At 70.4% G+C, this 46,303-nt stretch carries 43 protein-coding genes, 8 tRNA genes and 1 other RNA gene; 24 read left to right on the top strand and 28 right to left on the bottom strand.

What is annotated here, in order from left to right; translation table 11 throughout:
- A partial coding sequence (locus M503_RS16510) for a transposase (RefSeq protein ID WP_037061417.1) occupies positions 1–182 on the bottom strand: 182 nt, incomplete at its 3' end.
- A gap of 581 nt (positions 183–763) precedes the next feature.
- On the opposite strand from M503_RS16510, the gene M503_RS17515 reads away from it, so the two are divergent.
- From M503_RS17515 to M503_RS17205, 4 genes are all read left to right on the top strand, one after another.
- Complete coding sequence (locus tag M503_RS17515; protein ID WP_155952070.1) at positions 764–1,360, top strand: hypothetical protein; 597 nt, start codon at positions 764–766, stop codon at positions 1,358–1,360.
- 313 nt (positions 1,361–1,673) lie between these two features.
- On the top strand, positions 1,674–2,342 hold the full coding sequence (locus M503_RS0113105) for a cysteine hydrolase family protein (protein WP_051414613.1): 669 nt from the start codon (positions 1,674–1,676) through the stop codon (positions 2,340–2,342).
- Positions 2,339–3,319: a DMT family transporter gene (locus tag M503_RS0113100; protein ID WP_081721048.1), complete on the top strand. Its 981-nt coding sequence runs from the start codon at positions 2,339–2,341 to the stop codon at positions 3,317–3,319. Before M503_RS0113105 ends, M503_RS0113100 begins: the two co-directional genes overlap by 4 nt.
- Positions 3,320–3,676: 357 nt before the next feature.
- Entirely contained in the window at positions 3,677–4,138 is a 462-nt protein-coding gene (locus tag M503_RS17205; protein ID WP_028919646.1) for a DUF1348 family protein, read from the top strand.
- An 85-nt stretch (positions 4,139–4,223) separates the two neighbouring features.
- Here the strand turns inward: M503_RS17205 and M503_RS0113090 are convergent, their stop codons facing one another.
- The 4 genes from M503_RS0113090 to M503_RS18005 all read right to left on the bottom strand — a co-directional run bounded on the left by M503_RS0113090 (position 4,224) and on the right by M503_RS18005 (position 6,299).
- The gene (locus tag M503_RS0113090) at positions 4,224–4,919 is read right to left on the bottom strand and encodes a L,D-transpeptidase family protein (RefSeq protein ID WP_028919647.1); all 696 of its coding nucleotides are present in this window, start codon (positions 4,917–4,919) and stop codon (positions 4,224–4,226) included.
- Between the two features lie 120 nt (positions 4,920–5,039).
- The gene (locus tag M503_RS0113085; protein WP_024870206.1) at positions 5,040–5,306 is read right to left on the bottom strand and encodes a membrane protein; all 267 of its coding nucleotides are present in this window, start codon (positions 5,304–5,306) and stop codon (positions 5,040–5,042) included.
- Positions 5,307–5,610: 304 nt separating this feature from the next.
- Positions 5,611–5,958 (bottom strand): ATP-binding protein, encoded by a 348-nt coding sequence (locus M503_RS17200; protein ID WP_197017230.1) that lies wholly within the window; start codon positions 5,956–5,958, stop codon positions 5,611–5,613.
- Positions 5,934–6,299, bottom strand: coding sequence for a histidine kinase (locus M503_RS18005; RefSeq protein WP_155952069.1), 366 nt, complete (start codon positions 6,297–6,299; stop codon positions 5,934–5,936). The genes M503_RS17200 and M503_RS18005 overlap by 25 nt, the downstream gene beginning before the upstream one ends.
- Between M503_RS18005 and M503_RS17510 the strand changes: the two genes are divergently transcribed.
- Positions 6,279–7,238 (top strand): hypothetical protein, encoded by a 960-nt coding sequence (locus tag M503_RS17510; RefSeq protein WP_155952068.1) that lies wholly within the window; start codon positions 6,279–6,281, stop codon positions 7,236–7,238. The two genes, M503_RS18005 and M503_RS17510, sit on opposite strands and share 21 nt — an antisense overlap.
- Before the next feature lie 248 nt (positions 7,239–7,486).
- An RNA gene (gene ffs, locus M503_RS17195) (signal recognition particle sRNA small type) lies at positions 7,487–7,583 on the top strand.
- Between the two features lie 379 nt (positions 7,584–7,962).
- Here ffs and M503_RS16505 read toward each other — a convergent pair.
- Genes M503_RS16505 through M503_RS0113040 form a run of 7 tightly spaced genes read right to left on the bottom strand, consistent with a single transcriptional unit; the run spans position 7,963 to position 12,742 of the window.
- Positions 7,963–9,000, bottom strand: coding sequence for a gluconolaconase (locus tag M503_RS16505; RefSeq protein WP_051414612.1), 1,038 nt, complete (start codon positions 8,998–9,000; stop codon positions 7,963–7,965).
- The gene (locus tag M503_RS0113065; RefSeq protein WP_028919649.1) at positions 8,997–9,467 is read right to left on the bottom strand and encodes a molybdenum cofactor biosynthesis protein MoaE; all 471 of its coding nucleotides are present in this window, start codon (positions 9,465–9,467) and stop codon (positions 8,997–8,999) included. Before M503_RS0113065 ends, M503_RS16505 begins: the two co-directional genes overlap by 4 nt.
- Position 9,468: 1 nt before the next feature.
- The gene (locus tag M503_RS0113060; protein WP_037061413.1) at positions 9,469–9,711 is read right to left on the bottom strand and encodes a MoaD/ThiS family protein; all 243 of its coding nucleotides are present in this window, start codon (positions 9,709–9,711) and stop codon (positions 9,469–9,471) included.
- Positions 9,711–10,211: a cyclic pyranopterin monophosphate synthase MoaC gene (gene moaC, locus M503_RS0113055; protein WP_028919651.1), complete on the bottom strand. Its 501-nt coding sequence runs from the start codon at positions 10,209–10,211 to the stop codon at positions 9,711–9,713. The genes M503_RS0113060 and moaC overlap by 1 nt, the downstream gene beginning before the upstream one ends.
- A gap of 1 nt (position 10,212) precedes the next feature.
- Complete coding sequence (gene moaA / locus M503_RS0113050; protein ID WP_028919652.1) at positions 10,213–11,235, bottom strand: GTP 3',8-cyclase MoaA; 1,023 nt, start codon at positions 11,233–11,235, stop codon at positions 10,213–10,215.
- Complete coding sequence (locus M503_RS0113045; protein WP_028919653.1) at positions 11,232–11,993, bottom strand: MBL fold metallo-hydrolase; 762 nt, start codon at positions 11,991–11,993, stop codon at positions 11,232–11,234. Before M503_RS0113045 ends, moaA begins: the two co-directional genes overlap by 4 nt.
- Positions 11,993–12,742 carry a 3-deoxy-D-manno-octulosonic acid kinase gene (locus M503_RS0113040; RefSeq protein ID WP_028919654.1) on the bottom strand — a complete coding sequence of 250 codons (750 nt, stop codon included), beginning with the start codon at positions 12,740–12,742 and terminating at the stop codon, positions 11,993–11,995. Before M503_RS0113040 ends, M503_RS0113045 begins: the two co-directional genes overlap by 1 nt.
- A 29-nt stretch (positions 12,743–12,771) precedes the next feature.
- Here M503_RS0113040 and M503_RS0113035 point away from each other — a divergent pair, with 29 nt between their 5' ends.
- Both M503_RS0113035 and M503_RS0113030 read left to right on the top strand, forming a co-directional pair.
- The gene (locus tag M503_RS0113035) at positions 12,772–13,812 is read left to right on the top strand and encodes a glycosyltransferase family 9 protein (RefSeq protein ID WP_028919655.1); all 1,041 of its coding nucleotides are present in this window, start codon (positions 12,772–12,774) and stop codon (positions 13,810–13,812) included.
- Positions 13,813–13,845: 33 nt separating this feature from the next.
- Positions 13,846–16,929, top strand: coding sequence for a spermidine synthase (locus tag M503_RS0113030; RefSeq protein ID WP_051414610.1), 3,084 nt, complete (start codon positions 13,846–13,848; stop codon positions 16,927–16,929).
- Here the strand turns inward: M503_RS0113030 and M503_RS0113025 are convergent.
- The gene (locus M503_RS0113025) at positions 16,905–17,312 is read right to left on the bottom strand and encodes a DUF6165 family protein (RefSeq protein ID WP_024870024.1); all 408 of its coding nucleotides are present in this window, start codon (positions 17,310–17,312) and stop codon (positions 16,905–16,907) included. The two genes, M503_RS0113030 and M503_RS0113025, sit on opposite strands and share 25 nt — an antisense overlap.
- A gap of 133 nt (positions 17,313–17,445) precedes the next feature.
- On the opposite strand from M503_RS0113025, the gene M503_RS0113020 reads away from it, so the two are divergent.
- Both M503_RS0113020 and M503_RS0113015 read left to right on the top strand, forming a co-directional pair.
- Positions 17,446–17,536: transfer RNA gene (locus tag M503_RS0113020), tRNA-Ser, on the top strand.
- Positions 17,537–17,658: 122 nt separating this feature from the next.
- Positions 17,659–18,363 (top strand): PP2C family protein-serine/threonine phosphatase, encoded by a 705-nt coding sequence (locus tag M503_RS0113015; protein ID WP_024870025.1) that lies wholly within the window; start codon positions 17,659–17,661, stop codon positions 18,361–18,363.
- Positions 18,364–18,414: 51 nt separating this feature from the next.
- Here M503_RS0113015 and dnaQ read toward each other — a convergent pair whose 3' ends face one another.
- From dnaQ to M503_RS17505, 3 genes are read right to left on the bottom strand one after another with little or no spacing between them, the layout of a single operon-like run.
- Positions 18,415–19,152: a DNA polymerase III subunit epsilon gene (dnaQ, locus tag M503_RS0113010; protein WP_028919657.1), complete on the bottom strand. Its 738-nt coding sequence runs from the start codon at positions 19,150–19,152 to the stop codon at positions 18,415–18,417.
- Between the two features lie 5 nt (positions 19,153–19,157).
- On the bottom strand, positions 19,158–19,610 hold the full coding sequence (gene rnhA / locus M503_RS0113005) for a ribonuclease HI (protein WP_028919658.1): 453 nt from the start codon (positions 19,608–19,610) through the stop codon (positions 19,158–19,160).
- A gap of 19 nt (positions 19,611–19,629) precedes the next feature.
- Entirely contained in the window at positions 19,630–20,280 is a 651-nt protein-coding gene (locus M503_RS17505) for a hypothetical protein (protein WP_028919659.1), read from the bottom strand.
- 12 nt (positions 20,281–20,292) lie between these two features.
- On the opposite strand from M503_RS17505, the gene gloB reads away from it, so the two are divergent.
- Complete coding sequence (gene gloB, locus M503_RS0112995) at positions 20,293–21,054, top strand: hydroxyacylglutathione hydrolase (RefSeq protein ID WP_028919660.1); 762 nt, start codon at positions 20,293–20,295, stop codon at positions 21,052–21,054.
- Positions 21,051–22,235: a lytic transglycosylase domain-containing protein gene (locus M503_RS0112990; protein ID WP_051414608.1), complete on the top strand. Its 1,185-nt coding sequence runs from the start codon at positions 21,051–21,053 to the stop codon at positions 22,233–22,235. The genes gloB and M503_RS0112990 overlap by 4 nt, the downstream gene beginning before the upstream one ends.
- Positions 22,236–22,351: 116 nt before the next feature.
- Here the strand turns inward: M503_RS0112990 and M503_RS0112985 are convergent, their stop codons facing one another.
- From M503_RS0112985 to tig, 8 genes are all read right to left on the bottom strand, one after another.
- Positions 22,352–24,328 (bottom strand): peptidyl-prolyl cis-trans isomerase, encoded by a 1,977-nt coding sequence (locus M503_RS0112985; RefSeq protein ID WP_028928299.1) that lies wholly within the window; start codon positions 24,326–24,328, stop codon positions 22,352–22,354.
- 143 nt (positions 24,329–24,471) lie between these two features.
- Positions 24,472–24,548, bottom strand: a tRNA-Asp gene (locus M503_RS0112980).
- Between the two features lie 78 nt (positions 24,549–24,626).
- A tRNA-Val gene (locus tag M503_RS0112975) sits at positions 24,627–24,701 on the bottom strand.
- A 32-nt stretch (positions 24,702–24,733) separates the two neighbouring features.
- Complete coding sequence (locus M503_RS0112970; RefSeq protein ID WP_269319389.1) at positions 24,734–25,144, bottom strand: HU family DNA-binding protein; 411 nt, start codon at positions 25,142–25,144, stop codon at positions 24,734–24,736.
- Between the two features lie 77 nt (positions 25,145–25,221).
- Positions 25,222–27,693 carry an endopeptidase La gene (gene lon, locus M503_RS0112965; RefSeq protein WP_028919663.1) on the bottom strand — a complete coding sequence of 824 codons (2,472 nt, stop codon included), beginning with the start codon at positions 27,691–27,693 and terminating at the stop codon, positions 25,222–25,224.
- Between the two features lie 173 nt (positions 27,694–27,866).
- On the bottom strand, positions 27,867–29,156 hold the full coding sequence (clpX, locus tag M503_RS0112960) for an ATP-dependent Clp protease ATP-binding subunit ClpX (RefSeq protein ID WP_024870034.1): 1,290 nt from the start codon (positions 29,154–29,156) through the stop codon (positions 27,867–27,869).
- A gap of 149 nt (positions 29,157–29,305) precedes the next feature.
- Positions 29,306–29,929, bottom strand: a complete 624-nt coding sequence (clpP, locus tag M503_RS0112955) for an ATP-dependent Clp endopeptidase proteolytic subunit ClpP (RefSeq protein ID WP_024870035.1) — start codon at positions 29,927–29,929, stop codon at positions 29,306–29,308.
- A gap of 93 nt (positions 29,930–30,022) precedes the next feature.
- The gene (gene tig / locus M503_RS0112950; protein WP_028919665.1) at positions 30,023–31,318 is read right to left on the bottom strand and encodes a trigger factor; all 1,296 of its coding nucleotides are present in this window, start codon (positions 31,316–31,318) and stop codon (positions 30,023–30,025) included.
- A 261-nt stretch (positions 31,319–31,579) separates the two neighbouring features.
- Here tig and M503_RS0112945 point away from each other — a divergent pair.
- The 6 genes from M503_RS0112945 to M503_RS0112920 all read left to right on the top strand — a co-directional run bounded on the left by M503_RS0112945 (position 31,580) and on the right by M503_RS0112920 (position 33,135).
- A tRNA-Pro gene (locus M503_RS0112945) sits at positions 31,580–31,656 on the top strand.
- A 38-nt stretch (positions 31,657–31,694) separates the two neighbouring features.
- A tRNA-Arg gene (locus tag M503_RS0112940) sits at positions 31,695–31,771 on the top strand.
- 31 nt (positions 31,772–31,802) lie between these two features.
- Positions 31,803–31,879: transfer RNA gene (locus tag M503_RS0112935), tRNA-His, on the top strand.
- A 91-nt stretch (positions 31,880–31,970) separates the two neighbouring features.
- Positions 31,971–32,046 (top strand) — tRNA-Lys (locus M503_RS0112930).
- 92 nt (positions 32,047–32,138) lie between these two features.
- Positions 32,139–32,223: transfer RNA gene (locus M503_RS0112925), tRNA-Leu, on the top strand.
- A gap of 153 nt (positions 32,224–32,376) precedes the next feature.
- Positions 32,377–33,135 (top strand): Bax inhibitor-1/YccA family protein, encoded by a 759-nt coding sequence (locus tag M503_RS0112920; RefSeq protein ID WP_028919666.1) that lies wholly within the window; start codon positions 32,377–32,379, stop codon positions 33,133–33,135.
- A gap of 85 nt (positions 33,136–33,220) precedes the next feature.
- Here the strand turns inward: M503_RS0112920 and M503_RS0112915 are convergent, their stop codons facing one another.
- The 4 genes from M503_RS0112915 to grxC all read right to left on the bottom strand — a co-directional run bounded on the left by M503_RS0112915 (position 33,221) and on the right by grxC (position 36,577).
- Positions 33,221–34,540 carry a Na+/H+ antiporter NhaC family protein gene (locus tag M503_RS0112915; protein ID WP_037061406.1) on the bottom strand — a complete coding sequence of 440 codons (1,320 nt, stop codon included), beginning with the start codon at positions 34,538–34,540 and terminating at the stop codon, positions 33,221–33,223.
- A gap of 161 nt (positions 34,541–34,701) precedes the next feature.
- Complete coding sequence (locus M503_RS0112910; RefSeq protein WP_028919668.1) at positions 34,702–35,706, bottom strand: isocitrate dehydrogenase; 1,005 nt, start codon at positions 35,704–35,706, stop codon at positions 34,702–34,704.
- Positions 35,707–35,867: 161 nt separating this feature from the next.
- Entirely contained in the window at positions 35,868–36,203 is a 336-nt protein-coding gene (locus M503_RS0112905; RefSeq protein ID WP_081721049.1) for a carboxymuconolactone decarboxylase family protein, read from the bottom strand.
- 62 nt (positions 36,204–36,265) lie between these two features.
- Positions 36,266–36,577 carry a glutaredoxin 3 gene (gene grxC / locus M503_RS0112900; protein WP_051414606.1) on the bottom strand — a complete coding sequence of 104 codons (312 nt, stop codon included), beginning with the start codon at positions 36,575–36,577 and terminating at the stop codon, positions 36,266–36,268.
- Between the two features lie 122 nt (positions 36,578–36,699).
- On the opposite strand from grxC, the gene M503_RS0112895 reads away from it, so the two are divergent.
- The 6 genes from M503_RS0112895 (at position 36,700) to M503_RS0112870 (ending at position 46,112) form a co-directional block, all read left to right on the top strand.
- Positions 36,700–38,337, top strand: a complete 1,638-nt coding sequence (locus tag M503_RS0112895; RefSeq protein WP_028919670.1) for a tetratricopeptide repeat protein — start codon at positions 36,700–36,702, stop codon at positions 38,335–38,337.
- A 79-nt stretch (positions 38,338–38,416) separates the two neighbouring features.
- Entirely contained in the window at positions 38,417–39,106 is a 690-nt protein-coding gene (gene phoB, locus M503_RS0112890) for a phosphate regulon transcriptional regulator PhoB (RefSeq protein ID WP_024870043.1), read from the top strand.
- Between the two features lie 19 nt (positions 39,107–39,125).
- Positions 39,126–40,523, top strand: coding sequence for a phosphate regulon sensor histidine kinase PhoR (phoR, locus tag M503_RS0112885; RefSeq protein ID WP_051414605.1), 1,398 nt, complete (start codon positions 39,126–39,128; stop codon positions 40,521–40,523).
- A gap of 24 nt (positions 40,524–40,547) precedes the next feature.
- Positions 40,548–42,656 carry a polyphosphate kinase 1 gene (ppk1, locus tag M503_RS0112880; protein WP_028919671.1) on the top strand — a complete coding sequence of 703 codons (2,109 nt, stop codon included), beginning with the start codon at positions 40,548–40,550 and terminating at the stop codon, positions 42,654–42,656.
- A gap of 53 nt (positions 42,657–42,709) precedes the next feature.
- Complete coding sequence (ppx, locus tag M503_RS0112875) at positions 42,710–44,233, top strand: exopolyphosphatase (RefSeq protein WP_028919672.1); 1,524 nt, start codon at positions 42,710–42,712, stop codon at positions 44,231–44,233.
- A 76-nt stretch (positions 44,234–44,309) separates the two neighbouring features.
- The gene (locus M503_RS0112870) at positions 44,310–46,112 is read left to right on the top strand and encodes a VWA domain-containing protein (RefSeq protein WP_051414604.1); all 1,803 of its coding nucleotides are present in this window, start codon (positions 44,310–44,312) and stop codon (positions 46,110–46,112) included.
- The last annotated feature ends 191 nt before the right edge of the window (positions 46,113–46,303 follow it).

Genomic DNA, 46,303 nt, shown 5'->3' with positions numbered 1-46,303 from the left:
AGCCCGCTGTCGCGCTCGGCCCGCCGAACCCATGTCCGCAGCGTCTCCGCCTTGCAGCCGATCTTCCCGGCCACCGACGTAATCGCCGCCCACTGGGAGCTGTGCTCGCCCTGGTGGTCCAGGACCATCCGCACCGCCCGCTCACGCACCTCGGGTGCGTACCTCGTCAATTTGTTGCTCATGGCTCCATCCTCTCAAGGTTTGGAGCCTCCGGGAAAGACGGGGCGATTCACCTTTCGTGTCGAAGGCCGAACGGTCAAGGCGCTGGCGGACCTATGCCAAGAGCGTGGTGGGGCGTTCCTCTTGGAGACTACGCAGGCCGACTATCGGAGCCTCAACCGGGCGCTCCAAGCCCATGGCCTGTCCTGCTATTCCCTGCGCCATGCAGTGGGCAGCGACTTGAAGGGGGCGATTGCCAGCGGACAACTGACTCCGGAGAAGGCAGCACAGGCCATGGGCCACCGTTCAACGGAGCCTGACCTACTACGGAACCCGCAGGGCTGGCCGGAAGAGCTGTATCGTCAGCGCGAAGGCCACGACGGCACCCAAGGCGCGAGCCGTGACGCGTCCGCAGCGCACCAAGCCCAGAGCAAAGGCAAAAGCCGAGTTGGAGGGGGCAAAGCCGCAAGCCGCGCCGCGCGCGGCCCGCCCCTCCGCTTGGGGTCTGACCCCGCTGCGGCAAGGGCTCCGGCCACAAATGGGGAGCTTGTCGGGAGGCAAGAATTAGGCTTCAATCCGTCGAATCAACGCCAAGGGGAAGGCAATGAACACCACCGCCATCAGAAATGCAGCCGTCGGGCTGCTTGTCACTGCGCTTACTGCTTGCGCGTCATCGTCCGTGCTGGTTGGCAATTCCAGGCCTCCTATTGACCCAGAACAGGTGAGGATCTATCTCGAACCGCCGGCCGGATATGAAACCGTTGCATTGCTTGAAGCCTCTGACCTCGGGGCTAACGGATTTTCAGCCCAAAGCCGGATGAACAAGGTCATGGGACGATTGAAGGACGAAGCGGCCGAACTGGGCGCCAATGGCATCCTCCTTCAAGGGATCGATACCCAATACACGGGTTCGGTAAACAGTGGCTACGCCAACGCCACTGCATACGGAAACTCCGCTTACGCAACTGGCGTGGGTTACTCCGCCGCGCAGTTCAGCAAGGTGGGCCGCGCGATCGCCATCTATGTCCCGAACCCCGCGCCTACGGGTGCCTCTGTCCAGCCTGTTGCAGAGCCGCAGGTTAGTCAGCCGGTCGTGGCTCCGCAGCCGCAGGCAGTGACCCCTGCCGCCACTCCGGCTGCGGCCCCCAATCCTCCTGCTGGCAACTCAAATTGGCGAAAGTGGGGGCAGAAGAGCGATTGAGTTGGCAGCCTAGCCCCTGCCGCCCCCTGCCCTATACTGGGGACACTACCAAGGACACACCTCGGTTTGTGTTTTTCGAGTGGATATAGGGGGTTAGGGCAAGGTCTGCCGTGTCCCCCTCTCTCCGCCAGTTGCGCAAAAGAAAAGGGGCCCCGTGAGGGGCCCCTTTTGCGCAACTGGCGGAGAGAGGGGATCTGATGAGAACCCCAACGGGTTCGACCACCCGCGCAGCGGGTGGCGCGAGGCGCAAAGCGCCTCGCAATCCCCCTCCCCTCAGCAGCGCAGCGGGTGGGCACGACGGCGAAGCCGTCGCATGGCCGCAGTTCCCAACCTCACAGGCGCCCCCGTGCTTCCCACCCGCCGCGCACTGCTCGTCATCGACGTGCAGAACGAGTACTTCGACGGCAACCTGCCGATCGAGTACCCGGACCGCCAGGCCAGCCTGGCCAACATCCTCGCCACCATCCATGCCGCCCACGAGGCCGGCGTGCCAGTGGTGCTGGTGCAGAACATCGCCACGCCCGGCACGCCGCTGTTCGCCGAAGGTTCGCACGGCGCCGGGCTGCATCCGGCGATTGCGGCCCAGCCCCGCGCCCTGCTGCTGCGCAAGGGCCTGCCCAGTGCCTTCGCCGAAACCGGCCTGCAAGCGTGGCTGACCCGGCACGCGGTCAATACCCTCTCGGTCGTCGGCTACATGACCCACAACTGCGTCGACGCCACCGTGCGCCACGCCGCCCACGCCGGCTACGAAGTGGAGGTGCTGGAAGACGCGACCGGCTCGGTGTCCTACGCGAACCGCGCAGGCCACGCCACGGCCGAGACCATCCACCGCACCTTCATGACGGTGATGCAGTCGCGCTTCGCCAACGTGGTCAGCACCGCGCAGTGGATCGATGCACTGCGCGGCACACCGCTGCCGCCGCGGGAGTCGATCCATTCGTCGAGCCAGGCGGCGCGGGCCCTGGACGGAGCAACGGCATGAGCGCGCCGCGGATCCCCGTGCCCGGCGATCGGTCCCTGCCGGGCACGTACATGCGCATGTTCGCGGCCACGTCGATCTGGGCGATCACCTTCCACGTGGGCTATTACGCGTCCCACCACGCCGATCCGCTCGGCGTGGCCTTCCTGTGCTTCCTGGTGGCCGGCATCACCCTGGCGCTGATCGCACGCCTGCGCGGGCAGTCGCTGCGGGTGACGCGCAAACAGCTGCCCCTGATCTTCTCGCTGGCGATTCCCGGCGTGGTCGCCTACACGCTGTTCTTCCTGGCCAGCGTGCAGACGATCTCCGGCAGCCGCGCCGCGCTGATCACCGCCGGCAGCCCGGTGCTGGTGGAACTGGCGGCGATCGTGCTGCTTGGCGCCACCGCCAGCGCGATGCGCTGGACCGGGATCGTGCTGGCGCTGCTCGGCACCGCGGTCGTCCTGACCGGTGGCAACCTGTTGTCCGCGGCCACCAGCGTGGGCCGCGGCGAGCTGTACGCGCTCGGCTGCATGGTCGGCTGGTCGATACATGTGTTCATGAGCCGGCGGATCGTGCCGGTGGGCCTCAACAGCCTGGTCGCGACCACCTGGTCGGTGCTGGTCGGCGCGGCGCTGCTGGCGGTGCCGCTGGCGCTGTCCGACAACCCGGCGCGCCTGCTGCATTACCCGGCCGGTGTATGGGCCTCGGTGCTGCATATGGCCTGGCTGGCGACGGCGCTGTCCTTCATCTGGTTCGCCGATGGCGTACGCATGATCGGTCCGACCCGCGCCTCGGTGTTCACCAACGTCGTCCCGGTGATGGCGGTGCTGTTCGGCGTCCTCGCCCTCGGCGAGCACCTGCACTGGTCGATGTTCGCCGGTGGCGCGCTGGTGGTCGCGGGCGTGTGGCTCACCAACCGTGCGGGAGCGTCGGCTCCCGCGCCCGCTCCAGCGCCGACGCCCTCCGCCGCGTGCAGCGGGCGTTCCTGCCACGCCTGAGGAATCCGCAGACACCCCGACGACGACCTGCGGCCGTGCCCGTGCAGGGCGCCTGGAAGTTCACCCGCCGCGACGGCTCCCCCCTCTGACCGGAGACACCCCATGACCGCGATCAACCGTTCCTGCCCACGCTCCGGCCGCCCGGTGGCCGAGGATTCCCTGACCACGTACCGCGGGAAGGTGGTCGGCTTCTGCAACCCCGGCTGCCGCGACGACTTCGCCGCGAACGTCGGAGACCGCCCGAAGGACCGGGCGTACTTCGATGCGCTGATCGCCGAGGACGCCGCGGCGGCGCCGGCTTCCTCCCGCGCGACATCGCCGGCCGGAACCGGCGAGGCGCTACCCGCCGATGCGCAGGTGCGTCCGCCGCTGCCGCCGTTCGACCTGGAAGGCGCGCTGCGCAAGGTGCGTGCCGCCGAGGACGCGTGGAATACCCGCGATCCGGCGCGCGTGGCGCTGGCCTATTCGGAGGACAGCCGCTGGCGCAACCGCTCCGAGTTCATCGCCGGTCGGACGCAGATCGAGGCGTTCCTGCGCCGCAAGTGGGCGCGCGAGCACGAGTACCGTTTGATCAAGGAGTACTGGGCGCATGCGGACAACCGCATCGCCGTGCGCTTCGCCTACGAGTGGCACGACGACGACGGCCAGTGGTTCCGCTCGTACGGGAACGAGAACTGGGAGTTCGACAGCCGTGGGCTGATGCGCGTGCGCCACGCCAGCATCAACGACGTGGCCGTCGACGAGGTCGAACGGGTGATGCGCTGGCAGGCTGGACCGCGGCCGCAGGACCATCCGGGGCTTTCGGAACTGGTGCTGTAGCGGACCGCGACCTGGCGGCACCTGCCCTGCAAACCGCGGCCGGAGTCGTGAATACGGCTTCAGCGACGTATGGACGAAGCGCCCGTCAGCGACGGGCGCTCTTCTTGCCGCTCTTGCCCCCGGCGGTGGCGCGGCTCTGCACGAACTCGGGGAAGGTATCGGCCAGCGAGTCCTTCTCCGGCAGGATGTAGAACACCCCGCCGCGCGCGAACACCGGTTCGATGACCTTCTCGTAGAACTCCGGCGCCACGTTGATGCAGCCGTGGGTAATGCGGTTGTCGTCCGGTTCGGGCGAAGCCAGGCGCTGCGGGCGGCGCTCGGAGCGCACGCCGGTGGCGGTGGGATGGATCGAGACGGCGGACTCGTAGTCCACCCAGAGCACGCGCCCGGCGTCGATCGACGGGCCGAAGCCGCCGATGAAGCGGCCGGCGGGCGTGGTGCGGTCGCGTCCGGGGATCTCGCGCAGCGCGAGGCCGGCGACACCCGGTGCGGTGTGGTCGCCGATCGCCGAGCCGAACAGCCCGGGCGCGGCGCCACGCGGACGGCCATCGCCGTCGAACACGAGGATCTGCGCCGCCGCCTTGTCCATGATCGCGAAGGGATAGCCTTCGGTATCGCGCGTAGCGACGATCCAGCCGGCCAGCTCGATCACCACGTCGGACACTTCCTGGTCCGGCGGAAGCAGGTCGACGGCGCTTTCGGACTGCGCGACGGGTTCCTGGTCGGCAGCGACGGCGGGGTTTGCGAACGCCAGCGCGCACAGCAGCGCGCCGAGGATCACGGGATGTTTGCTGGTACGGATGGTGCGAATCCTCGCAAGGAGCAATCAGGCAATGAGACCGGTGGCACGAGGCCACCGGGTCCCAGGTTCAAACCGTTCCTCACAACTCGTGCAGGACGATCAACCGCGCGGCTGGCGGGTCGGCGGAGCCGATTCCAGCTGCTGGACGCGGCTTTCCAGCTGGTTCAAGCGCTGGTTGGCCTGCTGCGCGGACTGGTTGGCCGCGTCAGCGCTCTGCGCCGCACCCTGCACGCGCGTGTCGAGCTGGTCGAGACGCGAGTTGATGCGGGCGAAGTCCTCGTCGTAGCTGGCACAGCTGGCAAGACCCAGGCCGGCGACAAGCGCCACGCCCAACGTACGCGCCATCACCACATGATGCTTGCTCATAAACCAATCCTCCTTCGTCTGGGGGCCTCGGAATATAGCGACCTTTCGGTCAATGTCATGAAGACGCCTTCAGCTGACATTGGTGTACATGGACGGAACGTGAAGACGCTCCGGAACCGGCCTGGAAAGGGTGTTGAATCCGCAATGAACCCTCCACCTTAATAGCGGAATTCCCTCACAATTCCGCGAATCCACGTTGCCGGGAAAATGGCGTGGCCGGACGTTGTCGTGGATGACGTCCTGGGACCGGGCTGATGGTCGAAGCCGGCGAAGGCGAACATCAGCCTGCCCGGATGGCTGCGTGTCACGAATGAGCTTCCCCGCCACCGGATGCGCGCCTCCTGCGCCGCATCCGCGAGCTCGCGCCGCGGGGAACCGTCAGTTCGACCTCGGTCCCGTTACCGGGTTCGCTCCAGACGTGCAGCTCCGCACCGATTTCCGCAGCGCGCTCACGCATGCCAGCCAGGCCCCAGTGGCCCACCCGTGCCCCCTGGCGACGGATGTCCTCTCCGATGCCGCAACCGTCATCGCGGAAGCGGAACACCATGCTGCCGCCTGCACTGGAGATCCCCACTTCGATGCGCGAGGCGTCGGCATGGCGGAATGCATTGGAGAGCGCTTCGCGGCCTATCCAGTAGATCTCGTCGCGCACGACCGCATCCAACGGGGCAGACCACCTTCGACGACCAGGTCGAATGTTGCCGGATGGGCCTGCGCGAGTTCGCGACCTATGCGGGTGAACGCCTCCGGAAGCCCCTCCTGGACGGATGTCTCCGCCAGGCGCAGGGAGCGCACCCGCTCCCGTCCTTCGGCGATGGCCTCCTCGCCCCGGTCCATCGCCCGCTCGAGCGCCTCCCGGGTCGGGTCGTCGCCGGGCAGCCGGCTCGCAACCGCCTGGAAGCGCAGCAACAGGCCCTGGAAACTCTGCAGAAGGGTATCGTGCAACTCCCGCGCGATGCGCTCGCGCTCGCGATGGCGCTCCTCGAAGCGCATGTGCAGGCGCTGGGATACGTGGCGCAGACGCAGGAGGTAGGCCACCCACACGAGAGCGCCCAGGGCCAATCCACACAGGGCGATGAACCACCACGTCTCGGTGAAGCGCGGCGCAACCGAGAAAGACAGTGCCGAGTTCGGGGCGCTCCACACGCCGCTCTCGTTGGCCTGACTCAGGATAGCTCAGGTCTACTGCTGCATGGCAGGCTCGGCGACAAGTTCGTCAACCACTACAGTTTCTATGCGGCCTTCTCGACCGACGAGGAGTTCCGGATCGTTACTGCAGGAAAGGCCCTGGGCACACTGCCGATTTCCCAGATGCTGTGCGTAGGTCAGCGCATTCTCTTCGGCGGGCGCACCTGGCTTGTCGAAGACATTGATACCCCACACAAGACGATCCATGTCAGCCCGGGCAAGGGGGGCGCACCTCCGTCATTCAATGGCGGTAGCGGACGCGTCCATACACGCGTGCGCCAACGCATGCGGGAGTTGTATCTCGGTACCGGCCAGCTGCCCTTCCTCGACCCCACTGCGCAGAGGTTCCTGGATGAAGGCAGGAACACTTTCCGACGCTTCGTTTTGGATAAGGCTGCCATTCTGGATCAGGGTGAATACGCCGTGCTCACGACATGGCTAGGCGACTCGACCAACGAGGCGATAGCCTGCTTGTTGGCAAGTAGACGTATCCGGGCATACAGCGCTCGACTAGGCGTGGAGATCCGTAAGAAGGATATGTCGCTGGACGACCTTCACGATGTACTGGCTGACGTTGCTTCCGAGCCGGTCCCGCCAGTGGATGAGCTGCTGGCTCATGCCGATAACCTGGCCAAAGAAAAGTGGGATTGGCTCCTATCTCCACACTTGCTTCATATCACCTACGCAAGCTCGAACCTCAACCTGGCCGAGGCCCTGTCCTGGCTGAATCGAACATTTCGCTGACAAGACTGGTCTCCGGCGGGTAGCTACTGCTGCTCTTGGGTGGCGGACTACCCCTACCGCCCCCCGTTTGGCGTCGGCTGAATGAACCAAGACGGATAGCGCGTGTACACCCGGATGGGCTAGAATCCGCTCCGTTCCGGTGCGGCTTCCGCCCGCCGCACCACCTGCGACCCGCCTCCCGTGCCCGGCACGCCGCGGATCGCCAGATCTCCGGGCCGCGCGCTGCGCGGCCCGCGTCTATGGTGGCCCCGTCGGCCCCTCGCGACGCTAGGTCGAAAACCCCGCCAGGGCCGGAAGGCAGCAACGGTATCGATCGACGCGGGCGCCGAGGCAAGCCGGCGGGGCCGCCACCTTTTCAGTCCCTCGAAAAGCGCCAGCCTCCTGGCACGGCGGGGCCGTGGCGACGGCCCCTGCCATCTCGTCGACGGGTAAGTGCCTGGGGGCGCGGCAGCAACGGTATCGATCGACGCGGGCGCTGGGGCAAGCCCGCGGGGGCCGCCACCTTTTCAGACCCTCGAAAAGCGCCAACCTCCTGGCATGGCGGGGCCGTGGCGACGGCCCGCACCATCTCGTGAACGGGCAAGCACCGGGGGGCGGTATCGATCGACGCGGGCGCTGGGGCAAGCCGGCGGGGCCGCCACCTTTTCAGACTCCCGGGAAAGAGCGCCGCCCTTGGGCTTTGGCGACGCCCCGTCTCGAAACGGAGCGTCGGGCGCGCACGCCGTCAGGGCTCCCGCGGCGCCGGCCCGGCCACGATCCCCAGCGCGTCCGGCTCGTCGCCGGTCTGCCAGCGGTCGATGACGGCCCAGGTGGCGGTGTCGACCACGGCGATCTCGTTGCCGCCGCTGATCGCCACGTACGCACGCAGGCCGGACGGGTCGACGATGGCCCCGATCGGCAGCGCGGCGCGGCCGAGCATGGTCTCGCGGTACTCCGCCCGCGGGTCGGCCAGCTGCACGTTGGCCACCGGCCTGCGTGCGACCGCGTCGAACACCGACAGGGTGCCGGCGCGGGCATTGGTGACCAGCGCGTGGCGTCCGCTGGGGGTGAAGGCCACGCGGATCGGGAAGCCGGCGCTGTCGAGGGTGTCGAGCACGTCCAGGGTCCGCGGGTCGTGCACGGTCACCGTGCCCGCGGCGCGGTTGGTCACCCACACGGTGTGGTCGCGGGCCACGGCCACGCCTTCGGCGCCCGCCCCGGCCGGCTTTTCCAGCACCGCGCCGTCGAGCAGGTCCACGCGGACCAGGGTGCCGGCGGAAATCTTGGTGACGTACGCGATGCGCCCGTCGGCGGACAGCGCGACCATGTGCCCGGTGCCCGGGCCGATGTCATAGGCGCGCACCACCGCCCCGCCGCGCAGGTCCACGCGCAGCAGCGAATTGCTCGCCTCGGTGGTCACCAGCAGGTGGTGGCCATCCGGTTCGAAGCGGATCCCATGCGGGCGGCCGTGCTTGCCGAGGTCGACCTGGCGGATGCGCCTGCCGTCGCGGGTGTCGTAGACGCTGAGGGTGTGGCCGGGCGCCTGGTGGCCGTACTCGCTGACCACCGCCTGGCGGCCGTCGGGGCTGACCGCGATCTCGTGCGGGCCGGGACCGGTCTCGGCCTCGCCGATCTTCTTGCCGTCGTCGAGCGACAGGCGCCAGAGGGTGTTCGCGGACTTGTTGCCGACCAGCAGTTCGCCGGCGGCCGCCGGCAGCGCCAGCGAGGCGAGCAGCAGCGCCGGCAGCAATGCGCGGCGCCAGCGGGTCTGGTTCGAGGTCATGGGGTGTCCTCCCTGGGTGCGCTTCCTTCCGTAGTGGCGGCGACCGGGTGCAGCCACTGCCGGTCGCCATCAGCGTAGCGCTCGTGCTTCCAGATCGGCACGCGCGCCTTGACCTCGTCGATCACCCAGCGGCACGCGGCGAAGGCGGCATCGCGATGCCCGGCACCCACCCCGACCCAGACCGCCAGTTCGCCGATCGCCAGCTCACCGGTGCGGTGCACGCAATGCACGCCGGTGATGGCGAACCGCTGCGCCGCCTCCTCGACGATGCGCTGGCCCTCGGCTTCGGCCAGCGCGGCGTAGGCCTCGTACATCAGCCCGTGCACCGGGCGGCCGTCGTTGTGGTTGCGCACCCAGCCTTCGAAGCTGGCGTAGGCGCCGGCCGCGTCGTCGAGCAGGCGTTCGCGCAACGGCGCGACCGCGAAGGGTGCGGCGGCCAGTTCGAACTTCGCTTGCACCGCTGCCATCTCAGCCTCCGGACACCGGCGGGATGAAGGCGACCTCGCTGCCCTCGCGCGGCGCATCGCTCCAGCGCGCGAAGGCGCCGTCGACCGCCACGCGCAGGTGCTCGCGCGGCCAGCGCAGGCCGTGGCGCGCGGCCACTTCCTCATACAGCCCGGCCAGGTCCGGCGCGGCGCTGTCCACGGCCTCGCCGTCGATGCCGGTGGCCTCGCGCAGGCTGGCGAAATAGAGCAGCCGCAGCCGTGCCATCACCCTGCCCTCCCGAAATCGCGCTTGCCGCCGCGCTTGCCCAGCAGCTTCGCCGGGCCGAGCACGATCGCGTGCGACAGCGCCTTGCTCATGTCGTACACGGTCAGCGCCGCCACGGTGGCGCCGGTCAACGCCTCCATCTCCACGCCGGTGCGGGCGTTGGTGCGCGCGGTGCACTCGATGCGCAGTTCGCGCTCGCCGTGCCAGTCGATGGAGATCTTCAAGCCGTCCAGCGGCAGCGCGTGGCAGAACGGGATCAGTTCATGGGTACGCTTGGCCGCCATCGTCCCGGCGATCACCGCGGTCTCGACGATGCCGCCCTTGGATGCGCGCAGGCCGCTGGCGCGCAGCTGCGCGGCGACCTCGGCGGGAAAGCGCACCTTGCACTCGGCGGTAGCGGTGCGCGCGGTGGCGGCCTTGTGCGACACGTCGACCATGGCCGGCCGGCCGGCGTCGTCCAGGTGGGTCAGCTTGGCGGCGGGGGACTTGCGGGTGGCCAACTCAACCTCCGATCAGGTACATCTCGATGTGCTTGCGCGGCGCGGACGGGTTGCCGCGGATCTCGCTGTAGCGATCCGCGCGCCGCGACCACAAGCCTGCCAGGTGACCGAACAGCGCGGCCTCGCCCTGCGCCAGCGCCGGCTTCAGGTCGTGGTCCTGGTCGGTGAACAGGCAGGTATACAGCTGGCCGTCGGCGGAGACGCGGGCGCGGTGGCAGTCGCCACAGAACGGCGCGCTGACCGAGCTGACGAAGCCGACCTCGCCAGCGCCATCCGCGAACGCGTAGCGCTCGGCCACCTCGCCGCGATAGTGCGACTGCAGCGGGCGCAGCGGCCAGCGCGCGGCGATGCGGTCGCGCAGTTCGGCCGAGGTCACCACCTGCTCCTGGCGCCAGCCATTGCAGGTGCCCACGTCCATGTACTCGATGAAGCGCACCACGTGGCCGGTGCGGCGGAAGCGTTCGAGCAGCGGCAGCACCTGGTCCTCGTTGGCCCCGCGCTGGACCACGCAGTTGAGCTTCAGCGGGCCGAAGCCGGCCGCCTCGGCGGCGGCAATGCCCTCCAGCACCGGCCCGACCTCGCCGCGCCCGCCGGACATCGCGCGGAACACGTCCGGGTCCAGCGCGTCGAGGCTGACCGTGATCCGGTGCAGCCCGGCCTCGCGCAGCGCGCGCGCCTGCGCGGCCAGCAGCGAACCGTTGGTGGTCAGGGCCAGGTCGTCGATGCCGGGGATCCGCGCCAGGCGCGCGACCAGCTCCGGCAGGCGCTTGCGCAGCAGCGGTTCGCCGCCGGTCAGGCGCAGCTTGTGCACGCCGGCGGCGGCGAAGGCGCGCACCAGGGTCTCGATCTGGTCGAAGGACAGGCGCCCGGCTGCGTCGAGGCCGTGGTCGTCTGGGATGCGGTCGGCCGGCATGCAGTAGCCGCAGCGGAAATTGCAGGCGTCGATGACCGACAGGCGCAGGTCACGCAGGGGCCGGCCGAGGCGGTCCAGGAGCGGAGCCTGCGCCGGCCGTGCCAGGTTCATGGCGGCGAGGCCTGCATCGCGGTGGGTTCGGCCAGCCCGAGCAGCTCGCCCCTACGGGCGACGCGGTGGCCGCGCGCGGCCATCGCCGAAGCATCGGCGGCGCTGGCGTAGTGGTACAGCACCATGCGCTGGCGCAGCGCCTCCGGATACTCGCGCTCCAGGTCGTCCAGGCCGGTATGCGATGGATTGCCGTGCAGGCCGCAGTCGTGGGCGATCAGCTCGCCGGCATCGGCGTAGCGGGCCAGCATCTCCGGGATCGGACGGGTGTCGCCGGTCCACACCACGCTGCCGCGCAGGCGCAGGCCGAACGCGGTGTCCGGCCAGTGGTGGCGCACCGGGAACACCTCCAGGCGGATGCCGTCGTGCCAGAACGCCTCGCCCACCGGCACAAGCTGGAACGCGTCCCAGAAATTGGCGCCGCCTTCGGCCAGCACGTTCGGATAGTCGGCCACGCGCCGCTGCAGCAGCGGCACCACCGGCGCCGGCACGTACAGGCGCACGCGGCCGCGGCGCTGCGGATCGAAGTAGCTGGACACGAACAGCCGTTCCAGGCCGGCGACATGGTCCAGGTGCACGTGGGTGATGAACACCGCGTCCGGCAGCTGGCCGTACGCGGCCTCGAAGGCGGTCAGGCCTTCGGCGCCGCAGTCGATGGTCAGCCACGGCCGGCCGTCGCGCTCGAGGCTGGCCATCGCCGAGCCCAGCTCCACCGCCGACGCGTTGCCCACCCCGTGCAGCCGGAGCGACCAGGCGGCCATCAGCAGCCCCGCTTCCAGGACAGATCGTAGGCGCGGCGCAGGCGCGCGAAGTCGGCCTCGACCTCGGCGCTGGCGCGTTCGCCGCGCAGCTTCAGCAGCGAGCGCAGCAGCCGGCGCAGGTTGGCCTCGCGCCAGTGGGTGGCGGGGATGCGCATGCGGCCGCGGTCGAAGTCGATCAGCCAGCCGCGGCCGTTGCCGTCGAACAGCAGGTTGTGCGCGTTGAGGTCGGCGTGGTCCAGGCCTTCGCGGTGGAAGCGGGCGATCAGGCGCCCGGCCTCCTCCCACGGCGCGCCGCTGCCGGCGACCAGCGCGCGATCGGCCAGCGAGCGCACGTCGACCAGGCGCTCGAGCAGGATCGAGGCGCGGTAGGTGAACCCGTCGCGCACGTAGCTGGCGGCCAGCGGCGTCGGCAGCGGCAGGCCGCGGCCGAGCAGCTCGCGCATCAGCCGGAACTCGGCGAAGCTGCGGGTATGCGCGGCGCCGCGCCACAGGTAGCGGTCGCGGCTGAAGCGCGCGGCCATGCCGCCGCGCAGGTAGTGGCGCAGCACGCAGGCCCCGAACGGCGCGTCCACGAACCACGCACCGCCACGCCCGCCCGAGCCGACCGGGCGCGCGCGGTCGCCCCACGCCGCCGGCGAGAACAGTTCCGGGCCGGCTTGCCGCAGCCGCTGGCGGTCGAAGAGAATGGCCCCGTATCCGCTCTCCGCGCGGTACGGCGTCAAGGCTTCGCTGGCATCGAAGGCGACCATCCGCACGAGTCTAACAACACCCGCAAGCGATGCGCCCATCACTCTGCCTGCTGCGCCTGTCCGCCCTCGGCGACGTGACCCACGTCGTACCCCTCGTGCGCACCCTGCAACGCGCCTGGCCCGACGGTCCGCCGCTGCACTGGGTGATCGACCCGGCCGGCTTCCGCCTGCTCGAAGGGCTCGAAGGGGTGGTCTTCCACGTCTACAACAAGCGGACCGGCCTGGCCGGCATGCGCGAGCTGCGCCGGGCGCTGCCGGCGGAGGGCTTCGATGCCCTGCTGCACATGCAGCTGGCCGCACGCGCCAACCTGCTGTCGGCGTTCATCCCGGCGCGGCGGCGGATCGGCTACGACCGCACCCGCTCCAAGGAACTGCACGGGCTGTTCGTCAACGAACGCATCCCAGACCGCCCGGGCCTGCACGTGCTGGACGTGCTCGGCAGCTTCTGCGAGCCGCTGGGCCTGCGCCAGGACACGGTCACCTGGAACCTGCCGGTGCCCGAGGCGGCCCACGCATGGGCCCGCGAGCAGTGGCCGGACGACGGCACCCCGGTGCTGATGGTCTCGCCCTGCTCCAGCCACGCCCTGCGCAACTGGCGCGCCGAGCGCTACGCCGCCCTGGCCGACCATGCCGCCGCGCGCGGCTGGCGGATCGTGCTGTGCGGCGGCCGCAGCGAACTGGAGCGGCAGACCGCCGACGCCATCCTCGCCGGCATGCGCGCCCCGGTGCTGGACCTGGTCGGCAAGGACACGCTCAAGCAGCTGCCGGCCCTGCTCGCCCGCGCCGACCTGCTGGTCACCCCGGATTCCGGGCCGATGCACATCGCCAACGCGATGGGCACGAAGGTGCTGGGCCTGCACGCGGCCACCGACCCGGACCGCAGCGGCCCCTACTCGGACCGCCGCTACTGCGTGGACCGCTACGATGACGCCGCGCGCCGCTTCCTCGGCAAGCCCGCCGCTTCGCTGAAGTGGGGCACCAAGATCGAGCACGACGGCGTGATGGACCTGGTCACGGTGGAAGATGCGATCGAAGCCTTCGAGCGTTACCGCAACGACCACGGCGGCTGACCGGGACGGCGTTCCGTCCTGTTCCGGGAGGCCATGAGCGCGGCCGCCCCGCTGCCGTCGACGCCACACCGTCCGGCGCCTTCGGGCGCGGCGATCCTGTTCCTGTTCGTCCTGTCCGGCTTCTCCGGCCTGGTCTACCAGTCGCTGTGGACGCAGTACCTCGGCCTGGTGCTGGGCCATGCCGCCTATGCGCAGAGCCTGGTGCTGGCGATCTTCATGGGCGGCATGGCCGCCGGCGCGTGGCTGGCGGCGCGGCTGGGCACGCGCTGGACCCGGCTGCTGTTCGCCTACGCCATCGCCGAAGCGGCGATCGGCGTGCTCGGCCTGGCCTTCCATGCGCTGTTCCTCGGCTACGCCGGAATCTCCGGAGCAGTGCTGCCGGTACTGGGCGACGGCGTGGCCGGGCATGCCTTCCCCTGGCTCGGCGCGAGCCTGCTGATCCTGCCGGCGTGCCTGCTGCTGGGCGCGACCTTCCCGCTGCTGAGCGCCGGCTGGCTGCGCACCGCGCAGGCGCAGGACGCGCGCGTGCTCGGTGGCCTCTACGCGGCCAACAGCCTGGGCGCGGCGCTGGGCGCGCCGCTGGCGACCTTCCTGCTGCTGCCGCGGCTGGGCATGCCCGGGGCGATGACCGTGGCCGGCGTGGCCAACCTGGTGGTCGCGGCGGGTGCGTGCTGGCTGTCCTGGCGACATGAGGGGGACAGCGCCGGGTGGACATCCTGCGAACCGCCCTCGCCTCCGCCTGCCGCATCTGGAACACGCAGCGCGCCGGCACGCCCCGGCCTGGTGCGCGTGGTACTCGCCGTCGGCCTGTTCTCCGGCGCCTGTTCCTTCGTCTACGAGATCGGCTGGATCCGCCTGCTCAACCAGGCGCTGGGCACCACCGTGCACAGCTTCGAGCTGATGCTGGCCGCGTTCCTGCTCGGCCTGGCCTTCGGCGGCGCGTGGGTGCACCGGCGTGCGCCGCGGCTGCGCGATCCGCTGCAGGGCGCGGCGTTCGCGCAGGTGGCGATGGGCGTGGCGGCGATGCTGTCGCTGCTGGCCTTCGCCCAGTCCTTCGACTGGACCGCGGCGCTGGTGCAGTCGCTGGCGCGCACCGACGGCGGCTACCGGCTGTTCCTGCTCGGCAGCGGCGGCATCGCCATCGCGGTGATGCTGCCGGCGGCGTTCTTCGCCGGCACCACCCTGCCACTGTTCACCCTGGTGCTGCTGCGCAGCGGCGCCGGCGAAGCCTCGATCGGGCGGCTGTACGCGGCGAACACCGCCGGCGCGATCGCCGGCGTGCTGCTGGCGGTGCACGTGCTGGTGCCGCTGCTGGGCGTGCGCGGCGCGGTGCTGCTGGCCGCGGCCGGCGACGTGGCGCTGGGCTTCTGGCTGTACGCGCAGCTGCGCGGCGAGCTGTCGCCGGCGCGCATGGCGCTGCTGTCGCTGGGCAGCGTGGCGGCGCTGGCGGTGGCCCTGCAGTGGGGCCAGCCCGATCCGCGCGCGCAGCTGTCGGGCGTGTTCCGCACCGGTTTCGCCCAGCTGGATGCGTCGCTGGAAGTGCCGTTCCTGCGCGACGGCAAGACCGCGACCATCGGCGTGGCGCGTTCGCCGTCCACCGGCACGCTGTCGCTGATCACCAACGGCAAGTCCGACGGCGCGATGGCCGCCAGCCTCGATGCGCCGCCGGGCGGGGACGAACTGACCATGGTCAGCCTCGGCGCCCTGCCCCTGGCCCTGCATCCGCAGCCGCGCCAGGTCGGGGTGATCGGCTGGGGCCTGGGCATGTCGACCCACACCCTGCTCGGCAGCGACCAGGTCGAACGGGTGGAAACGGTGGAGATCGAACCGCTGGTGCACCGCGCCGGCGCGCAGCTGTTCGCCGCGCGTATCGGCCGCGCCCTGCACGATCCGCGCTCGCAGGTGCACTTCGACGACGCGCGCCGCTTCTACACCAGCGGGCGCCGGCGCTACGACGTGATCGTGTCCGAGCCGTCCAACCCCTGGGTCAGCGGCGTGGCCGGGCTGTTCACCAGCGAGTTCTACCGCTTCCTGCACGGGCACCTGGCCGACGACGGCCTGCTGGTGCAGTGGCTGCAGACCTACGAGATCGACGACGCGCTGCTGGCGCGGATCGTCGCCGCGCTGCGCGAAAACTTTACCGACGCGGCCGTGTACCTGGTGCAGGACAACGACCTGGTCGTGGTCGCCTGCCGTTCCACCTGCCCGCAAGCGGAAGCCGTGCGCCTGCGTGCCACCGAAGCGCTGGCCACCGAGACCGCGCGGGTCGGCCTGGCCGGCGACGCGGCGCTGCAGCTGCGCCGCCTCGGTGGCGCCGCCCTGCTCGATACCTACGTGCGCGCCCTGCAGGCCGAACCGCACAGCGATTTCCACCCGGTGGTGTCGCTACAGGCACCGCGCACCCGCTTCCGCCGCGACCGCGCCGACACCCTGCAGCGCCTGGCCGACAACGGCCTGCCGGTGCTCGACCTGATGGAAGGCCGGCAGCCGCCGCCGGCGTCGGAGGACATCCCGATCCTGCGCGGCCACAGCCTGCTGCAGGCCCGCGAGCGCGCCATCGCCCTGGCCGGCGCATTGCGCGAAGGCCAGCACATCAGCGAGCTGCGCCGGCGCGCCATCGACATGCCACCGGCGGAAACGGAACTGCAGGCCCTGCTCGCCCTGTCACGCGGCGCAGTCGACGACCCGGTGACCTGGGCGCATGCCGCCTCGTCCGTGGCCATGGCCACGCTCGGCCACCTGCCGCCGCAAGACCTCGGAGGCGTGTGGCTGCAGCCGGCCTGGATCGATGCGTCGATCCAGCCACTGGCGGTGCGGGCGATGCTGGAGCTGTATGCCGCGGCGGCTGCGCGCAACGCGCCGGAAATGCTGCGCGCCGGCGAAGCCCTGCTGCAGTTGCCGCAGGCGCTGCCGGCGGAGGTGGAGGAACAGGCCCTGCTCATCGCCCAGCTCGGCGCGCTGGGCAGCGGACGGGCGCCGGAGGTGGAACGCCTGCACCAGGCCTATGGCGTGGCCATCCCGCACAGCGAGGGGCTGCGCATGGTCCGGCACATGGTCAGGATCCGCGCGCTGGAAGTGCGCGCGGGCGCGGCTCAGGGCGTGGAGCCGGTGCGGTAGTCCTGGTAGGACTTCTCCTCGACGTAGGCCGAGCCCAGCGCCAGGTTGATCTCCTTCTTCACCCGTGCGCGCTCGTCGTTCTCGAAGTACACGCTGCGCGCCAGGCGCACGAACTCCTCGTCGAACTCCTGCGCCTTCTCCTTGACCCGGATGTCGTCCTCGATGTCCCACAGGCGCTCGTTGACCGCCTTCAGCTGCGCGCGCAGCTGGGCGATGTCCTTGCCGGCGGCCGGGTGCTGCATCCAGGTGTGCTCCAGCGCGGACAGCTCCTTGCGCACGTTGGCCAGCTTGGCGGGATCGGTCATGCGCTCGGACTTGATCTGCAGGATCGCGATCTTGTCGAGCAGCTCGCCGAAGGACACGGGGACCAGGATCTCGGACATCGGGGTGGCACCGGAGGGGAGAACAGGCCGCTAGTCTAGCCAACCGCCGCCGCCGCGGACCGGATGTTGTGCGGAGCGCGCCGGTTCCGTATCATGGCGGGCCCCGCGGACGGACCACGCCGCGCGGGCTTCCGGAAAGGTGGCAGAGTGGTCGAATGCGCCGGATTCGAAATCCGGTGTACCGGTCTCCGGTACCGTGGGTTCGAATCCCACCCTTTCCGCCAGATACAGAAAAAGACGGGCTCCGGCCCGTCTTTTTCTTTGTCCGCGCCCGGCGCCGCCGGCATGGCCCACCGCCCCGGTCCAATCCGTTTTATCCTGCTGACAGCGAATCCACGCGGGCGCCATGATCGAATTCGGACACCTCACCCATGTCGGCCTGCGCCGGCAGCTGAACGAGGACACGTACTACGGCGACGGTGAGCTGGGCCTGTGGCTGGTGGCCGATGGCATGGGCGGCCATGCCTGCGGCGAGGTGGCCAGCGCGCTGGCCCGCGAGACCATCGTCCGCGAGGTCCGCAGCGGCACCCCGCTGGTCCAGGCGATCCGCATCGCCGACGAGGAGATCATCCGCGTCTCCCGCCGCCGCAACGACGCCCTGCCGATGGGCACCACCGTGGTCGCCGCGCGCGTCCAGGGCGCCCGCTTCGAGGTGGCCTGGGTCGGCGACAGCCGCGCCTACCTGTGGCAGGACGGGCGCCTGGCCCAGCTGAGCCAGGACCACAGCTACGTCCAGGACCTGGTCGACCAGGGCACGCTGACCCCCGAACAGGCCCGGTCGCACCCGCACCGCAACGTGGTGACCCAGGCACTGGGCGTGACCGATCCGAACCACCTGAACGTGTCGCTGATGGCCGGCGAACTGCGCCCGGGCATGCAGCTGCTGCTGTGCAGCGACGGCCTCACCGAGGAAGTGGACGACGGCCGCATCGCCGAGACCCTCGCCGGCCAGGACTGCAGCGCGCAGGAATGCGTGGACACGCTGGTGGCCGCCGCGCTCGACGGCGGTGGTTCGGACAACGTCACCGCGGTGCTGGTGCGCTGCCAGTAACGGCAGCGCGATCATCGGGTCGCGGGCCGGCATGGCCGGCCCTCCCCTGCATCAGGCGTTGACCGCCTCGGCCAGCGGCTCGGGCGATTCCACTTCGTCCCACAGCGCGCGGCCGGCCTTCTTGCGCAGCCGCTCCAGGCGCCGCTGGTGCGCCTCCAGCTCTTCGGCCGAGGCGCCGATGCGCGGGCGCTCGCCGCCGACCGGGCCGAAGCTGGCCACCGCCACCGGACGGGCGGTCTCGTCGGCGAGCTCGCCGAAGCCGATCTCTTCCTGGCCGGAGGTCAGGGCGACGTAGACGTCGGCCAGGATCTGGGCGTCGAGCAGCGCGCCGTGCAGCTGGCGGTGCGAGTTGTCCACGCCCAGGCGCTTGCACAGCGCGTCCAGCGAGTTGCGCTGGCCGGGGAAGCGTTCGCGTGCCAGCAGCAGGGTGTCTACCACGCTGCAGCGGTCGACGATGCGGCCGAGGTGCTCGCCGCAGCGCGACAGCTCGTAGTCGAGGAAGCCCAGGTCGAAGGCCGCGTTGTGGATGATCAGCTCGGCGCCGTCGATGTACTCGAGGAACTCGTCGACGATCTCCTCGAAGCGCGGCTTGTCGGCCAGGAACTCGAGGGTCAGGCCGGTCACTTCCTGGGCGCCGGCCTCGAAGTCGCAGTCGGGGCGGAGGTAGCGGTGGAAGTTGCGGCCGCTGGGGCGTCGCTCCAGCAGTTCCACGCAACCGATCTCGACGACGCGGTTGCCCTTCTTCCATTCCAGGCCGGTGGTTTCGGTATCGAGGATGATCTGGCGCATCGGGCTCAGTGTACCGCGCCGGTGTCGCGCACCCGCTGAGCCGCGATGCGCGCGAGCATGTCGACCCGCTCGTTGTCCGGATCGCCGTTGTGGCCCTTGACCCAGCGCCACTCGACCTTGTGGCGGCCGGCGGCGGCGTGCAGGCGTTCCCACAGGTCGCGGTTCTTGACCGGGTCGCCGCCGGCGGTCTTCCAGCCGCGGCGTACCCAGCCTGGCATCCATTCGGTGATGCCCTGGCGCACGTATTGCGAATCGGTGTGCAGCACCACCTCGCACGGCTCGCGCAGGGTCTCCAGGGCCATGATCGCGGCCATCAGTTCCATGCGGTTGTTGGTGGTGTCCGGTTCGCCGCCGGCCAGCTCGCGCTCGTGCGCGTTGTAGCGCAGCAGTGCCCCCCATCCGCCGGGGCCCGGGTTGCCGAGGCAGGCGCCGTCGGTGTGGATCTGGATCTTCTTCATTCGTTTCCTTGCAGGGAGTTCAGGCCGCCGGCGCGGCGCCCCGCCGCCATGCCAGCGGGGCCGGCGCCACCGGCGCCAGGCCACGTTTCTCGGCCACGATCACGCAGGCCGCGCGCAACGGCAGGCGCGAGGCGCGGGTGCCGCCGGTGCCGGCCAGCCGCCAGCGCGGGCCGATGAACTGCAGCGGGTCGGCCTGCAGTCCCAGCGCGCGCAGCCGCTGCAGCCACGGCCCGTGGGCCGGGGCGGGCAGGTCGCGGGGGCGGCGCAGGCGGAACGGGCTCCACGGATTGACCAGGAACAGCCACAGGCGGCCGCCATCGACCAGCACCCGGGTGCATTCCTCCAGTAGCGCCCAGGCGTCGTCGCTGGCCGGGTGCTGGAGGACGACGTCGCCGAGGCAGTCGTTGGCCAGCGGCAGCGGCAGGCCGCAGCGCAGCGCTCCGGCGTAGCCGCCCTCGCATTCGTGCAGCAGCATGCCGCGGCGCGACGGCAGCAGGGCCTGGTCGGCGCCCGTGCAGGGCCCCGGCACCAGCCACAGCCAGGGACGGGCCGGGCGCACGGCCATCGCTTCGGCCAGCCAGCGGCGCTCCTCGGCCAGCAACCACTGCGCCTCGGCACCGCTGAACCGGAGCTTGGCGCCGGGTTGACGGCTGGAGGCGGCGGCAGGCATGGTCGGGATTCTATGCGACTGAGCGCGCTGCCCGCATTCGAGGACAACTACATCTGGGTCCTGCGCGAGGGGCGCCGGGCGCTCGTCGTCGACCCCGGCGAGGCCGCGCCGGTGCTGGCCGCGGCCGCCGAAGGCCTCGAGCCGGCGGCGATCCTGCTCACCCACCACCACAACGACCACATCGGCGGCGTGCACGCGCTGCTCGAGCGCTGGCCGGGCCTGCCGGTGTTCGCGCCGGACGATGCGCGCATCGACGTGGAATGCGAGCGCGTCGGCGAAGGCAGCCGCCTGCGCCTGCTCGACCACGGGGTGGAAGTAATGGCCGTCCCCGGCCATACCCGCAGCCACATCGCCTACGTGGTCGACGGCCACCTGTTCTGCGGGGACACCCTGTTCAGCCTGGGCTGTGGCCGCCTGTTCGAGGGTACGCCGGTGCAGATGCTCGAATCGCTGGCGAAGCTCGCCGTCCTGCCCGCCGACACGCGGGTCTGCTGCGGGCACGAATACACCCGTTCCAACGGCGCCTTCGCAGCGGCCGTGGAGCCCGGCAATGCCGCCCTCGGCGCGCGCCGCGCCGAGGTCGAACGGCTGCTGGCCGCCGGCCAGCCCACCCTGCCCTCCACCTTGGGCAGCGAACGGGAGTGCAACCCGTTCCTGCGTTGCGAGGTCCCGGCGGTCCGCGCCGCCGCGGCCGCGCGCCTGGGCCGCGAGCCGGCCGATGCGGTGGAGACCTTCGCCGCGCTGCGCGCCTGGAAGGACGTATTCCGCGCATGACGCCGCGCCGGCTGACCCTGGCCGCGATGGTCGGCGCCTGCCTGCTGTCCGCCTGCGCGGTGCAGCCGGCGACGAAGCCGGCGCCGCACGCGTCGCCCGCGCCCGCCCCCGAAGCGACCCTGCCGCCACCGGCAACGCCCGCCCACCCCGAGATCCCGCCGCCCCCAGCGCGGCCACTGGCCGGCGACACGGTTACCGGCCTGGACATCTACAAGGCCTTCCGCGACGGCCTGGCCGAACCGCAGTGCGACAACGCCCAGGAGCGCTGGCGCCGGCACTTCGCCCACGCGCCGGAGCGCCTGGGCAATCCCGACCGCGACACCCTGGCCCTGTTCGGTTACGTGGTCGGCGCGCTGCGCGAAGCCGACCTGCCGACTGAATTCGCCCTGATCCCGTTCGTCGAGAGCGGCTACGCCCCGGGCGCGCGTAGCAAGGCCGGTCCGGCGGGCCTGTGGCAGTTCGTGCCGGCCACCGCGCGCGACCACGGCGTGCGCATCGCCGGCGGCTACGACGGCCGCCTGGCGCCGGCCGAATCGACCCGCGCCGCGGTGAGTTACCTCGACCACCTGTACCGCCGCTTCGACGGCAACTGGCGGCTGGCGCTGATGGCCTACAACGCCGGCGAGTTCCGGGTGAAGAAGGCCCTGCAGCGCAGCAGCAACGACGGCGCCGGCGGCGCCACGCCACAAAGCCTGCCCGGGCTGGCACCGCTGACCTACGCCTACGTGGAGAAGCTGCACGCCCTGGCCTGCCTGCTGGAGGAAGCCGGCGAACAGCCGCAGTGGCGCGCGCAGCTGGAGCGGCCGGTATTGATGCTGCGCGAACAGGCGGTGGCCGGCACCCGCAACCTGCAGGCCTGGGCCAACACCCAGGGCCACGACCTGGCCACGCTGCGCCGGCTCAACCCCGCCCTCGGCGGTGCATGGCCCAGCGGCCACGCGCCGCTGGCGCTGGTACCCGGCCCCGGGCAGCCGGGGCATATCGAAGCCGATCCACTGGCCGCACTGGACAGGAGTGCCGCGACCAACGCGGATGCGGCCGCCACCTACACCGTGCGCCGCGGCGATTCGGCCTGGACGATCGCGAAGCGCCATGGCGTGGCCATCGCCCGCCTGCTCGAACTCAACGGACTGCGCGCCGACAGCGTGCTCAAGCCGGGCATGGTGCTGCGGCTGCGTTGATCGCAAGCGCTTCCCCGCCAGGCGCCGGCCCATAAGAAAGGGCGCGGCAGCCAGGCTCCCGCGCCCTGTTCCCCTGGAGATGTCGTCGCGGCGCCATGCGCCGCGACGTGTCGTGCTTACAGCTGCGCTTCCTCGACCTCGATGTCGAAGCGCTTGCGCTGCTCGCGCACGTAGGCTTCGGCGGCGGCATTGCCGTCGATCTGTTCGAGCTGGCGGCGCAGCTGGACGCGCTGCTCCTCCGGAATCTGCGACGGATCGCCCGGCTTGACCGCGGTGACCACGAACACCGCCTGGCGGCCGTCCGGCATCAGGAAGCGGCCGGCGGCCGGCTTGCCCTCGCCCGCCGGAGCGGCGGCGAAGATGCGGCGGTTGGCTTCCTGGGTCGGGGCCGGCACGCCACGCGGCATGTTGGTGAACGGCATCACCTCGGTGCCGGCGGAAGCGGCGACCTCGGCCATCGCCTCGCCCGCGTGCAGGCGCTCGACGATCGCGTCGGCGGCGGCCTCGGCGGCCTTGCGCTGGCGGTCGGCGCGTACCGCGGCGATCACCTGCTCGCGGACCTCGGCCAGCGGACGCGCCGCTTCCGGCTGGTGGTCGATGACACGGATTACCACGCTGCGCTCCGGGCCCAGCGGGATCGGATCGCTGGCGGTACCGTCCTCGATCAGCGCCTCGGAGAACGCGACGCGCTTCACCTCGGGCGACGCGGCGATGCCGGTGACGTCCTGGCGGGTGAACGGGCCGAGCTTCTGCACCGGCAGCCCCACCGCCTCGGCGGCCGGGGCCAGCGTCGACGGGTTCTGGTAGACGAGGTCGGTCAGGCGGCCGGCCAGTTCGCTGAAGGCGCGCTCGCGGTCGGCCTGGGCCTGCTCGCGTTCCAGTTCGGCGCGCACCTGCTCGAAGCTGGCCTGCGCGCCCTGCTTGAGTTCGCGCAGCTGCAGCACGTGGTAGCCGAAATCGGTCTGCACCGGGCCACGCACTTCGCCCGGCTGCATCGCGAACAGCGCTTCCTCGAAAGGCGCGACCATCACGCCGCGCTCGACCCAGCCCAGGTCGCCGCCGCTGTCGCGCGAACCCGGGTCCTCGGAATTCGCCTTGGCCAGCGCCGCGAAATCGGCGCCCGGCGCGCTCGCCTGTTCGACCAGCTTCTGCGCCTTTTCCTGCGCGGCCTTGCGCGCTGCGGCGTCGGCATCCGGCGCCACGCGCACCAGAATGTGCGAGGCCAGGCGCTGCTCGGGTTCGACGAAGCGGGCCTTCTCGTCCTCGAAGCGCTTGCGCAGCGTCGCCTCGTCGGCCGGCGCCGGTTCCGGCAGCGTGCTGGCGTCGAGCTCGACGTATTCGATGGTCACCGCCTCGGGGCTGGTGAAGTCGCCCGGGTGCGCCTCGTACCAGGCCTGGATCGCGGCGTCGTCGACCTCGGCGGTGTCCTCGGCCGGCGGCGGCAGGATCGCCACCTCGATGTCGCGGGTTTCACCGGACAGGCGCAGCAGGCGCTCGAACTCGCCGTCGGTCACGAACGCCGAGGTGCCCACGCCGACCGGGATCAGCGACTGCTGCAGCGAGCTGCGCACCAGTTCCTCGAACTGCTTCGGCGTCTGCGCCGGCACCTGCGAGGCCAGCGCCAGCTGGTAGCGGCTGGGATCGAACCTGCCGTCGACCTGGAACGCCGGGATCGAGGCGATGTATTCGCGGATCGCCGCGTCGCTGACCACCACGCCGGCGCGGTCGGCGGCCAGCTGCAGGACCTTCTCGTCGATCAGCTGGTCGAGCACGCGGCGCTTGTTCTCGATGGTCTCGAACTCGCGCGGATCGAAGGTCTCGCCCTGCTCCTGGCGCGCCTGCATGCGCTCCTGCTCGAAGCGGCGACGGAATTCGTCGACGCCGACTTCGCGGTGCTCCCACAGCATGGAAGCCGGCCACCACTTCGGCGCGCCTTCCCACCAGGTCGGCGGCGCCTTCACCTGCGCGACGTTGTTGGCACCCATGCCGCCGAGGTAGCGCTGGTCGATGACGAACAGGAACGGAATCATCAACAGCACGATGATGACGGTGGCGACCCACCCCGAAGTCCGGTCGCGGAGTTTCTGCAGCATTGGTCCTGCCTGGTCTGTCTACGTCGGGTTAAGCGGCGCAGTTTAACCGAGCCGAAGGCGCCGTGCTCCGGCTGGCCTCGCGCGGCCTGCGCCGGGCCGGAAAAGAAGAAGGCCCCTGGTTTCCCAGGGGCCTTCCGTATAAGTGGCGGAGTGGACGGGACTCGAACCCGCGACCTCCGGCGTGACAGGCCAGCATTCTAACCGACTGAACTACCACTCCGCGTGAGACAGCTATTGTAAGACGATTTTTCGATTTGTGGAAGATCGTCCTGCAACTTTTTTTCACATCTGCCGAAGCTGGTGGGTGCTGAGGGTTTCGAACCCCCGACCCTCGCCTTGTAAGGGCGACGCTCTACCGCTGAGCTAAGCACCCGGGTCAGGCAACCCGCCTCGGCAGCGGGCCGATCAGTTTACAGCGTCCTTCAGGGCCTTGCCAGCCTTGAACGCCGGATTCTTCGAAGCCTTGATCTTGATGGTCTCGCCCGTCTTCGGGTTGCGGCCGGTGCGGGCGGCGCGCTTGCGGACCTGGAAGGTACCGAAGCCGACGAGCGTGACCGCCTCGCCCTTCTTCAGCGCCTTGGTGATCGAGTCGATCACCGCATCGACCGCGCGCGCGGCCTCGGCCTTGGTGACTTCGGCATCGCTGGCGACAGCGTCGATCAGATCGGTTTTGTTCATTCTTCTTTGCTCCCTGTGCGGCGTCGCCGCGAGATGGGTGTGTTGTGGGCCCGCGCCCCCCTCGCGTGCCCGATGGTCCGGTGCCGCACGGCCGTGGCCGCTGGCGGGTGCGCCCGTTATACAGGGCCCCGACCCCATGTCGCAACCCGGAAATGCAGCAATGGCGCGGGTTTTGACACCCGCGCCATTGCTGGGCCACGCACCGGACAGGATCGTCAGTGCTTGACGTCGGCCTGGTCCTGGGCCGGGCGCTGGCGGCGCCCGCCGGTCTTGCCGCCGCGCGTGCCGGCCTTGCCGGCAGCCGGGCGCAGCGGACGCTCCAGGGCCAGGTCCAGCACCTCGTCGATCCACTTCACCGGGACGATCTCCAGCCCGTCGGTGACGTTGGCCGGGATGTCGGCCAGGTCCTTGCGGTTCTCGTCCGGGATGATCACCGTGCGGATGCCGCCGCGCAGCGCGGCCAGCAGCTTCTCCTTGAGGCCGCCGATCGCGGTGACCTTGCCGCGCAGGGTGATCTCGCCGGTCATGGCGATGTCCGCGCGCACCGGCACCTTGGTCAGCGTGGACACCAGCGAGGTGACCATGGCGATGCCGGCGCTGGGGCCGTCCTTCGGCGTGGCGCCGTCGGGCACGTGCAGGTGCACGTCCTGCTTCTGCAGGAAGTCGGTCTCGATGCCCAGGTTCTCGGCGCGCGCGCGCACCACCGACAGCGCCGCCGACGCCGATTCCTTCATGACGTCGCCGAGCTGGCCGGTCAGGATCATCTGGCCCTTGCCAGGCACCAGGGTGGACTCGATCTGCAGCAGGTCGCCGCCGACCTCGGTCCAGGCCAGGCCGGTGACCAGGCCGATCTCGTTCTGCTCCTCGGCGCGGCCGTAGTCGAAGCGGCGCACGCCCAGGTACCTGTCGAGGTTCTTCGAGGTGACCTGCGCCTGCGCAACCTTGGCCTTGCGCGCCGAAGCCTTCTTCGAAGCCTTCTTAGCCGGCTGCTGCGGGCCCTTCAGCGCGATCTCCTTGACCACCTTGCGACAGATCTTGGCGATCTCGCGCTCGAGGTTGCGCACGCCGGACTCGCGCGTGTAGTAGCGCACGATGTCGCGGATCGCGTCCTCGGCGATGGCCAGCTCCTCGGGCTTCAGGCCGTTGGCCTTCAGCTGCTTGGGCACCAGGTAGCGCTGGGCGATGCTCAGCTTCTCGTCCTCGGTGTAGCCCGGGATGCGGATGACCTCCATGCGGTCCAGCAGCGGGCCGGGGATGTTCAGCGAGTTGGAGGTGGCCACGAACATTACCTCGGACAGGTCGAGGTCGACTTCCAGGTAATGGTCGTTGAAGCTGTGGTTCTGCTCCGGGTCCAGCACCTCGAGCAGCGCCGACGACGGGTCGCCGCGGAAGTCCATCGACATCTTGTCGATCTCGTCCAGGACGAACAGCGGGTTCTTCGTACCGACCTTGTTGAGGTTCTGCACGATGCGGCCCGGCATCGAACCGACGTAGGTGCGGCGGTGGCCGCGGATCTCGGCCTCGTCGCGCACGCCGCCCAGTGACATGCGCACGAACTTGCGGTTGGTGGCCTTGGCGATCGACTGGCCCAGCGAGGTCTTGCCCACGCCCGGCGGGCCGACCAGGCACAGGATCGGGCCCTTCATCTGCTTCACCCGCGACTGCACCGCCAGGTACTCGAGGATGCGTTCCTTGACCTTGTCCAGGCCGTAGTGGTCGGCGTCGAGGGTGTCCTGCGCGGCCTTGAGGTCCTTGCGCACCTTGCTGCGCTTCTTCCACGGCACACCCAGCAGCCAGTCGAGGTAGTTGCGCACCACCGCGGCCTCGGCCGACATCGGCGACATCTGCTTGAGCTTGTTGAGCTCGGCGCGGGCCTTGGCCTCCACCGCCTTGGGCATGCCCGCCTCGGCGACGCGGCGCACCAGCTCCTCCATCTCCCCCGGCGAGTCGTCCAGGTCGCCCAGTTCCTTCTGGATCGCCTTCATCTGCTCGTTGAGGTAGTACTCGCGCTGGCTGCGCTCCATCTGCGACTTCACCCGGCCGCGGATGCGCTTCTCCATCTGCTGCACGTCGATCTCGCCCTCGACCAGGCCGACCAGCAGCTCCAGCCGCTCGCCGATGTCGGCGCTTTCCAGCAGCCGCTGCTTGTCGGCCAGGCGCACGCCGATGTGGGCGGCGATGGTGTCGGCCAGGCGGCCGGGATCGTCGATGCCCGACAGGGTCTGCAGCAGCTCCGGCGGCAGCTTGCGGTTGGTCTTGACGTACTGCTCGAACAGGCTGGTCAGGGTGCGGGCGATGGCCTCGACCTCGCGCTCGTTGCGCACGCTGCCGGCCTCGATCAGCTCGCCGCGGCCATGCAGGGCGCCGTCGCGCTCGGCGATCTGGTCCACGTGCACGCGCGCGGTGCCCTCGACCAACACCTTGATGGTGCCGTCGGGGAGCTTCAGCAGCTGCAGGACCTGGGCCAGGGTGCCGACCGTGTACAGGTCGGCCGCCTGCGGGTCGTCGGTCTCGGCGGACTTCTGCGCGACCAGCAGGATCTGCTTGTCGGCCTCCATCGCCTGCTCCAGCGCGCGCATGGACTTGTCCCGGCCGACGAACAGGGAAATCACCATGTGCGGGAACACCACCACGTCGCGCAGCGGCAGGACGGGCAGTTCCAGGACGTCGGTTCGATTGCGGGACATGCAGGCTCCGTGAAAACGTGGGGATGGCGGCCTCCGCCGCCCTGGCCCACGTTATGGGGGCTAGCCGTAGGCGTTGCAAGAAGGACCTGGAAAGTCCTTCCAGGTCATGCAGATACGAGAAGCCCCGGGAGGGCCCGGGGCTTCTTCAGGTTGCTTAACCGCGGCAGGCCGGGTTACTCGGCCGAGGCCACCTTGGGCGGGGCGGCCGGCGGGGTCTGGTAGATCAGGTACGGCTCGGTCTTGTGCTCGATCACCGACTCGTCCACCACCACCTTGCTGACGTTCTCCTGCGACGGCAGGTCGTACATGGTGTCCAGCAGGACCGACTCGACGATGGTGCGCAGGCCGCGGGCGCCGGTCTTGCGCTTGAGCGCCTTGCGGGCGATCGCCGACAGCGCGTCCGGGCGGAACTCCAGCTCCACGCCTTCCATCTCGAACAGCTTCTTGAACTGCTTGGTGATGGCGTTCTTCGGCTCGGTCAGGATCTTGACCAGGGCGGCCTCGTCCAGCTCCTCCAGGGTCGCCACCACCGGCAGGCGGCCGACGAACTCGGGGATCAGGCCGAACTTGATCAGGTCCTCCGGCTCGACTTCGGCCAGCAGCTTGCCGGTATCGGCCTTGACCTTGCTGCTCTTCACCTTGGCGCCAAAACCGATGCCGCCGGCCTCGCTGCTGCGCTGCTGGATGATCTTGTCCAGGCCGGCGAACGCGCCGCCGACGATGAACAGGATGTTCTTGGTGTCGACCTGCAGGAACTCCTGCTGCGGGTGCTTGCGGCCGCCCTGCGGCGGGACCGAGGCCACGGTGCCCTCGATCAGCTTCAGCAGCGCCTGCTGCACGCCTTCGCCGGACACGTCGCGGGTGATCGACGGGTTCTCGCTCTTGCGCGAGATCTTGTCGATCTCGTCGATGTAGACGATGCCCTGCTGCGCCTTGTCGACGTCGTAGTCGCACTTCTGCAGCAGCTTCTGGATGATGTTCTCCACGTCCTCGCCGACGTAGCCGGCTTCGGTCAGCGTGGTCGCATCGGCGATCGTGAACGGGACGTTCAGCAGCCGCGCCAGGGTCTCGGCCAGCAGGGTCTTGCCCGAACCGGTCGGGCCGACCAGCAGGATGTTGGACTTGGCCAGCTCCACGTCCTCGTTGCGCTGGCGGCTCTCGATGCGCTTGTAGTGGTTGTACACGGCCACCGCGAGCGTCTTCTTCGCCCGCTGCTGGCCGATCACGTACTGGTCCAGGACCTCGAGGATCTCGCGCGGCTTGGGCAGCGAGCTGCGGGAGGACTGCGCCTTCTCCTCGAGCTCCTCGCGGATGATGTCGTTGCAGAGCTCCACGCATTCATCACAGATGAACACGCTCGGGCCGGCGATCAGCTTCCGCACCTCGTGCTGGCTCTTCCCGCAGAAGGAGCAGTAGAGGATCTTGTTGCTGTCTCCGGAACGGCCTTGCCGGTCTTCGCTCATGCTTGTTCTTTTCCACTTTTACAGCCCGCCGGAGCGGGTTCGGGGCGAGAATAGCACAGGGCCGGAACCGCGCCAGAGGCGCGCCGGGCCGTGCTTCTCGGGGTGGCCGGCCCTGCCCCCGAGGGGGCCTGGCCGGCTGCCTGGCGGGGTCAGCCCGCCTGGATCGACTCGTCGGGGCGACGCTCCAGGACCTCGTCGACCAGGCCGTAGGCCTTGGCCTCGGCCGCGCTCTTGAAGTTGTCGCGCTCGGTGTCGCGGGCGATGGTCTCGATCGACTGGCCGGTGTGATGGGCCAGGATCTCGTTCAGCCTCGCGCGCATGCTCAGGATCTCGCGCGCGTGGATGTCGATGTCGGTGGCCTGGCCCTGGAAGCCGCCCAGCGGCTGGTGGATCATCACCCGCGAGTTCGGCAGCGCGTAGCGCTTGCCGGCGGCGCCGGCGGCCAGCAGCACGGCGCCCATCGAGGCCGCCTGGCCGACGCAGATCGTGCTCACGTCCGGCTTGATGTACTGCATGGTGTCGTAGATCGCCATGCCGGCCGTGACCAGGCCGCCGGGCGAGTTGATGTACAGGCTGATGTCCTTCTCGGGGTTCTCGGCCTCGAGGAAGAGCATCTGGGCGATGATCACGTTGGCGACGTGGTCCTCGACCGGGCCGACCAGGAAGATCACCCGCTCCTTGAGCAGGCGCGAATAGATGTCGTACGCGCGCTCGCCGCGGCTGGTCTGCTCGACCACCATCGGGACCAGGTTGAGGGCTTTGGTCGGGATCATTTCATGGGGCTCCTGGCTGGGGTTGGGGCGCCGGCCATCCGGCGCCCCGGGACAGCATAGCGGGGGCGGCGAAGGCGCCGCACCCGCCGGCCGTCATCCCCGGATGGCTTCCTGGAACGACAGCGCCACCTCGGTGTGCTGGGCGCGCTCGGAGATCCAGTCGATCACCTGCTCTTCCATCACCCGGGCCTGCAGTCCCTGCATCAACTGGGGGTCGTTGCGGTACATCTCAATGACCTGTTCCGGCTCCTCGTAGGTCGAGGCGATCAGGCGCAGGGTTTCGTTCACGCGCTTCGGGTCCAGGCGCAGCTCGTGGCGGCGGGCGACCTCGCCGACCAGCAGGCCGGCCAGCACGCGCTTGCGCGCCGGCTCCAGGAACTGCTCGTGGGCGTCGGCCGGCGGCTGGCCCGGGTCGCGGCCGCTGCGACGGATCTGCTCGACCTGCTGGGCCAGCATGGCGCGGGCCTCGGCTTCGACCAGGCGCGGCGGCAGCTCCACGTGGGCCCAGGTGTTGACCAGCTGCTCGCCCACTTCGCGGCGCAGGCGGTTCATCAGCGCGCCCTTGAGCTCGCGCTCGAGGTTGGTGCGGATGTCCTCGCGAAACTTGTCCATCTCGCCGCTCTTCACGCCGAAGCTCTTGATGAACGCGGCGTCGACCTCGGGCAGCACCTGCTCGGCGATGCGCGACAGGGTCACGTGGACCTGGGCGGTCTTGCCGGCCAGCTCGGCCTGGCGCCAGTTCTCCGGGAAGGCCACGTCGAGGACGGCCTCGACGCCCTGCTCCAGGCCGGCCAGCGCGTTCTCCACCGCCGGCAGCAGCTGGCCCGAACCGATCAGGGTGCTGAACTGCTCGGCGCCCTCGGCCGGCTGGCGGAAGTCGCCCAGCCGGGTCCACAGCGAGCCGGCGACCAGGTCGCCTTCCTTCGCCGCGCGGGTGACCGGGTTGAAGGTGCGGCGCTGCAGGCGCAGGTTCTCGATCATCTGGTCGATGTCGGCGTCGGTGACCTCGGCGGTGTGGCGGGTCACCTGCAGCTTGGTCACGTCGATGTCGCCGAAGTCCGGCACCACCTCGAAGGTGGCGATGAATTCCAGTTCGCTGTCGCCGGCGCGGTCGATGCGCGGACTGCCGGCCACGCGCAGGTCGTGCTCGCGGATGGCCGAATCGAAGGTCTGGCGCACCAGGCCGCCGAGGACCTCGGCCTTGACCTGCTCGCCGAAGCGCTGCTCGATCACCTTCGGCGGGACCTTGCCCGGGCGGAAACCCTTGATGCGGGCGGTGCGCGCGATCTCGCGCAGGCGGCCGCTCACGCTGGACTCCACCTGCTCCGCCGGCAGGCTGAAGTTCATGCGGCGTTCGAGGTTGCCGGTGGATTCGACGGAAACTTGCATGTGTCTGGCTCCTGCAGCCGCGGCTCCTGCCACGGCGGAAATCGACGTTGGGTTAAGGGCTTGGGACCGGCTTTCCAGCCGGCCCGGCGGAACGCGCTAGTTTCACCCATCCGCGGCACGTGCGCCAGTCCGCGAAAAGATGCCATTGACACCCCCGCGGCGTTCACGAACAATAGCCGACCTTCCGGGCGCCTTCGGGCTCCAGGGAGCCGGGCCCGGCGGGCCGGAGCGAGGTCTGCCGGACCGTCGAACCCAGCACACCGGGGTATAGCGCAGTCTGGTAGCGCGCCTGCTTTGGGAGCAGGATGTCGGGGGTTCGAATCCCTCTACCCCGACCATTCCGCCACCGGGGCGGGTCGATGCCTCACCGAGTTGTGCGCCCGTAGCTCAACCGGATAGAGCACCGGCCTTCTAAGCCGGCGGTTGCAGGTTCGATTCCTGCCGGGCGCGCCAGATCGGGCGCCGGGCAATGCAGTTTTCAGTGGTGGCTGTAGCTCAGTTGGTTAGAGTACTGGATTGTGATTCCAGTGGTCGTGGGTTCGAATCCCATCAGCCACCCCACCATTCCGAAGCGACGAAAGTTGCCGAGGGGAGTTGCCAGGACAGCGAAATCCGCTAGAATGTGCAACTCGGTTCCACACCGAGTTTCTCGGGGCCGTTAGCTCAGTTGGTAGAGCAGCTGACTCTTAATCAGTAGGTCCAAGGTTCGAATCCTTGACGGCCCACCAGACCGAAGAAAACGCCCGGCCAGCCCGGGCGTTTTCTTTTTCCGGCGGCGGCATCGCACTGCCCCGCCGCGCCGCTACAATGCCGGCGACCTGCGAAAGTGGCGGAATTGGTAGACGCACTGGATTTAGGTTCCAGCGGGTAACCCCGTGAGGGTTCGAGTCCCTCCTTTCGCACCAACCCGGGAATGAGTCGAAGCGCACACGCCGTCTAGCGAGCGTTCGCGAGTTGCGCCCGGGAAGGACGACGCTCCCGCTATTGGCGCCCCACGTCGCCCCCACCCTCCCCCGTGTATCCTTGGCCGCATCACCCAGCCAGACGGAGCACGCGCCATGCGCAGCGGCAATCCCGCCTTCCAGGAATCCACCTTCCTCGACCTCGGCAGCGGCACGGTGGTGTCGCGCGATGCCGGCACCATGACCCTCAACGGCACGGTCAACCGCACCGGCATCCTGCTCCTGCTGGCGGTGATCACCGGCGCCTGGTCGTGGTCGCAGGCGTTCGGCGCGGACGGCGCGGTGAACCCGGCCATCGGCATGTACGTGTGGGGCGGTGCGCTCACCGGCTTCGTGCTGGCAATGGTCACCATCTTCAAGCAGGCCTGGTCGCCGGTGACCGCGCCGCTGTACGCGATCGCCGAAGGCGTCTTCCTCGGCGCGATCTCGGCGATGTTCGACGCCCGCTTCAACGGCATCGTCATGCAGGCGGTGCTGCTGACCTTCGGCACCCTGTTCGCGATGTTGTTCGCCTACCGCAGCGGCCTGATCAAGGCCACCGAGAACTTCAAGCTCGGCGTGGTCGCGGCCACCGGCGGCATCTTCCTGGTCTACCTGGCCACCATCGTGCTGGGCTTCTTCGGCATCCAGATCCCGATGATCCACGAGTCGGGAATCGTCGGCATCGGCTTCAGCCTGTTCGTGGTGGTGATCGCGGCGCTGAACCTGGTGCTGGACTTCGACTTCATCGAGACCGGCGTCGAGCGCGGCGCGCCGAAGTACATGGAGTGGTACGGCGCGTTCGGGCTGATGGTCACCCTGGTGTGGCTGTACCTGGAGTTCCTGCGCCTGCTGTCGAAGCTGCAGTCGCGCTGACCGCCACCACCCGGCGGAAACGGAACGGGGCGCCCCTGGCACCCCGTTTTCTTTTGCGCGACCGCCGGCCTGCTCAGCCGGCCTCTCAGCCGGCTTGCGTCGCGGCGGCCTTGCGCCGCGGCCACAGCATGAAACCCAACGCCGACAGCGCCAGCAGCCAGCAGTAGTGCACGCTGCCGGCCAGCGCCAGCGGCGACAGCGCGCCCAGCGAGGCGGCCAGCAGCACCTGCGCGCCGTAGGGCAGCACGCCCTGCAGGACGCAGGCGAAGATGTCGAGCACGCTGGCCGCGCGTCGCGGGCTGATCCCGTGGCGCTGGGCGATGTCGCGCGCCAGGCTGCCGCTGACCAGGATCGCCACGGTGTTGTTGGCGGTCAGCGCATCGGTGCCGGCGGCCAGCGCGGCGATGCTCAGCTCGCCGGAACGGCGCCCGGTATGGCCGCGCGCGAACCGGGCGATGACGCCGGCCAGCCAGTCCAGTCCGCCGGTGGCCTTGATCAGTGCGGCCAGGCCGCCAATGAGGATCGACAACAGGGTGATCTCGACCATGCTCTCGAAACCGGCGTAGATGTCGCCGACGAAGTCGACCGGCCCGTATTCCGGCGCCAGGCCTAGTCCGGCCAGGCCGGCGGCGACGATGCCGATGCCCAGCACCAGCACCACGTCGATACCGGCGACCGCCAGCACCAGCACGAGCAGGTACGGCAGCACCAGCCACGGCGAGGCGGTGCTCTCGGACGGGGGCACCGGCGAGCTCTCGCCCATCGTCGCCAGCAGCAGCACCGTCACCAGCGCGGCCGGGGCGGCGATCCTGAGGTTCTCGCGGAACTTGTCGCGCATCTCCGCGCCCTGGCTGCGCGTGGCGGCGATGGTGGTGTCGGAGATGATCGACAGGTTGTCCCCGAACATCGCCCCGCCCAGCACCGCGCCGGTCACCAGCACCCGGTCCAGGCCGGCGGCGTCGGCCACGCCCAGCGCGATCGGCACCACCGCCGCGACCGTGCCCATCGAGGTGCCGATCGACAGCGAGACGAACGAGGCGACCAGGAACAGTCCCGGCAGGATCAGCGCCGGCGGCAGCGCGCCCAGGCCCAGCGCGACCACCGCGTCCACCGCGCCCACGCCCTTGGACACCATGGCGAAGGCCCCGGCGAGCAGGAAGATCAGGCACATCAGCATGACGTTGCTTTCGCCCATGCCGGACAGCAGCGTCGCCTGCGGCGGCACCCCGCGGCGCCGCGCCAGCCACAGGCCCAGGGCCAGCGCCGGCAGGATCGCCACCGGCGCGCGCAGCTGGTAGAAGCCCATCGGCTCGCCCTGCGCGGTGTAGTACAGGCCGGCGCCGAAGAACAGCGCCAGGAACACGAGCAGCGGGGTCAGCGCCACGGCGCTGGGGCGGACGGACATGGGCGGGAGCGGCACGAGGGAGAAGGCGCCGATTCTTGCGTGCCACCCGCCCCCGGCCAAGGGCCACGGCTGGCACAGCGCGCAACAAAAACGGGACGCTGTGCGTCCCGTTCGTGTCGTCGCCTGGGGGCCGGCCCGTGGCGGGCGGCCCGGTACCCGCCTCAGAGGCGGCTGGCGATGGCCTGGGCGAAGCCCATGGTGGTGCCGGTGCCGCCGAGGTCGCCGGTCAGCGAGTCCTTGGCCTCCAGCGTGGCCACGATCGCCTTGCGCAGGCGCTCGGCGTTGGCGCCCTGGCCGATGTGGTCGAGCATCTGCGCGGCCGCCAGCAGCAGCGCGCAGGGATTGGCGATGCCTTTGCCGGCGATGTCCGGCGCAGTGCCGTGCACGGCCTCGAAAATCGCCGCGTTCTCGCCGATGTTGGCGCCCGGGGCCAGGCCCAGGCCGCCGACCAGGCCGGCGCAGAGGTCGGAGATGATGTCGCCGAACAGGTTGGTGGTGACCAGCACGTCGAACTGCTCCGGACGCATCACCAGCTGCATGCAGGCGTTGTCGACGATCATTTCCTGGAACTCGATCTCCGGGTACTGCGCGGCCACTTCGCGCGCGACCTTCAGGAACAGGCCCGAGGTCGACTTGATGATGTTGGCCTTGTGCACCGCGGTGACCTTCTTGCGGCCGGTGTTCTTCGCCAGCTCGAAGGCGTAGCGCACGATGCGCTCGGAGCCCTTGCGGGTGACGCGGGTGCCGGAGAACGCGGTCTCGCCGTCGGCCGACACTTCCTGGCCCTCGGCCAGGTAGGCGCCTTCGGTGTTCTCGCGCACGGTGATCATGTCGATGTTCTCGTACCGCGACCGGGTGTTCGGGAACGAGATGGCCGGGCGCACGTTCGCGTACAGGTCGAAGTGGCGTCGCAGGCTGACGTTGATCGAGGTGAAGCCGCCGCCGACCGGGGTGGTCAGCGGGCTCTTCAGGGCGACCTTGTTGCGGGCGATGGAGTCCAGGGTCTCCTTCGGCATCAGGTCGCCGTGCTTCTCCAGGGCCACCACGCCGGCGTCGGCGAATTCGTATTCCAGCCCGGCGCCGAGGCGGTCGAGCACGTGCAGGGTGGCGTCCATGATCTCCGGGCCGATGCCGTCGCCGCGGATGACCGTGATTTTCTGGGTCATTTGGTGTGAGTTCCGGAACAGGCGCACGGGTCCGGGGGGCCGGACACGGCGCGGAAGGGGAAAGTTGGGTGTGAAATTATGCCCGATCCGCGCTGAACGACCCACCTCGACCTTTGGAGGGGCGCGCCGGAGGCCCGCCTGCCGGTGGGCCTTGCCAGGCTTCAGCCGTGGTCGTGGAGCGGGGGCGCGGTCTCCGCCCCGCCCTCGAGCTGGTCGAGGAAGTCCACGGCCCGGCGCAGGTGCGGGATCACGATCGAGCCGCCGACCACCAGGCCGACCGAGAAGGCCTCGAAGAACTCGTCGCGATCGACCCCGGCCTCGCGGCACTGGGCCACGTGGTAGCTGATGCAGTCGTCGCAGCGCAGGACCAGCGACGCGACCAGGCCCAGCAGTTCCTTGGTCTTCACGTCCAGGGCGCCGGCCTGGTAGGTCTGGGTGTCCAGGGCGAAGAAGCGGCGCACGACCTGGTTCGGTTCGGCCAGGATGCGCTGGTTCATGCGCTGGCGGAACTCGGTGAACTGGCGGACCCGGTCGTCGCCGCCCTGCCCCTCGCCGCCGCTCACGCCGAGGCCTCCGGGGCCTGGCCGTCCAGCAGCGGCAGCAGCTTGCCGGCGCGGTGCATGGCCATCATGTCGTCGTAGCCGCCGACATGGACGTCGCCGACGAAGATCTGCGGCACGCTGGTCCGGCGCGCCAGGTTCACCATCTTCTCGCGCTCGGCCGGGTCCAGGTCGACGCGGACCTCGGTCCATTCGCGGCCCTGGCTCTTGAGGAAGTTCTTGGCCGCCACGCAGTACGGGCAGATGGCGGTGGAGTAGATGGTGATCTGGGGAACGGACACGGGAAACTCCGTGGGAAAGATGGGGTCTATCCGGATATGGTAGCGGCCGTGCCCGGCGCAGCCTGCACGGATGGAACACAGCGGATTAACCGCCGATTCACCCGTGCCGCCCGCCCCGCCCGCATCCTGCCCGAGACCCCGGAGACCCTGCCTTGCGTTACCTGCTGCTGGCCGCCGCCCTGTCCCTGAGCCTGGCTCCGATGCGCACGACCGCGCAGGAGGAACCGCGCCTGCCCGACATCGGCTCCTCGGCCGGCGAACTGCTGACCCCGGCCAAGCAGGCCGAGTACGGCGCGATGATGCTGCGCGAGCTGCGCAACTACGGCTACCTGCTCGACGACCCGCTGCTGGACGACTGGCTACAGTCGCTGGGCAACCGCCTCGGCGCCAACAGCGACCGTCCCGAACAGCCGTACACGCTGTTCATGCTCAAGGAACGGCAGATCAACGCCTTCGCCACCCTGGGCGGCTACATCGGCATGAATGCCGGCCTGGTCCTGACCGCCCGGCGCGAGGACGAGGTGGCGGCGGTGCTCTCGCACGAGATCGCCCATGTCACCCAGCAGCACGTGCTGCGCGGCGTGGAGCGCGCCCAGCGCGACCAGGTCCCGATCCTGCTGGGCATGCTGGCGGCGATCGTGGCCGCGCAGGCGGCCGGTGGCAGTTCCTCCGGCGACGCCACCCAGGCGGCGATCGTCAGCGGCATGGGCCTGATCCAGCAGAACCAGATCAACTACACCCGCTCCAACGAATCCGAGGCCGATCGCCTGGGCATCCGCACCCTCTCGCGCAGCGGCTACGACGTCGACGCGATGGCCGGCTTCTTCGAGCGCATGGCCCAGGCCACCCGCGGCAACGAGGGCGGCTACACGGTGCCGGACTACCTGCGCACCCACCCGGTCAACACCACCCGCATCAGCGAGGCGCGGCAGCGCGCCGACCAGCTCAAGCGCAATACCGTCACCGCGGTGACCTCGGTGCCAGGCGGCGGCGAACGGGTCGAACGCCTCGACCGCTCGCGCATCCAGGCGCCCCCGGGCATCGGCAACCCCCTGCTGCCGGCCGGCTTCCGCTTCGATTCGCTGGACCCGGCCGACGGCATGCAGGGCGCGCAGTTCGCCTGGGCCCAGGAGCGCCTGCGTGCGCTGACCGCCAACACCGCGGACGCGGCGATCCGCGAGTACGAGGCGCTGCGCCGCGCCAGCCCCACCGGCCTGAGCGATGCGCAGCGCTACGGCCTGGCGATCGCGCGGATGGCGCGCGAGCCGGCCACCGCCGCGCAGGAACTGGCCGCGCTGCTGGAGGACCATCCCGACAGCCTGTGGGTGGCCCTGGCGCTGGGCCAGGCCGAATCGCGGGCCGGCCGCACCGCCCAGGCCAACCGCCGCTTCGACGAACTGCTGCAGCGGCTGCCGTCCAGCCGCCCGGTGGCGCTGACCTACGCCCATGCCCTGGTCGAACAGGGCGGCGCCGAGGCCGGCCGCCGCGCCCAGGAAGTGCTGCGGCCGATGCTGGCCCGCGCCGGCGAGGACCCGGTGTTCCAGCAGACCTTCGCCCGCGCCAGCGAACTGGCCGGCGACACCCACCGCGCGGCCGAGGCCTACGCCGAGGCGGCCTTCCTCAACGGCCGCCCGGAGCAGGCGCTGATCCAGCTGGAAACGCTGAAGAAGCGCGGCGACCTGGACTACGTGACCCGCTCGCGGGTCGACGCGCGCATCGCCGCGATCACCCCCACCGTGCTCGAACTGCGCCGCCAGGGCATCCGCGATCCGGACATGCAGCGGCGCTGAGGCCGTGCCGGGGTCGCTGTAACAATCCGGTCATCGAACGGTAGTCTAATCCCGGCAACGCGCCCTCCCTGGACGTTCCGTGCAGAAGCAGATCCTGATCGTCGACGACGAGCCCGCCATCCGCGACATGGTCGCCTTCGCCCTGCGCAAGGGCGACTACGCGCCGGTCCACGCCGGCGACGCGCGCGAGGCGCAGGCGGCCATCGCCGAGCGGGTGCCCGACCTGATCCTGCTGGACTGGATGCTGCCAGGCACCAGCGGCCTGGAGCTGGCACGGCGCTGGCGCCGCGAGGCGCTGACCCGCGAGGTGCCGATCATCATGCTCACCGCCCGGGGCGAGGAGGACGACCGCGTCGGCGGGCTGGAAGCGGGCGTGGACGACTACGTGGTCAAGCCGTTCTCGGCGCGCGAGCTGCTGGCGCGGATCCGCGCGGTGATGCGCCGCGCCCGCGAGGACGACGAGGACGGCAGCATCAGCGCCGGCCCGCTGCGCATCGACGGCGCCGCGCACCGCGTGTTCGCCGGGGATTCCACGGTGCCGATCGGCCCCACCGAGTACCGCCTGCTGCATTTCTTCATGACCCACCCGGAACGCGTGTACAGCCGCGCCCAGCTGCTGGACCACGTCTGGGGCGGCAGCGTGTACGTCGAGGAACGCACCATCGACGTGCACATCCGCCGCCTGCGCAAGACCCTGGAGCCGTTCGCCGCCGACGGGTTGATCCAGACCGTGCGCGGCGCCGGCTACCGCTTCTCGACCGCGACCTGAGCGGGAGCGCGCCCACGGCATGAGGCCCCTTCCCCCCAGGCCGGAATCCGGTGCCCCTCCGGGCAGCGCACCCGTGCCCCTGCGTGCGGCGTGGCGACGCACCCTGGCCGGCACCCTCGTGCTGCTGGCCGTCGCATTGCTGCTCGGCCTGGCCATCGGCCAGCCCGCATGGACGCTGGCGGCCGCGGCGCTGGCCCTCCTGGCCTGGCACGGCGGGCGCCTGCACCGCGTGCTGGCCGACATCGACGCGCACCGGGTCGGGCCGCCGCAACGCGGCGGCAAGGGCGTCTGGAACGCGCTGGCCGGCCTGCTGCGGCGCGACCGCGCGGAAATGCGTGCGCGCAAGCGCCGCCTGATCGACCTGCTGCGCGCCTACCGCGCCGCCGCCGACGCCCTGCCCGACGCGGTCGTGGTGGTCGACCGCAACACCCAGCGCATCCTCTGGTTCAACCGCGCCAGCACCGCCCTGCTCGGCCTGAGCCGGCCGCGGGACCGCGGCGCGCCGGTGGTCGAACGCCTGCAGCCGTTGCCGCTGGCGCGCTGGCTGGCGGCCGGGCGCAACGCCGAGCCGATGCACGACGCGCGCTCGCCGGTCGACGAGCGCGTGCGCCTGGACCTGCGCCTGGTCCCGTACTCGGAGGACTACTGGCTGCTGGTCGCGCGCGACGTCAGCAAGCTGCTGCACCTGGAACAGATGCGCCAGGACTTCGTCGCCAACGTCTCCCACGAGCTGCGCACGCCGCTGACCGTGGTCCACGGCTACCTGGACATGCTCGACCCGGAAGACATGCCGGAGTGGCAGCCGATGCTGGAGGAAATGCGCCGGCAGTCGCAGCGCATGACCCGGCTGGTCGAGGACCTGCTCACCCTGTCCCGGCTGGAAGCGCGCGACAGCCTGCCGGAAGAGACCGTGGCGATGGCGCCGATGCTGGCCGCGCTGCGCCGCGAGGCCGAGGCGTATTCGCAGGGGCGCCACGAGATCGAGGTGCAGGACCTGGCCGGCTGCGACCTGGCCGGCTCCGGCCAGGAGCTGCACAGCGCTTTCTCCAACCTGGTCACCAACGCGGTCCGGTACACCCCCACCGGCGGCCGGATCACCATCCGTTTCGCCCGCGAACCGGGCGGCGGCGCGGTGCTGTCAGTGCAGGACACCGGCCAGGGCATCCCCGAAGCGCACCTGCCGCGCCTGACCGAGCGCTTCTACCGGGTGTCCGGCAGCCGTTCGCGCGAAAGCGGTGGCACCGGGCTGGGCCTGTCCATCGTCAAGCACGTGCTGGGCCTGCACCAGGCGCGGCTGGAGGTGGACAGCACGGTCGGCCAGGGCAGCACCTTCAGCTGCCACTTCGGCCCCGAACGCGTCCGGGCAAGGCATGATGGGGAAGCCGATCCGCCTGCGGTCCGCCAGGCCAGCCACTGACCCGCTCACGAGCTGCGCGCGACGATGGAACCCGAGCACCTCCCCTCCGAACCGGCACCGGTCGCCCCCGCGGGCGACGGCGACGACGCCCTGCGCGACCCGGCGCTGTACCTCAACCGCGAACTGGGCCAGCTGGACTTCAACTTCCGCGTGCTGTCGCAGGCGCGCGATCCGTCGGTGCCGGTGCTGGAGCGGCTGCGCTTCCTGTGCATCTCCTGCACCAACCTCGACGAGTTCTTCGAGATCCGCGCGGCGATGGTGCGCCACGCCCAGGCGCTGGGCCTGCCGCCGCAGTCCGACGGCATCGCCCCGGCGCAGCTGATGGAGCTGATCCACCAGCGCGCGGTGGAACTGGTGGAGGCGCAGTACCGCTGCTGGAACACCGAGCTGCGCCCCGCCCTGGCCGAGGCCGGCGTCGACATCCTGCCCCGCCGCACCTGGAACCCGCGACAGCGGCGCTGGCTGCGCGCCTGGTTCCGCAAGAACGTGGTGCCGGTGCTGTCGCCGCTGGGGCTGGATCCCTCGCATCCGTTCCCGCGGATCCTCAACAAGTCGCTCAACGTGGTGGTGGTGCTCGACGGCATCGACGCGTTCGGGCGCCCGGGCCACCTGGCGGTGGTGCGCGCGCCGCGCTCGCTGAGCCGCATCATCGAGCTGCCGCCCGGCCTCGCCGGCAAGGGCCGGCAGGCCTTCGTGCTGCTGTCGTCGATGCTGTCGGCGTTCGCCGACGAGCTGTTCCCCGGGATGGAGGTGCGCGGCGCCTACCAGTTCCGGGTGACCCGCAACTCCGAGCTGGTGGTGGACGAGGACGAGGTCGAGAACCTGGCCTCGGCCGTGCGCACCGAGCTGGCCGGGCGCGGCTACCGCCCGGCGGTGCGGCTGGAGATCTCGCACGACTGCCCCAGGCCGATCGTCCGCACCCTGCTGCAGAACTTCGAGCTGCCGGAGAACGCGGTCTACTACATCGACGGCCCGGTCAACCTCAACCGCGCCATCGTGGTCCACGAGCTGGTCCAGCGCCCCGACCTGAAGTACCCGGCGTTCGCCCCGCGCAACCGCCTGGGGGACCGGAACGTGTTCGAGGTGGTGTCCGCCGGCGACGTGCTGCTGCACCACCCGTTCGACTCGTTCTCCGGCGTGCTGGAGCTGGTCACCCAGGCGGCGTCCGACCCGGACGTGCTGGCGATCAAGCAGACCCTGTACCGCACCGCCAAGAACTCGGCGATCGTCGACGCGCTGGTCCAGGCCGCACGCAACGGCAAGGACGTCACCGCGGTGGTCGAGCTGCGCGCGCGCTTCGACGAGGAGGCCAACCTGGCCTTCGCCGAGCGCCTGCAGGAAGCCGGCGTGCAGGTGGTCTATGGCGTGGTCGGCTACAAGACCCACGCCAAGATGATGCTGGTGGTGCGCCGCGAGGGCCGCCGCCTGCGCCGCTACGTGCACCTGGGCACGGGCAACTACCACAGCGGCACCGCCAACGCCTACACCGACCTGGGCCTGATCACCGCCGACCCGGAGATCGGCAACGACGTGCACCTGCTGTTCCAGCAGCTGTCCGGGCTGGCGCCGTCGATCCGGTTGCGCCGCATCCTGCAGTCGCCGTTCACCCTGCACAGCGGGATCCTGCAGCGCATCGAACGCGAGACGCGGCTGGCGCGCAGCGGCCGGCCAGGACGGATCATCGCCAAGATGAACGCCCTCAACGAGCCGCAGGTGGTGCGCGCGCTCTACGAGGCCTCGCAGGCAGGCGTGTCGATCGACCTGGTGGTGCGCGGCGCCTGCACGCTGCGCCCCGGCGTGCCGGGCGTGTCCGACAACATCCGCGTGCGTTCGATCGTCGGCCGCTTCCTCGAGCACAGCCGCGTGTACTGGTTCGGCAACGACGGCAGGCCGGAACTGTTCTGCGCCAGCGCCGACTGGCTGGAACGCAACCTGCTGCGCCGGGTAGAGACCTGCTTCCCGATCCTCGACCCGGCGCTGGCCGAGCGCGTGTACCGCGAGGTGCTGCAGAACTGCCTGGCCGACAACCTCAACGCCTGGGAGCTGGGCGCCGACGGCAGCTACCGCAAGCGCGAACCGGCCCCGGGCGAACCGCCGCATTCGGCGCAGCAGGCGCTGCTGGATGCGCTGTAGGGATCATGCCTGCCACGGGCGGCGGGCATGGGCGTTCCGCTAGGATACGCGCCATGCCCTATCCGCCCCCCCGCCCGCAGGTCCAGGACGGCGACGCGCTGGCCGCGATCGACCTCGGTTCCAACAGCTTCCACATGGTCCTGGCCCAGCACAGGCTGGGCCAGTTGCGGGTGGTCGACCGCCTGCGCGAGACCGTGCGCCTGGCCGACGGCCTGGACGAGCATGGCGGACTGAGCGAGCCGGCGCAGCAGCGCGCGCTCGACTGCCTGGCCCGCTTCGGCCAGCGCCTGCGTGGCGTGGAGCGCCTGCACGTGCGCGCGCTGGCGACCAACTCGGTGCGCAAGCTGCGTGATCCGCACGAATTCCTGCACGCCGGCGAGGCGGCGCTGGGCCATCCGATCGAAGTGGTGTCCGGCCGCGAGGAGGCGCGCCTGATCTACCTTGGCGTGGCCCACGCGCAGCCGCCCAGGCCGGGGCAGCTGCGCCTGGTGATCGACATCGGCGGTGGCTCCACCGAGTTCATCATCGGCCGCGGCTTCGAGCCGGTGGAGCGCGAGAGCCTGCAGGCCGGCTGCATTGCTTCCACCCGCCGTTTCTTCCCCAACGGCCGCCTGTCGAAGCGGCGCTGGAACTCCGCCGTCACCGAAATCACCGCCGAGTTCCAGCAGTTCGCGCCCCGCTACCGCCAGCTCGGCTGGCAGGAGGTGCTGGGCTCGTCCGGCACGCACAAGGCCATCGGCGAGATCTGCGCAGCGATGAAACTGACCAAGGGCGCGATCACCGCCGAGGCCCTGCCGAAGGTGCGCGAACAGCTGTTGCGTGCCGAAAGCATCGACCGGATCGACCTGCCCGGACTGTCCGGCGAACGCCGCCCGATCATCGCCGGCGGCGTGCTGGTGCTGGAGGCGGCGTTCCGCGCGCTCGGCCTGCAGAAGCTGCTGGTCAGCAAGGCGGCGATGCGCGAAGGCATCCTCTACGACATGCTCGGCCGCGGCAGCGCCGCCGATCCGCGCGATGCCTCGATCGCCTCGCTGGTCATGCGCTACGGCATCGACGAGGTGCAGGCCGCGCGGGTCGAAGCCACTGCGCTGCGCCTGCTCGAGCAGGTCGCCGCCGACTGGAACCTGGAAGACGACGACGCGCGCATGCTCGGCTGGGCCGCGCGCGTGCACGAGCTGGGCCTGGCGATCGCCCACAGCGGCTACCACGTGCACGGTTCGTACGTGCTCGAGCATTCGGACCTGTCCGGCTTCTCGCGCCAGGAGCAGCAGGTGCTGGCCGCGCTGGTGCGCACGCACCGGCGCAAGGTGCCGAAGAGCGCCTTCGACGCCCTGCCCGACCGCCTGCTGCTGCCGGCGCGGCGAATGGCCGCGCTGCTGCGGCTGGCGGTGGTCCTGCACCGCGGCCACAACGGCGAGGACATCCCGCGGCTGGACCTGTCCGCCAACGGCAACCGCCTGCAGCTGGTGCTGGAACGCGACTGGATCGAAAGCCGCCCGCTGCTGCGCGCCGACCTGGTGGCCGAGCGCGAAGGCATGCCCGGGCTGGGCATCGAGTTCGAGCCGATGGTGGTCTGAGCGTCGCCGCAGGCCTTCAACCCCACCCGCCACGCCCGCACGTTCGATCTCCCGTCCAGCCCACGGGAGTCCCGAAATGCGCACTGCCCCGAAGTCCCCGTTCGTCCTGTCCCTGGCCGTCGCCATCGCCCTGGCCGCGGCCGCCTGCAGCACCGGTCCGCAGGCCGGCACCGCCGCTGCCGACGCCGATGCCGCTGCCGATGCCGATGCCGCTGCCGCCGCCGACGCGGCCGCCACGTCCACGGCCGAGGCCGCGGCCATGGCCGAAGCCCGCGCCAGGGCCCGCGAGCACGCGCTCGCCCGGCGCAAGGTCGCCGAAGCCCCCGCCGGACGGATGGAGCCAGCGCCGCCGGCGCCACCCGCACCGGTCGCGATGGCCTCGTACGCGGCGCGCCAGGCGATGGCCCCGCACTGGATGCCAGTGCCCATGCCGCCGCCGGCGAACACCGAGGTCTACGCCGGACGCGACGACAACCCGGTGCAGCGCGCCAGCGAACAGCCGCTGTCGACCTTCTCCATCGACGTGGACACCGGCAGCTACGCCAACGTCCGCCGCATGCTGCGCGCCGGCGTGCGCCCGCCGGCCGACGCCGTGCGCGTGGAGGAGTTCCTCAACTACTTCGACTACGGCCACCCCGCGCCGGCCAGCCGCGAGGTCCCGTTCCGGGTGACCACCGAACTGGCGCCGTCGCCCTGGAACGCCAAGCGCCAGCTGCTGATGATCGGCATCAAGGGCTACGAGGTGCGCCAGGCCGAACTGCCGCCGGCCAACCTGGTGTTCCTGATCGACACCTCCGGCTCGATGGACTCGCCCGACAAGCTGCCGCTGCTCAAGCGCGCCCTGGCCATGCTGGTGCCGCAGCTGCGCGCGCAGGACCGGGTCTCGATCGTGGTCTACGCCGGCTCCGCCGGCCTGGTCCTGCCGCCCACCCCGGGCGACCGCCACGCCGAAATCCTCGCCGCGCTCGAACGCCTCGAGGCCGGCGGCAGCACCAATGGCGGCGAAGGCATCCGCCTGGCCTACGCGGCCGCGCGCCAGGGCTTCGTCGAAGGCGGCGTCAACCGCATCCTGCTGGCCACCGACGGCGACTTCAACGTCGGCACCGTCGACCGCGGCACCCTCGAAACCTGGGTGGCAGACCAGCGCAAGTCCGGCATCGCCCTGTCCACCCTCGGTTTCGGCGGCGGCAACTACAACGACGCCATGGCCGAACGCCTGGCCGACGCCGGCGACGGCCAGCACGCCTACATCGACACCGTGCAGGAGGCGCGCAAGGTGCTGGTCGAGCAGATGCAGTCCACCCTGCTGACCATCGCCCGCGACGTGAAGATCCAGCTCGAGTTCAATCCCGCGCTGGTCGCCGAATACCGCCTGGTCGGCTACGAGAACCGTCTGCTCGGCCACGCCGACTTCGCCAACGACCGCGTCGACGCCGGCGACATCGGCGCCGGCCACGAAGTGACCGCCCTGTACGAGATCGCCCTGGCGGGCTCCGGCGGCGAACGCCTGCCCCCGCTGCGCTACGGCGCCACTCCGGCCGCCTCCGCCGCAGCGCAGACCGGCGAACTGGCCCATCTGCGCCTGCGCTACAAGTTGCCGGACCAGGAGCAGAGCCGCCTGATCGAAACCCCGGTGCTGCGCTCCGCCCTTCGTCGCGAACCCGGCCCTTCCCTGCGTTTCGCCACCGCCGTGGCCGGCTACGCCGACCTCCTGCGCGGCGGCAGCAACGTCGGCGACTGGACCTGGACCGACGTGACCACCACCGCCCGCAGCGCCCTCGGCGAAGACCGCTGGGGCCTGCGCCACGAGTTCATCGGCCTGGTCGAGGAAGCGCGCGGCGTCACCGGCGACAACGCACGTCCCCTGGCCGCGGAGTGAGTCGCCCCATAGCCCCTCCCCCTCAGGGGGAGGGGTTGGGGAGAGGGCAGGCGTGCCAGCGTCGCAGGGATCCCGACCCTCACCCCCGCCCCTCTCCCAGTGGGAGAGGGGAGAGAAGAGCGAAGCCACGACCCCAACGCGCCAAAAGACGCGGTAGCGCGGGGGTATGCCGCAAGCAGCACATGGATGTG

Source organism: Pseudoxanthomonas suwonensis J47, from assembly GCF_000513955.1.
In the GTDB taxonomy this organism is placed as follows: domain Bacteria; phylum Pseudomonadota; class Gammaproteobacteria; order Xanthomonadales; family Xanthomonadaceae; genus Pseudoxanthomonas; species Pseudoxanthomonas suwonensis_C.
This window is presented reverse-complemented; position numbering and strand designations above follow the sequence as displayed.

Excerpts from the sequence above, each read along its gene's own strand:
- rnhA (WP_028919658.1), bottom strand. The coding sequence starts at position 19,610 with ATGAAGAAGATCCAGATCCACACCGACGGCGCCTGCCTCGGCAACCCG.
- M503_RS0113015 (WP_024870025.1), top strand. The coding sequence starts at position 17,659 with ATGATCGAATTCGGACACCTCACCCATGTCGGCCTGCGCCGGCAGCTG.
- M503_RS0113085 (WP_024870206.1), bottom strand. The coding sequence starts at position 5,306 with ATGAGCAAGCATCATGTGGTGATGGCGCGTACGTTGGGCGTGGCGCTT.
- M503_RS0112915 (WP_037061406.1), bottom strand. The coding sequence starts at position 34,540 with ATGTCCGTCCGCCCCAGCGCCGTGGCGCTGACCCCGCTGCTCGTGTTC.
- clpP (WP_024870035.1), bottom strand. The coding sequence starts at position 29,929 with ATGATCCCGACCAAAGCCCTCAACCTGGTCCCGATGGTGGTCGAGCAG.
- M503_RS0112920 (WP_028919666.1), top strand. The coding sequence starts at position 32,377 with ATGCGCAGCGGCAATCCCGCCTTCCAGGAATCCACCTTCCTCGACCTC.
- M503_RS0113030 (WP_051414610.1), top strand. The coding sequence starts at position 13,846 with ATGAGCGCGGCCGCCCCGCTGCCGTCGACGCCACACCGTCCGGCGCCT.
- tig (WP_028919665.1), bottom strand. The coding sequence starts at position 31,318 with ATGCAAGTTTCCGTCGAATCCACCGGCAACCTCGAACGCCGCATGAAC.
- dnaQ (WP_028919657.1), bottom strand. The coding sequence starts at position 19,152 with ATGCGCCAGATCATCCTCGATACCGAAACCACCGGCCTGGAATGGAAG.
- M503_RS16505 (WP_051414612.1), bottom strand. The coding sequence starts at position 9,000 with ATGACCTCGAACCAGACCCGCTGGCGCCGCGCATTGCTGCCGGCGCTG.
- M503_RS0112985 (WP_028928299.1), bottom strand. The coding sequence starts at position 24,328 with ATGCTGCAGAAACTCCGCGACCGGACTTCGGGGTGGGTCGCCACCGTC.
- ppk1 (WP_028919671.1), top strand. The coding sequence starts at position 40,548 with ATGGAACCCGAGCACCTCCCCTCCGAACCGGCACCGGTCGCCCCCGCG.
- lon (WP_028919663.1), bottom strand. The coding sequence starts at position 27,693 with ATGTCCCGCAATCGAACCGACGTCCTGGAACTGCCCGTCCTGCCGCTG.
- M503_RS0112905 (WP_081721049.1), bottom strand. The coding sequence starts at position 36,203 with ATGAACCAGCGCATCCTGGCCGAACCGAACCAGGTCGTGCGCCGCTTC.
- M503_RS0113060 (WP_037061413.1), bottom strand. The coding sequence starts at position 9,711 with ATGGCACGGCTGCGGCTGCTCTATTTCGCCAGCCTGCGCGAGGCCACC.
- M503_RS0112970 (WP_269319389.1), bottom strand. The coding sequence starts at position 25,144 with ATGGGGTCGGGGCCCTGTATAACGGGCGCACCCGCCAGCGGCCACGGC.
- M503_RS0112910 (WP_028919668.1), bottom strand. The coding sequence starts at position 35,706 with ATGACCCAGAAAATCACGGTCATCCGCGGCGACGGCATCGGCCCGGAG.
- M503_RS0113025 (WP_024870024.1), bottom strand. The coding sequence starts at position 17,312 with ATGTCCGAGATCCTGGTCCCCGTGTCCTTCGGCGAGCTGCTCGACAAG.
- M503_RS17510 (WP_155952068.1), top strand. The coding sequence starts at position 6,279 with ATGGCGCTCCTCGAAGCGCATGTGCAGGCGCTGGGATACGTGGCGCAG.
- M503_RS0112990 (WP_051414608.1), top strand. The coding sequence starts at position 21,051 with ATGACGCCGCGCCGGCTGACCCTGGCCGCGATGGTCGGCGCCTGCCTG.
- M503_RS0113100 (WP_081721048.1), top strand. The coding sequence starts at position 2,339 with ATGAGCGCGCCGCGGATCCCCGTGCCCGGCGATCGGTCCCTGCCGGGC.
- M503_RS0112870 (WP_051414604.1), top strand. The coding sequence starts at position 44,310 with ATGCGCACTGCCCCGAAGTCCCCGTTCGTCCTGTCCCTGGCCGTCGCC.
- M503_RS0113065 (WP_028919649.1), bottom strand. The coding sequence starts at position 9,467 with ATGGCAGCGGTGCAAGCGAAGTTCGAACTGGCCGCCGCACCCTTCGCG.
- M503_RS0113045 (WP_028919653.1), bottom strand. The coding sequence starts at position 11,993 with ATGGCCGCCTGGTCGCTCCGGCTGCACGGGGTGGGCAACGCGTCGGCG.
- M503_RS0113105 (WP_051414613.1), top strand. The coding sequence starts at position 1,674 with ATGGCCGCAGTTCCCAACCTCACAGGCGCCCCCGTGCTTCCCACCCGC.
- moaA (WP_028919652.1), bottom strand. The coding sequence starts at position 11,235 with ATGAACCTGGCACGGCCGGCGCAGGCTCCGCTCCTGGACCGCCTCGGC.
- M503_RS17515 (WP_155952070.1), top strand. The coding sequence starts at position 764 with ATGAACACCACCGCCATCAGAAATGCAGCCGTCGGGCTGCTTGTCACT.
- M503_RS0113040 (WP_028919654.1), bottom strand. The coding sequence starts at position 12,742 with ATGGTCGCCTTCGATGCCAGCGAAGCCTTGACGCCGTACCGCGCGGAG.
- gloB (WP_028919660.1), top strand. The coding sequence starts at position 20,293 with ATGCGACTGAGCGCGCTGCCCGCATTCGAGGACAACTACATCTGGGTC.
- M503_RS18005 (WP_155952069.1), bottom strand. The coding sequence starts at position 6,299 with ATGCGCTTCGAGGAGCGCCATCGCGAGCGCGAGCGCATCGCGCGGGAG.
- ppx (WP_028919672.1), top strand. The coding sequence starts at position 42,710 with ATGCCCTATCCGCCCCCCCGCCCGCAGGTCCAGGACGGCGACGCGCTG.
- clpX (WP_024870034.1), bottom strand. The coding sequence starts at position 29,156 with ATGAGCGAAGACCGGCAAGGCCGTTCCGGAGACAGCAACAAGATCCTC.
- phoR (WP_051414605.1), top strand. The coding sequence starts at position 39,126 with ATGAGGCCCCTTCCCCCCAGGCCGGAATCCGGTGCCCCTCCGGGCAGC.
- M503_RS17505 (WP_028919659.1), bottom strand. The coding sequence starts at position 20,280 with ATGCCTGCCGCCGCCTCCAGCCGTCAACCCGGCGCCAAGCTCCGGTTC.
- M503_RS0113035 (WP_028919655.1), top strand. The coding sequence starts at position 12,772 with ATGCGCCCATCACTCTGCCTGCTGCGCCTGTCCGCCCTCGGCGACGTG.